Below are 46,629 nucleotides of genomic sequence, written 5' to 3'. Positions count from 1 at the left end.
CAAAGCCAAAGAGAGAAAGAGGCACGCCTTTGCCAAACCTGAAACCTTTCCTTGCCACGTGTGAAAAGAACCGCTGCCTCAATTGAAAGCCCGAGCTTGACACAAACACCCAGGGCCTTCGGGGAGGGCCCCGCGGTCCGGAACCCCCTCTCGCTCGTGCCCGCCATCATCGCCAGGCCGAGGGCCTTCGGGGAGTCGACGATCAGGCGCGACATGCCGCCGGGGCTCGTCGAGGGGATCGACCGGATGGACTCCGCCGGCAGGAGGCGCACGCTCAGGTCGATCGGCCGGGCGAGCGAGTCCTCGGGCTTCGAGGCGGCATGCGAGGCGGCGCTCAGGGTCGTCGAGGGCGGCCGCGTCCCCGACGACGCCACGGTCGACGTGCTGGCGAGGCGTATCGCGGGAGGCGGCGGCGGGGCCGGCGGGGCCGACCTGTCGGTCTACGACGGGTTCCTGAAGGGGGCGGTCGCCGATGGCCGCTGGCGAGGAGCTGGCCCGCAGGGTCGTGGAGGCCGGGCGGTCGTGCTCGCTCACCACCGCCGTCCTGGAGGAGTGGTCGAGGCTCGGCACCCCGAAACAGGTGGAGTACCTGGCGGGCTACCTCGAGGCGGAGAGGTCCAGCCGCGAGGCCTCGAAGCGCGCGACGCTGCTCAGGCGCTGCGCGCTGCCGGCGCCCAAGACCTTCGACGGCTACGACTGGTCGGCCGTGTCGTGGCCGGAGGGCATGGGGCGCGAGTCGCTGCTCGCGCTCGACTTCGTCGAGCGCAGGGAGGACCTCGTGCTCATGGGCGACGTCGGCACCGGCAAGACGCACATGGCGTCGGCCCTCTGCGCGCTGGCGTGCGAGAGGAGGCTCGAGGCGCGCTTCTTCACGGCGTCCTCGCTCGTGATGCGCCTGAGGCGCGCCCGCGACGACGGGAGGCTCGACCGGGAGGCCGCGCTCATCGGCAAGGCCCGCCTGCTCGTCATCGACGAGCTCGGGTTTCTCCCGCTCGACTCGGACGGGGCGAGGCTGCTCTTCCAGGTCTTCGCCGACGCATACGAGAGGCAGTCGGTGGTAATCACCACGAACCTGGAGTTCAGCAGGTGGGGGTCGGTGTTCGGGGACGACCAGATGGCCGCCGCCGTGATCGACCGCATCGTCCACCACGGGAGGCTCGTCCAGTTCCGCGGCGAGTCCTACCGCGTCCGCCATGCCCTCATGCAGGAGGGCTAGCCGCTCAAAAAGCGTGCGCGCTTCCGATGCTCAGGCTGCTCAATTTCCGATGATCTTTTTGCTCAAATCCTCTTGACGAAACACAAGCCCGACGACGCCGCCTACGAGCACTACCGCGACTGCGTGCGGCGCTGCGAGGAGGCCCGGGACGCGCTCGCGCGCAGGGTCGCCGAATCCGCCGCGCGCCCGGAATGGAGGCCGGTCGTCGACGCGCTCAGGTGCGTGAAGGGCATCGACGTCGCCACCGCGCACCTGCTCGCCTGCGAGATGGGCGACCCCGCCCGGTTCCCGAACGCGCCGTCGTTCGCCTCGTGGTGCGGGCTCGCGCCCTCGGAGCACTCGAGCGGCGAGTCCTCGTCGAGGGGCGGGATAACCCGCACGGGCAACGCCCACGTGCGGTCGGCGCTCGTCGAGTCCGCCTGGCACGTCCCGATGTCCTCGCGCGGCCCGAAGCCCCTCGCGCCCGGCCAGGAGGCCGCCCCCGCGGTGCGGCGCCACGCGACGAAGTGCAACCGCAGGCTGATCGACCGCAGGGAGGCCATGGCCGCCGCCGGCAAGAGGCCGTGCGTGGCCAACTGCGCCACGGCGCGCGAGATGGCGTGCTGGGTGTGGGCCATAGCCGGGATGGCGGCGGCGTAGCGCGCCGCCGCCCCCGGACACGGGCTCCGACCCCGGCGCGCGCCGCGCTCGAGGCCGTTGGGAGGCCACTCGAGTCCCTTTTTTGGGCGGCGGGAGACCGCCATGCCCGCATAAAGACTCCGATTTCGCCGCGAGGCCCCCAGCCGTAGCAACGAGATGCGCAGCCGAGAAGGCCACGCGCGGATATTAGAATGCCGAACGTGCGTCGAGCAGACACGCCCTCCAGCGGCGCGGTCGCCGGGTGAAGATAGGTAGGCCCGGCCGTGCGCGGTAGCTCCGCGGACGGCCGGGCCGGTTTTGCCTCTTGACAATGTTCAACTCATATTAAAAGAGAGGGACCGACTGATCGGCCCCTCCCACGGCGTTTCGCCGTTTCTCATCGTTCATTCTAGCACAAGGGAGGAACGTCGCCGCTTGCGCCCGTAGCCATCGAGGAACCCCTCAATATATCCGTATTTCTGCCGATCACCGCTTCCGACGATCATCATGTACGTGTCCACCCCGACAGCGTACTCGAGCTTCTCCAGCTCCCGCAGGCATTTCCGAAGAAATTCTCTGGAACGCTTCTTCTGATGCGTTAGCAAGGTCAATAGATAGGCCAGGAGAACGATGTAGTCGATTATGGAATTGAAATTCAACCTGTATCCGATAGAAAGATCCTCATCGAGAAGCTCGCCAACCGCGGCCAGGTTTCTGTCGTGATTGGGGTACTTGACCGATTGGCTGAACCTCGAATCGAACACCGCCCCGTTGTGGGCGACCGCGTTCCTTAAGGGACGAATCGTCTCGACGATGTTGACGACGATGCCGGAGTTCGCATGTGAGAGACCTAGGTCGCTTGCGATATCGGCGAGGGTTTCATCGGGTAAGCTTCTGCATACGCTTGTGAGATCGCCGAGGGTCATCACCTCAAAAATGCTCCAAACGGGCGCGTCGTCGTCGCGATCGACATAATGCTTCACAAGATCGTTTTTGTAACTCCGTCTCACGATGTTCTGAAGCTGGCTCTTGAGTTTGAGCTTTTCGCTCATCTGCCCGCTCACGACCCTTCCGTTGGAATCCCTGCATGTCCGGAGGCCGCGCTTTAAGAAGGTCACCAGCCCGGGGTCCTCTATGTTCTCAAGTATTCTAGCCAAGACTATGTTTTTAACCGCCGTTTCGATGAACATTATCTCCGGGTAGATTGCCGCCTTGATGGCGGAATCGAACCCGTATATGTCCATGAGGGCATCGAACGAAGGGAGGGGGAGCACGTTTTTGGGCTTTCGGATAAACCGGAAGCCTTTATAGCCATGGAAATAGCCCATGTTTCTCAGCAGTATCTTTCTGTCGCTCCCCCGCAAATCCTCCATGCCGTGATTCGTCCTCATGTGCTTCATGAGAGAATTAATGCTCATGCCCTTCTTCATCGAACCTCCCTTGGCCTCCTTCAAGGAAATTAAATCCCCGCACGCTTCGACGGGGCGAGCCTGTCGTTGGCGGCGGCCTATTTCGCCGCCTATCTCCGAGACCGGGTGTGCCGCTAGGAGAAGGACGATCCTATCCATATGATCACCCCCCTGCCTCGTGGAACCGCGGCCCGGATTGCCGCGGGCTTCGGAGAGCAAGGCGGAGGACGACTCACCCCGTGTCCATGACTAATTATATCAGAAATACGTACGCATGTTCGTGTTTCGCGGTACGCCGTCTTTAGCAAACTAGACAGGGCGAAAGTCGCTTCGGAGGCCCCCAATGGTACGAAGCGCCAGCGCCGCAGAGATATTTATCGCTCCGACCCTGGCTTAGCTGGCGCTCGCGACGCCGGCTGACCGGCGGGATGCCGGTTGAAGCTACGTAGTACCGGCATGCTGAAACCACTCGCCCTCCGGCGTGCGGACCATGGCATACCGACTAAACTGAGGGGGCATACATCATGGACAATTCCAACGCAAACCAGCAGATCGCTTTGTACGAGGACCCCGACCACGCAGTCCACCTTGACGTGCGCGTCGACGGCGACACGGTCTGGCTGACCCAGCAGCGGATGGCGACGTTGTTCGGGCGCGACGTCACAACGATTCGCAAGCATCTAAAATCAGCATCCAAAGAAGAGCTTTCCGACATTCCAACTAGTGCATTTTTTTCACTAGTTCAAAACGAGGGCACGAGGACGGTCAAACGTCAGGTCGAGCACTACAATCTCGACATGATCATCTCGGTTGGCTACCGCGTGAAATCCCAGCAGGGCGTGTACTTCCGCCGATGGGCAAATGGCGTGCTCAAGCAGCACCTCCTGCAGGGCTACTCCGTCAACCAGAAAAGGCTCGCCTCCTCGGCGGCGAAGCACTCCGCCCTCGACCCCTCGCGCTTGGAGAACGGCCTGGCGTTGTGCTCCGCGACCTTCGCGGCGACCGCGGCGCGCAGGGACGCCATGTCGGTGAACACCTCATTGCGCAGCGCGCCGATCACGTACGTGGCGGCACGCCACACCTCGTTCTCGGCGCTCGCCTTGTCGCGGGGCCTGCGGACCCTCGCCGACATGACCGCCGACCCGTAGTGGGCGACGAGGTCCTCGTACGCGGCGTTGAGCACGACCTCGCCCTCCCTCGGGTGGGCGGTGACGCCGGTCTTGAGGTTGTCGGGCACGACGCCTACGAGGCGCTCGGCGAGCACTACATGACGGCGATCATGCCCGCCCAGGTCAGGAAGCCGAAGCAGAAGGCGTCCGCTGAGGGACCGTCAAGGACGCCGCGACCTGGGTGGTCGCCCAGCTGCGCAACCGCACCTTCGCCAGCCTCGACGAGGTGGCGCTCGCGGTGCGGAAATGCAACGCCGCGTACAACGCCACCCCTTCCAGAAGCGGGAGGGCAGCCGCGACTCCGTGTTCAGGGAGGCCGAGGCCGGGCAGCTCAGGCCGCTGCCCGACGTCCGCTACGACGTCGCCGAATGGGTGTACAACCGCTCGGTCAACCTCGACTTCCGCGTCGTCTACGCCATGAACCGCTACTCCGTCCCGTACCGCTACGCGGGCCGCAAGGTCGACCTCAAGGTCGGCGAGTCGACGACGTCAATCTACCACGCCGGCGAGCGCATCGCCACGCACAAGCTGCTACCCTCCTACGTGCGCAGCGGCTACTCGACCGACGAGTTCCACATGTCCGGCGCGTTCCTCAGGCCGGAATGGGACGACGCGGTCATCAGGGGCTGGGCGAAGCGCGTGGGGCCCAGCTGCGCGGCGGTGATGGAGCGCATCTTCGGCCGCGCGAAGTTCATGGAGCAGGCTTATACCCCGGCGCTCTCCGTGCTGAACCCGTCGAAGAGGTACGGGGAGGAGCGCCTGGAGGTGGCATGGGCCCACGCGCTGCCGAAGCTGACGTCGCCCCGCTACAAGCACCTGAAGGCCATACTCGATTCCGGGCTCGACGAGCCGACCGCGGCAAGGCCGGCAAGGAATCCGCGCGGGCCGGAATCCGATCCGAGGGGCCACGTGCGCAGGGCCGACTACTACAGGGAATAGGGGGTTTGCGATGATCGAAGAGGAGACCAGGAGGAATCGATCTGGACGACGTCAACATGCGCAAGCTGCTTGCCGAAAAGAAATAGCTATACGCAAGCCGCAAAACGCGTGAAACGCAAACGGCGTGGGCTCCGATTTCCAAAGTGCGAAACGGACGGTGCTCACGCGTGAAATAATCAACCCCACTCCCCTTTGCCGAGGTCTCTAAAGGACAGGCCATTCCAAGCGTTCTAGACAACAAATGGAGAAGGAAGCGACTGACAGTCGCCTCAAGGGGGTAAGATAGCTCAAGCTCCTTAGCGCCGCTATCGCGCTGGTGGACTCCATCCTCGAGATGTTTCTAACACTCGAGACCTCAATGGAGGGAGGGGTCACCATGATCGATATCCTAAATATGGTCACGGCGGGGGCTAGCGGGGGCGCCGGCACTTGATAGCGGCGACCGGAGGCCCTTTTGCGGTTCAATCCCGCAAGCCCCCGCCACCCCTTACATCAGAACAACCCTGCGGCTGAACGGATGAGGAAGAAGGATACACCGCCGCAACAAGAAACAGCGTCCACGCACCAGCTTATAAATACGAACCAACCAAGTGGTTAAAGATGGCTCTAGGCGGCGATATCGCTGGAGCGGATAGCTACCGTAAACAGAGCATCCCGACGCAAGCCTGCGAAGTACTACGTGAGCCCATCAACGAGAACCTAACAAGAAACGAACCGCTTGATTTGTATTACGCTTGTAGAGCGTGACAAGCTACATAAAGCCAAATGGCTCGAAGCGCAGGTTGAACCTAAGCTTCGAGCCGTTTTTTTGGGATACGAAGTTCCAGACCATAACGACCGCGGTGGCACCAATCTACACCAGACGATAGTCAAACCCCAGCACAGGCATGGCAAACTTCGCAGCGGTTTTAGAGCTAGTAGGCATACCAATAAAATCGCCATCGTACAAAATGGCGTTACCAACAGACGCAAGCGCGCAGCCGGCCCCGGAAACTCGTTTCATGGAAAATCCCCCCGATCTAGCAACGGTTTGAAGTCTACTAGATTGGGGGGTGTTCCTATAGTTTTGTCAACTGGGAAATGCTCTCCGTGCGACCGAATCGCGGCATGCTGACGCCAGGCCATTCGGCCGGTGGGCTTCAGTCTGTTCGGTGCGTTTCGGCTAGGCTGCGTAAGGCACCCTGTCTCGCATGACCGCGTAGATGACCTTCAGTCTCTTTCGCGCCAGCGCCTTGAGCGCCTTGCCGTGCGACATGCCCCGCTCCCGGCACCTGGTGTAGTAGTCGCCCCATCTCCCCTCTGTCCGGGTAAGGCAGTTACATGAGAATATGAGCAGGTTCTTCAGCCTCTTGTTGCCTTGGCGCGATGCCGTCACCGAGGAGATCGAGGTTCCCGACTGGCGGTTGCGCGGCGCCAGGCCGCAGTACGACGCGAGCCTGTCGTGACTGGGGAAGTCTTCGATGTCGATGGAGATCGCGAGCTCGGAAGCGGTTTTGGGCCCGATGCCCGGCACCGTCAGGAGGCATCGGTAGGTATCGTCGCCCTCGAGCAGGGCGGAGATCTCCGCCGTGATCGCCTCGATCTCCGCCGAGTTCTCGGATATCCTGCGCGCGAGCAGTTTCACCGCCCGGTCCTCGGCGGCGACGACCGACGCATCCGGCCTTGTCGAGGAAGTTGTCGAGCGGACGAGGGCCTCGATCTTACCGCGCGCCGCCCCACGCGTGAGCGCCGCCGCCCTGCGGGGCCCGGCGTCGGCTACCGACCAGGCCCCGCCGAGGGATGCCATGAGCCTCAGCTGGGGCCCGTCGGACAGGTCGACCAGCGCCTCGAAGGCGGGGCACGATTCCAGCAGGATGCTGCGCAGCCGGTTCTTATTCCTAGTGTTCTCGCAGGTCAGGAAGTTCCTCTGGGCGGCCAGCGCCCTCGCCGCCGCAATCGTCGGGCCTGGGTCTCCGACCGGCAGGAGCGCGTCGGGGATGCCAAGCGCCGTCTTCGCGATGACCATCGCGTCTCGCTCGTCGGTCTTGGCGTCGCCGGCGAAGAGCCTGGCGGCCCCGTGCGCCGCGAGTCCCGGCAGGTACGCCGCCGACATCCCGGCCGCCCTGGCGCGGGCGAGCGCGAGGGCGCCTATGTTGCGCGACTGGTCGACGACCACGAGCGCATCGGGGAAGCGGCCGAACAGCGAGTCCAGGTCGTCCTCCCTGTTCGCGACGGGGGCGCTCAACAGCACCTCGCCATCTCGAGTCGCGACGCATGCCCAGTGGGACGATTTCCCGACATCGAGCCCGATGACGGCTTCCGGCATTCTAGTTGGTGCCACGGTGGTATCCTCCAATCGGTAGGCCGATCGGAACCCCTCCCCGCGACACCCACATTACCTGGCCGTGGCGCTTGCGCCCGGCAGTTTCCTATCAGTCGTCCGGAGCGGCGAGCGCCCCCGGTGGCAACACCCCCCGGGCCCTCTACGGGGCAGGGGCAGACGGCCATCCGGAGGCGCCCGATCGGCGGCCCCTCGGGGCTTGCCCGTATCGTAGGCAATGCGCCGAATGCTCGCCATCGAAATTTATCGATGGCCTATTTCAGACTGTAATGGGGACGCGAGCCAAGTCGACAAGGGCAGTTAACCGGCGGCTATTCATGCCTCGATTTAGAACCGCTCGAGAATCTCCGCGGCGTTCTCTCGCAGATAGATATCTAGGTCCGGCACGGCAAACTGCACGTAGCCCTCTGCGGAGCTTGAATAACCTCTCTTTGAAGCAGTTTAGCCCTAATAGAGCTGACCTCATTGGTCTTTTTACCCATGCGTTTAGCAATCTCAGATGATTTGGACTGCTGCTTATCCTCGCACATGGCCAAAAGGTATTTGGTATCGTTGAGTCCAAGTCCAGAAATCGCGGGCTCGTGAACAACATCGTGAAAACGAGCCTCTGCCAGCGCAATGCCCTCGATAACATCGCGCTCGCTCACGTTGGCACTTTTGACACGATGCAAGTTGGCGCGCTGCCAAATAGAGTAACCGACCAGTTGCACCAGATAGGCATAGCCCTTCGTGGTCTTAGCGGCTCTCGACAGCAGTTAAACCATTGTCTAAAGCGAGAAGTACTCACTCTCGGCAGATAGGTTCGACCCCAACCACGGATCGCCCGTCAAGAAGAACCCCGGCCAACGCTTCATGAACAGCGCCTGCTCGCGCTTCCAGCGGTGCAGTTTTTCCTCGTTGGCCTCTTCCCTGCCGCGTGAGGTGAACTCGTAGTGGTACAGCTCGGCATAGGGCGTAAAGATGGTGCGGTAGCCCGCCTCCCGCACGCGCAGGCAAAAGTCCGCATCGTTAAAGCCGACGGCGAATTCCTCGTTGTAGCCTCCGACCCGCTCAAATACGTCGCGTCGGACCATCTGGCAGGCACCCGTCACGGCACTAAAGTTACCGGGGCGCACAGCGCGGGCAAGATAGCCCTCGCGCTTAGCCGAGAAGTCCTGATTGGCATGAGCAAGTGCGCCACGCACGCCAACCAAAATGCCAGCGTGCTGCACCAGATGATCGGCAAAATAGAGCTTGGCACCCACCACGCCCGCATCGGGACGTTGCAGATAACCCATCATCTCTTCAATAAAATCGGGGCTTATGACCTCGGTATCGTTGTTCAGCAGCAGCAGGTAATCGCCCTTGGCATGCTCAACGCCAAAGTTGATGATCTGGGAGTAATTGAACTCGCCCGGCCAGTACACAACACGTGCGCCACCTTTACCTTCGGATGCTGCAGCCACGCGCTCTGGCAGGGTTTCGTAATACGCAAACGTCTCCGGGGCCTCGCTGTTGTTCTCCACCAAGACGATCTCGTAATTGGTATACGTGGCCTTCTGGGCGATCGACATCACACAGGCGTCGAGCGTCTCAACGTGGTCCTTGGTGGGAATCACAATACTCACCAGCGGCGCAGACTCCGGCAGCGCATAGCGCATGCGGTAAACAAACGGCGTCTCGGTCTCCTCGACCGCTCCATGAACGCCCAGTGCGTTAAAGTGGCGCTGAAGCGCAAGGCGCCCGGCCTCAACCGCATACGGCTTGCTATCGGCAGAACCGTCGGCGGTGGAACCAGGGTGTACGCGCCAGTGATACAACACGTGGGCAATATGCTCAAACCGTGCGCCCGATGCAAGGCAGCGAAGCGTCAGATCATAATCCTGGGCGCCCGCGACGTCTTCCGGCGACATGCCAATGCGATCGATAAGCGCCTTCTCCACCATCAGAAAATGCGTCACGCAGTTATGGCTATAGAGCAGGTCAACGTTGAGCTGCGTCTTAAAGACCGGCTGACCCCACTCCCCCGTTTTCCGAAACATGTCCTCGTCACAGAACAGGACCTGCGGACGCTCCCCCTCTGCCGCCTTGTTCAATGCGGCGACATAGTGGAACAACGCATCCGGCTCCAGAATGTCGTCATGGTCCAAAAATGCGATGTAGTCGCCCGACGCTTGTTGAATGCCAGCGTTGGTGTTGAGCACAATGCCGCCGTTGCCAGGCAGCTCAATACGATGAACCCGTTCGTCATTGGCGTCGGCCGCAAGCTTGGCCACCGCATCCCATTCGGGCGAGGCGTCCATAAGCAGCAATTCCCAGTTGTCATAGCTCTGAGATAGCACCGAGTCCAGCAGCTCGTGCAGATAGACCCGATCGGTCTTATAGCACGGCACCACAATGCTCACGAGCGGTCGGTAGGCAAATGCCGCCGCGACGACGCACTGGCACGCCAGGTCGCCCGGCCTTGCGCGATGCTGCTCAAACCAGCGTCGATAAGCAGCGTCATCCGCACGCGCATCTTTCATGCGGTTCCAACTGTCGTCGACCATGCCGTTGTATAAACGACCATCCATGGCACAAAAACCACTCTGAGTCTGCTCCGTGGGATCGCTCACAATCGCGACAAAATCTCGTATATCCAGAGGCATCTCCACGCTCAGATACGTTTTATTGACGCGACAACCGTTTTGCTGGAGAACATCGACCTGCGACTCAAACACATGCACGGTGGCATCAATCGCATTCATGTGCGTATCGAAAATCTGGAGCTCAGGAGCGCACTGGGGGTCTCCCGCCCACTTTACCTCATAGCGCCAGACGGCGCCCTCATCTGCCGGTAAATAACGAACGGCATCGATCTCGTAGCGACCGCAGCACTCGCCACGCTGCGCATCGCGAACGAGCGCGCACATCGCAGGCTTTGCCTTGTAGTTAATCTTAGATTCAAGCTTGGCAATACGACTATCAAGGCGAAGAGAGCCCAGCCTTTTGCCGCCGGACACAAATGAGACATCAATTGTAGAGCCGTCCATAAACGGAAGCACCAAGACGACGAGCTCACGCTCATAATCGGCAACGGAGGGGCAAAGCGCAAGCACGCGGCCATGATCGACCGGCAGTGACAAAGACGGCACGCAAGCGCCGTTGGTCGTCGCGTGAGCAAAGGCCTGGGAACCCTCCTGCTCAATAAGCCCCGCGATATCCTGGCCGACAAAGCGAAGCAGGACGAACAGACGACCCTGACTGCGGCAAAGCGCCAAACGCTTGATACTCATCTACACTTCTCGCTTTCCCAGAGCGTTCGCAGCCATGCGCTTGCACGCGCCCAGGCGCCCAAACCTCAAGACGTCGTAATCGAACATGAGCTTTTTGCACGAACGAGCAGCAGGCGCCTTACCAACAAGTGCCGTACGCACCATAGCGGCAACAGAAGGAGCGCATTGTGCGAGCGCAGCATCGCTGCCCACGGCAGAACCGGCAAGCGCCGTGACAACGGCAGCAAACACCTTGCCGCAGTCCGTACCCAACAGCCTGAGCACATCGTACAGCACCAGATCGCATAGAAAGTACGCCAGGTCATCGGCATGCTGGGCATCGAGACCGTCGCGTTGCCAGTCAGCCAGCACCGCGGAGTAAATCTTCACGTGCTCCAGCAAGCGCGTCTCGTCGTCATAGCGCATGGTGTCCATGAGCGAACCTTTGCGTGCCACGCGATAGTCGTACAGCTTGTTCGAGATAAGCGCGGTCTTACGCGAACGACCGTACACGGCAAAATCGAAGACCTGGTCCTCGCCATACTTAACGGTTTCATCAAACACGATCCCGCTACCCAGCAAAAAAGCGCGCTTGCAGGCGGTGCGCCATGCAAAAGGGCGAGACGCTTCCTTAAACAGCAGGTCGGAGCTATAGCCCTCAAACGAAACGTCGCGTGGACTCAGCACATAGTTAAGCCACGGATACCCCGCGTCGAGCGGATACGGGTTTGCGCCAAAGGTCAAAACGTCGCAGTCCTCGCGCTCAAAGGCATCGACGATCACACGGCATGCATCGGACGTAAAGCGGTCGTCAGAATCCAAGAACGCTACGATAGGAGCCAAGGACGCAGCGATACCCGCATTTCGGGCGCTCGACAGACCACCGTTGGGCTTATCGACCAGCTTAAAGCGCGTATCCTTTTCGCAATAGGCAGCGGCGATGTCGCGCGACCCATCAGGCGAGCCATCGTTAACCAGCACACCTTCCCAATCGGACATATCCTGCGCGAGCAGGGAGTCCAGGCACCATGCCAGACAATCCTCCACCTTGTAGATGGGAACGACAACGGAAATCTTAGGGGTAACCATAATCACGCGCTCCTACTGTGCCGCCGGCACGTCATCGGGATGCGGGTTATTGCCATAGGCATGCTGATACGTCAGCACGCGCCAGACCAGCGGCAGGCCGCCGATCTTAAAGTAGTGCTTAAATGTATTGAGCTTGCCCGGCTTCTTAAAATCAAAGCGCGAATCGATATAGGTGCGGGGCGACTTGACCATCAAACGCAAGTCGGTCTCGCCGCGCGGATCGAACAGCGACAGGTCAAAGCGACCGGTATCCCAATCGGCCTTGAGCTCCGGAGACGCCTTCTCCCAAAACTGCTCGCGCAGCCCATCGACCAAACGCTCATCATTCCAACGGTACGTATCGACCTTCATGCGCATTAAAATGCCCTGAAGCCGAGCCTTAAGCTCGGGGCGTTCATCCAAAAAGCGCTGCATCTCGGCATATTCGTCGCACACGCAAAATACCTTGTTGGGCGAATTAACGGAGCTCTTCTCGTTATCCTGGCGATAGCACAAAATGGGGTCCGCAATAAACGCGGCACGCTCGGCGCATGCCCAGACCTTAAAGTTAAAACCCGCATCCTGATACGAGGCACCCGGCGTGGGAAGAAACCGAATCTGATTGTCGTTAAGGAACTCGCGTCGATAGATGGCAGACCAAATGGAAGGCTTGCGGTAGAAGATACCCGGACGATCGGCGGGGCGATACGCGGCGCCCGTCATATGCTCGTCGATAATCCCAAACAGCTCACGGCGCTCGCTGGGCGCAGACCAGTACAAGTAAAAGTCGCCCTTAACGACATCGGCATGCTCAGCATCGGCCTTGGCGACCAGCTTTTGGAGCGAATCCTCAAACATAAAGTCGTCGGACTCAAGGATGCCCACGTACTCGCCGCGTGCCATCTCTAGACCGCGGTTCATCGAGTCGCCGTAGCCGCTGTTGGCCTTGTCGATCATCTTTACACGGGGGTCGCGCTCCATGTACTCGCGGATGATATCTGGCGAGCTATCGGTAGAACCGTCGTTGATGCAGATGATCTCGATGTCCTTGAGCGTCTGCGCCATGACTGAATCGAGGCACTCGCGCAGGTAGCGCTCAACATTGCAGATGGGAACAAGCAGCGAAACTTTAGGGGTATCAGAGTTCTGCAAGAGAACCTCCTGTTGAATAGTGTGTAACAGGGTTATTTTAGCAGCCGAGTTGCGGCGGGCGGCAGCGCCCAGAATTAGATAAAGCGTTCCAGGCAGGCCTTAAGACCGCGGGTCGAAAGATAGAACAGCGTGGCATCTGCCATCGAAACGCCCGAGGTCGCCGCTACGAGCTTATGGGCAACACGGCGAACGGCGCCCTTGGCAGGCATATCCGCCCACTCCGATCCCAAAAACGTCGTGAGGTCCATGTTGACGCGAGCCGCCACGCGATGGAAGTCATCGGCATCCAAGCGTGCCAGGTCGAACACAATGAGGTCCAAAAACCAAGTTATCAGCTCGCCGGGGCACAAGTCCAAAAGACCGTAGGCCGCCCAGTCCTCCAAGACCTCCTCGAGCATCCTCATATGGGCGTCGAGCTTTTTAGCGCGGGCCTCGGCGCTGTTGAACTCGTGCGTTGCCGAGTCGTTCTCCATCACGTAGTGGTAGAACTTGTCCGGCATGACAACGGTCTTGCGGGCAAGCGCATAGGCCGCAAATTGGAAGACGACGTCCTCGCCCAAGGCCAAGCCGGGAGCAAAGCGAATGCCTTCGCGATTGAGCAGCTCGCGCGAAAAAGCCGCACGGCACGCATACGGCTGCGCATTCGCATGGAACAGCAGCTGGGGATCACGAGCGCCGAAGGTACTAGCTTTGGGACCCATGAGTTGCTGGACGCGTTTGGGTGCGGCGTCGGACGGCTCGCAGACGCCGCCAAAAACGGCAACCTCGGCATCCGCGGACGCCATGGCCTGCAGCACGCAGTCGACCGTCTGGGCGTCGATGTAATCGTCGGCGTCCACAAAGAAGACGACCTCGCCCTCGGCCGCATCGATACCGGCATTTCGAGCGCACGAGACGCCAGCGTTTTCTTGGTCAATCACCAGCACACGGCCGTCGGTATGGGCAATCTGGCGCAAGACGCTTAGCGAGCCATCTGCGGACCCGTCGTTAACGCAGATAACCTGAATCGAGCGCTCCGACTGCGCCAACAGCGAATCGAGGCATCGCCGAATCGAGCGTGCCGAGTTGTATACGGGAACGACAATAGTCGCTTTGGGGCTCGTGGCCTCTCCCATGCCGATCTACCCCCTCAGCGATTCGATGAGAAAGGCGGCGACCACGCCAGGGCCTCCAACCGATGCGTAGTACTTGGCACGCCCCAAGGCACCATCCGTCGCAAAACTCGGATGCTCGTCAACCCAGCCCTCAGGATCTTTGAGGATGGCAGCAAGATTCGCGCGCTTCCACGGCTTGAGGTCGTCAAGCGAAAAATCCCCCGCGTCCAAGGCCGCCTGAAATTCCTTGGCCATCTGAACCAGGAACTCCTTATAGAATTTGGGCGCCAGGCGCACGTAGTTCCACATGTACGAATCGTACTTAATGAGCTGATTGAACTTGAGCATGCGGGCGACGTCATCACTTGCGTGGTCGCGAGCATAATCCTCTCGAATCCAACGCTCGATCTCGGCATACTCGGTATTGACGCAAAAGACCTTGGCTGAAGAATTAACCGAGGAATTCTCGTTGTCCTGGCGATACGACAGCACGGCATCATGCAGGTAAATAGCCTTATCGGCACACGCGATCACCTTAAAGGCAAACGACGTGTCCTGAAAGGATGCCCCCGGAGTCGGCAGGAACTTGATGCCGTTGCGCTCAAGAAAATCGCGGCGGTACACGGCCGACCAAATCGACGGCTTTTGCTTAAAGAACTGCGTCGTGTCGCTCGGGTGTACCGGCTTGCCGCAGTCCTTGGGCTTAAACATCTCGTGCAGCGAACGGCGCTCCTCGGGCTTAGACCAGTAGAAGTCAAAATTCGCCTTCGCAAAGTCGGCGTTACTGCTCTCGGCTGCCAAGACCAGCTTCTCCAGCGCATCGGGCGCCATAAAGTCATCGGACTCTAGAATGCCCACGTACTTGCCGCGCGCCATATCGAGCCCGCGGTTCATGGAGTCGCCATATCCGCTGTTAGCCTTATCAATCATCTTCACGCGCGCATCGCGCTCCATGTACTCGCGGATGATATCCGGCGAGCTATCGCTAGAGCCGTCGTTGATGCAAATGATCTCAATGTCTTTGAGCGTCTGCACCACGGCGGAATCGAGGCACTCGCGCAGGTAGCGCTCAACGTTGTAGATGGGAATAAGCAGCGACAGGACAGGGCTGCCAGAGGAATTAGTAGACAAATGTGCTCCTTAGGAAATACCTGTCGTTAATGGTATCAAAGGGTCGTCCAGCCCGCGGGCGTTTATATAATCTATGGAGCCCGCAGGGGCAAACCGATACGAAAGGAAGTCATGCAGCCCAAAGCCGCACGCAACATATCCATCGAAGCGCTGCGCTTATTCGCGGTCGCTGGGATTGCCATATTCCACACGTTTCAGTGGACCTTCCAAGCCGTCTGCACCGGCCTACCGGAATACGCGCTGCTCGCTGCCTTCCCTTACTCCGGCGCGCTCGGCTTTATCAACCTGCTGGGCTGCTGGGCCAACGAGGTCTTCTTTATGATCTCGGGATACTTCCTTATTACTTCGGCTGCTCGCGCCTGGAGCGACGGGGCTACGTGGACGTCGCAACTTCAGCGGACGACGCAGCGCCTTGGCAAAGTCATCTTGCCCACCGCGTTTTATTGCCTCGCGGCACTCGCATGGTCCACAGCCGTCTCCCCCATTCCCGATGTCTCCTTTCACACGCACTATTGGTACACGCTGGGGCTTGAGTTTATCTGGGTCTATGCCGCCACGGTCTTCATGGCGCCATGGTTTGGACTGGCTAATAACCAACTCGGCAAGAAAAGCCACACAGCAGCAGTTGTCGCCGTCGGCGTCCTCGTTTTTATTGTCAATGGCCATCTGGCGACGCAATACTCGGCAAGCAGCGCTGAGTTTTCTTGGCTGCAGAAGATCATGAGCGCCGTCACCTACGTCGTCGCCTTTTTGATGGGAGGGCTGCTCCGCGACTATACCGGGACGACAACTCCGCGCAAAGCGCGCACCGTCGCCAAACGATTGCTTGCAGCAGTTTTGATCATCACGATCGCCCTGGAAGCCGCACTCTCCGCAACCGGTAATCTGTCGGCAATGGCAATGCTTTCCTATAAGTCGACCTCGGTCGTCTCGTTCGCCCTCGCTGCCACCTCGTTGTTCTTTGCGGCAACCCGCGACAATAAATCGAGTAATCCTCACGCCGCGAATGTCATCGTCACCCTATCGACCGCCACGCTCGGTTTCTATGTGATGCAGTCGCTCACCAGTAGCCTGTGGCGTCCAGTCTTCAATACGTTGCTCGCAAACATACTGGTCAGCCAAAACAGCCCGGCAGCTATATGTATCGTCACGGGTACCGTCATTAGCATCGTCTTTGCGCTGACGCTTCTCATCATCGATGCAGCTAGAAGCCTTATCGCTCGCCGGCTCAAGCGGCAATAGACACACTGCCGTCAGACGCTAAAGCCGCTACAGCCATATCAGGTTCCTGCGTTTTATTCAAACCTTGCCAACATGGCGCAGCGACCCTTTACAATAGGTGCCGTCCAACGGACGCATTCGATAGCTTCCGCGCAGCGCTCGCCCGCCGCGCGTGAAAGGATATATTCCCCATGACTTCTACCCTCCCCGCCCCCATCGACAAGCTCGCCATCGTCGTCGTCACGTACAAGCGCCAGGAACTTCTGGCCAACCTGTTCGACTCCATGACCGAGCTCACGGCCGCGCCCTGGCGCATCGTGATTGTCGATAACGAGAATTCGTGCGAGACCAAGGCCATGTGTGCCACATTCAACGAGCGCCTCGCCAACCTGTGGGGCATCGACGCCGATCAGCCCGACGCGCAGGGCGGCACCGACCGCGTCATCTACGCCCCGCAGCTCGAAAACGGCGGCGGTGCGGGCGGCTTCTCCGCCGGCACCAAGTGCGCCTACGATCTGGGCGCCCAGTGGTTTTGGGTGATGGACGACGACGTGCTCGTCATCCCGGAGGGCATTGAGCGCCTGGCCAAGTGGACGGACCGCTACGACGTTATCCAGGGTTCGCGCCTGGACTTTGACGGCGGCGCCTTCTTTTGGCAGTACCAGCTTATCCTTTCGCTTGGCATCCCCAACCCCATCGCTAAGTGGGACCTGGGCCCCGAGGGCTATCGCGCCATGAACCAGTTGTGCTTTGAGGGAGGCCTGTTCTCACGCCGTGTTGTCGACAAGATCGGCCTGCCCGACGCTCGTTTCTTTATCTACGGCGACGACGCCTGCTATGGCTATGTCGCCAGCCAACACTTCCCTGCCGTCGTAGTCGCCGATGTGGTGCTCAAGCGCGCCCGCGCCGTCTCCAACTGGGATATCGCCGGTAAGCGTCAGCTCAATTCCACCAGTGACACCAATCGCTACTACATCATGCGCAATCGCGGCTATTTGGCCCGCTACATGCAGATCTACGGTGATTACCACCCCATTTTGTTCCGTTTGGGCAATGTGGCGACCTTCTGCAAGGAGTTTATCCGCCTTGCCGCCGTCGACAAGTGCTTTAAGACCGGCATTCCGGCGCTGCGCCGTGGCATGAAGGATGCCCGCAAGATCGTACGCGACCCCAACTGGAAGCCCATGCCGCCCATGAAGGAAACCGAGTAAAGCCGGCCCTCCTATAACTTCTGACATGCGACGGCAACTCGTTGCCCATCAAAGCCAAACCCCCAGCGCATGCGGCCCACGGCAGGACGCGGCACGCGAATGTCGTCGAGACCGCTCCGTTCGATATCGAGCAATGCCTGCACTGACAGAAGCTCTAGGCCCAACGCATCGACATCGGGGTCGTACAGCATGCTGACCGAGATCAGCGGGCGGCTATCCAATATGCCAAGTGTATCCGCCGCATCAAAGGTATTGGCGGTCGGAAACACCTGGAAACCCCCAAACTCCGAACCGTGCGCTCGTTTTGTAACAGGGTCGGCATATCCAGGCAACCCAAAACAAAGACCCTGCAGTGCCAAACGAAAAGCCAGTAGCAAATCCGACTCGTCTCCATCGACGCCCAAATCATTAATAATTACGCCCAAAGCTCGCCTAACTGCACGCTCGTCTCCGCGGCAAAGACCCTCTTGGAAATCATTGATAGTCTCGGCACTCTCGGCAGCGCACTCGAACCATTCGATAATCACATGACGCATCGCATACCGGAGCTCGTTATTGGGAAGGCGCAGGGCGCGGGGCAGACTGCCGTCCGCCTGGCGATCAGTCGCATCTGTCGTCAGGAGTCCACTCAAATACAAATCGGTCCAAATACCTTCCGCTGTCCCGGCATCAGGCTTCACGGCGTCCAAGCACAGTGGCGCCTCAACACAGCCATACGGATTAAGCAAATCAAACATTGCCGCAAGCCATCTTAAATCCCAGGCGCCCACAGTCTCGTTCAGACAATCGGCATAGCAACATACATCAAAGCGGGTTGGCGGCAGGCAGCCCCGAGCCAAGAACTCAACCACACGAGCCGGGTTCGAACAATAGAACCCGCCAAACCGGTAGCCTTCGAACCATTCGCGTGCGCAAGCCAGTCTGTCGCTCTGGCCAGTGTAATCTAGCAGCGCCCTGTTTTCGGCATCCGAAAAACCAAAGCGGCGATCGCACCAGCTCGACAAGGGCGAAGCCAAACAATACGGGCAGTTGCGATGCGCAAGTGCCGCCCGTGCGGGGCCGGGTCGCTCCCCCATCAAGCAAACCAGCCGCAAAGAATCGGTCGAGGCGACAATGCCGTCAAAGAGCAGGCGGTCAAGCAACTCGATAAAGCACGAGCCATAGGCGGCCTGCACCTGCATATGATTCGAAAACGCCGCGTCATACCCATCAACCAGCAGCACAACCTGTTCATCACATGCCATACGGAGGAGCTCGATTAACACGCCAAGAGCCGAATCGATCTCATCAGGAGCGGCAACACCGCGCGCTACGCGCTCGATATGGCGCACGTCGCCGCGCGCTAAATCGGGAACTTCCAGCAGCGGCAACAGACGAGCGCACTCACGAGCGACGGCATCGCGCATGGCGGCCTCGGCATCGGCGCCTCGATAGGAGGAAGCAGAAAAATCCAAAGCAATGACCGGATAGCGTGCATACTCATCACGATAGATGCCATCTTCTGCGTCCCATATTTGGCTACCGATGAACAGATTCACGCTCGACGAGCCGGGCACAGGACGCTCCAGATAACATTTGAGCATGGAGAGGTTCATACTCTTGCCAAAACCATGAGGCCGACAACAGAGCGCCACAGTCGATTCGCAATCTAAGATATCGGCAATAAACATGGTCTTATCAACTAAAACACAATGATCGGCGGCATCGGCAAAATCATGAATATCAATCGGCAGAACAGCATTTCCGCCGGGATTGAGCAACTTCACGCCAAAGGTGTTATCAATATCATACATTGCCTGTTCAGACACCGTTTTATCTCCCCTTTTAGAACAACGATGCCATTTTAGCGACCATTTTGATAACAATTTTATTGTTCAACAAATGATTCGGGTAACGGTAGAAATGACTCCATAAGGGGGGCATAACAAAACGATTCGCAACAAATAGGGGTCCGGTGCTATCGCATCGGGCCCCTATTTCAATCCCTAAGGCAAAACACTCGCTGAGAGCCTACTTTTGGGCGTCTTTCTCCGCAGCGTCTTTGTTTTGCTGGTCAAGTTTATACTTACCGCTCACAATAGACGTAGCGCCCAATGTGGCCAAGCTCGCGCTGGCAAGGCTCGCCATCAAAATCAAGTCACCCGTCTTGGGCATGCTGCCCTTAGAGGACTCAGTCGTCGTGGCTGAGGCAGTCACAACCTTGGTCTTACCCTGGTTCTGGTCGGCGCCATCATCAGCCAGGCCCTTGGACCCATTGTCGTCCGTGTGCTTGCCATCCTTATCAAGGCGGGAATCCTTCGATTCCGCACCGTCTGATTCCGTGCCCTTGTCGGAATCAGACCCCTTAGAACCCTCGTCCTTCGAATCGCCCTTAGCATCCTCGGTCTTTTCCGTAGCGCCCTGGTCGGAGCCATCCTTCTTGGAAGACGAGCTGCTGTTGATGTCAACCATCAGCGAGGAGCCAAACATGGAGCCAAGTTGTTCGCTCGCAGAGGGTTTGCCATTCGTCGACGAGTCGCCCGAACCGGCAGTCGATCCACCGGCGGAAGAACCAGACCCTGCCGCAGCATCTGCGGAATTCGAAGGCGAGGCAGACCCCGCGCTGCCGCCCGATGCGACATCGCCATTTCCGTCGCTTGCTCCGGCATCGTATGAAGGAGCATCGACGGTATCCTCGTCAGCACCATTGGTATCGGCACTAGGCCCAGAGGGAGCAACGGGAGCGGCGGGCGCCTGGCTAGGCGCTGGAGTCACGGGCTTGGGCTCAGGCTCGGGTTCAGGCTCGACCGGCGGCGTCGCCGCGGCCTCGTCCTCGGTAATATAGACCAGGCAATCCTTAAGCTCGTTCTTGTAACGGTTCTTCCAGCCCTCGTGATATTGCGGCTGGCTCGAGTACTTACGGGCAACGTTATTGACCACGCTGCTGGAAAGCGCCGTCACAAATTCACGGTCGGTCATATCGTTTGTAAGATTTGCCCAGCGGAAAAAGTCCTGGCAGCCATAGGTGCCGCACATGTTGGTGATGCTCCACACCATACCCTTGACGCAATCGGCGCGGCCAGAGATATCAATACCAAGCGCGCTCTTGAGCCAGGCCTCGGTCACCGCGTAATAGGAGTTGTATGCATATGAATCTTGCAGCGCCGAGAACTCAGCCGGATCGGCGTTATAGGCGCCCTGGAAGGCCTCCTGTGCAATGCGGCCCAGCTCCGTCAGCTGACCGTTCGAATGCATGGGGTTGCTTGCGTTGGAGATATCGCCTCCGCGGTCAATTGCAGACTTAAGCATGCCGTACTTGGCAGGATTGTAGTTATAGACCTGCTTCATAAACGGGACGAGCGACCAGCGTCGGTCAAACTGGTAGTAACCGAGCGCGTTGTAACCATCGCCGTACGAAAAGCCCTGGTTATAGTTGCCGTGGCTCTCATACTTGGTAAAGTACTTCATCTCGCTGGTCACATTGACAAACGAGACGCCTTGGACCGACCTCAGCACGCCCGAGAAAGACTGCTGGGTATAAAGACCCTTATCGATATCGGTGGCATCCGAGGCAACGCCCGGCGTGGGCTCATCCGCAGCAGCGGGCGCGGGCGCGGCAACGGCGCCAAACGAAAGAGCCAGCGTCAATCCGGCAACAATCGCAGAATGCTTGGGCTGCATAAGATCCTCCTTGCATTGGTGTAGTTAAAGTGCAGTTTGCAAAGATAGATTTAAGTATCGCAGCAAGACCGATGTCGTACAACAACAACTCGACAAACGGTAACGCCCTCCGCGAAATCTTGAGGAATTGCGCTCGAGTTACAGCTTGATATCGAAGTTAATCTCGGGCACGGCCGCCAAGTCGGCCAACGTCACGCCGTCGACGTACTTTTCAATCACGTCGTCCAGACCGCGCCAGAACTTCACAGTAGAGCACAGATCGCTGCGAGTGCAGTTGTTATCGATGCCATCGCATGCGACGGGCGCCGTGCTGCCCTCGACGGCGCGCAGTATATCGCCGGCTCGCACCTCGGCCGGGTCCACGGCCATCATGTAGCCGCCGCCCTTGCCGCGCACACTCTTGAGCAGGCCCGCCTTCATAAGCGGACGGACCAGCTGCTCCAAATACTTTTGCGAAATATGCTCGCGGTCGGCAATCTCGCGCAGGGCGATTTTGCCCTCGGCGTCACCGAGCGCCGCGATATAAATCATCAAACGGAGGGCATAGCGGCCCTTAGAAGAAATGAGCATACCTACCCTCCCGGTGCGCTTGAGAAAAAATCATCAGCAGAGTTTGCCCCAGATGCCAAGCGTGTGGGACAGACGATCCCGACTATTATGTCCCACATCTGAAAAGTCGAGTGGATTAGTCGGGTTTTCCCTTGACTAACGCCGAACCCATAGTAACTTTATTCCGAGAAGATTCCTAGGGTTTAGTACACCTATGAGTACACCATAAACAGAGAGGGACAGCATGAGCGCAAATCCGCTGCTTTCCATCGAAGGTCTGACCGCCTCCGTGGACGAGAAGACCATCCTCCACAACGTCAACCTCAACGTCGCCGCCGGCGAGACCCATGTGCTGATGGGACCCAACGGCGCCGGCAAGTCCACCCTCGGCCACTTGGTCATGGGCGACCCCGTCTACACCGTGCAGAACGGGCGCATCGTCTTTGACGGCCAGGACATCACCGAGCTCACCACCGACAAGCGTTCGCGCGCCGGCCTGTTCCTGAGCTTCCAGGCTCCGGTCGAGATTCCGGGCGTGCCGCTGTCGAGCTTTTTGCGCGCCAGCATCGCCGGCCGCCCCGGCCTGGAGATGAAGGGCAAGGAATTCCGCCGTCGCGTCAAGGAGCTCGCGGCCGAGCTCAACATGGATACCGCTTACCTCAACCGCGAGCTGGGCGTAGGCTTCTCGGGCGGCGAGAAAAAGAAGGTCGAGATGCTCCAGCTTCTGCTGCTGCAACCCAAACTCGCCATCCTGGACGAGACCGACTCCGGCCTGGACGTCGACGCCCTGTCCACCGTCAGCCACGGCATGGACGCCTACCGCAAGAGCTGCAACGGTTCCATGCTCATCATCACGCACAACACGCGCATCCTGGAGCACCTGGATGTCGACCGCGTCCACGTTATGGTCAAGGGCCACATCGTGCGCGAGGACGACGCCTCGCTGATCCCCTGGATCGACAAGAACGGCTTTGAGGCCTTCGAACGCGAGGCTGCCGAGCAGCGCGCCCAGGCCGAGGCCGCCGCTGCCGAGCAGCAGGCGTAAAGGGGCGACGCAATGACCAAGAACCGCACCGAGGTCGCGGACATCGACCGCAGCCTCTACGACTTTACCTATGGCGAGGAGGGATTCGAGCGCCTCGACGCCGGCATCACGCCCGACATCGTGCGCGAGATCAGCGCCAAAAAGGACGAGCCGCAGTGGATGCTCGACCTGCGCCTCAAGTCCCTCGAGATCTTCAACCGTTTTCCCGACCCGACGTGGGGCCCCTCCATCGAGGGCCTGGACATGGACAACATCGTCACCTACGTCAAGCCCAACACCGACCAAAAGCACGACTGGGAGTCGGTGCCCGACGATATCAAGAACACCTTTGAGCGCCTGGGCATCCCCGAGGCCGAGCGCAGCTACCTGGCGGGCGTCGGCGCGCAGTACGACTCCGAGCTCGTCTACCACAACATGCAGGACACCGCGTCCAAAATGGGCATCGTCTACTCCGGCATCGAGGAGGCCCTGCACGACCCGCGGTGGGAGCCGCTCATCCACGAGAAGTTTATGACGCTCATCCCGCCCACCGACCACAAGTTTGCGGCCCTGCACGGCGCCGTATGGTCGGGCGGCTCGTTTGTCTACGTGCCCAAGGGCACCAAGCTCGATTTTCCGCTGCAGAGCTACTTCCGCCTCAACGCCAAGGGCGCCGGCCAGTTTGAGCACACGCTCATCATCGTCGAGGACGACGCCGACCTGCACTTTATCGAGGGCTGCTCCGCGCCCAAGTACAACGTGGCCAACCTCCACGCCGGTGCTGTGGAGCTCTTTGTGGGCAAGCGCTCGCACCTGCGCTATTCGACCATCGAGAACTGGTCCAAGAACATGTACAACCTCAACACCAAGCGTGCGCGCGTGGACGAGGACGGCGACATCGAGTGGATCAGCGGCTCCTTCGGCAGCCATGTGGGCTACCTCTACCCCATGAGCGTGCTCAACGGCCGCCGCGCTCGCTCGAGCTTTACCGGCATCACCTTTGCCGGCGCCGGCCAGAACCTCGATACCGGCTGCAAAGTCGTACTCAACGCGCCCGATACCTCGGCAACCGTCGAGACCAAGGGCATCTCCAAGAGCGGCGGCATCCAGACCTTCCGCAGCTCCATCGTGGCCACGCCTAAAGCCGAGGGCTCCAAGGCAACCGTGAGCTGCCAGTCGCTGATGCTCGACGACCAAAGCCGCTCCGATACCATCCCCGCCATGGACATCCGCGCCAAGAATGTCGACATCGGCCACGAGGCCACTATCGGCCGCATCGGCGACGACAAGGTGTTCTATCTGATGAGCCGCGGCATCTCGGAGGAAGAGGCCCGCACCATGATCGTCAACGGCTTTGCCAACCCGGTCTCCAAGGAGCTGCCGCTGGAGTACGCCGTCGAGATGAACAACCTGATCAAGCTCGAGATGGAAGGAGCGATCGGATAATGAATCAGACCACGAACACGCCGAACGCATTTACGTCATCCGAGCTTCTGCAGTGCGACGTATCGGGAGCGACGAGCCCGACGACGCGTACTAAAGGTACGCGAGGAGGGTCGGAGCCCCGAGACGGCGTGCTGCAGGAGATCGGGGGCGTCAACGCGATGCCGGCCGCCACTTGGGGTTGGCTCAAGATGAACCAAACCAAGCTCGAGCTTTCGGACGAACTTGCCTCCGCTCCCGCCGAGGCCGTTGAGGTCGAAGGCCTGGACGAGCAGATCCATGGCGCGGCCGAAGCCTTCGACGCCGCCATGGAGGCCATGGCCGAGCGCTTCCCCGAGCGCCGCGCCTCTGCCCCCGGCGATGCCGCCGACCGCGCCCGCATCACACCCGAGACCGAGCTCGACGTGCCTGCCACTTCCGTCTACCAGGCCGGCGCTATCAAGCTCGAGGAGGAGCTCTCCCCCGCCGAGGCCTTCGAGACCGGCATGGGCGAGGCCGCCTACACCTATCTGGCCGACCATGCCACCAAGCGCATCGTCATCGATGTGCCCGCCTACGGCCGTGCCACGGTCACCGTGCGCGTGAGTGGCGTCGACGCCGCGGCTGCGATTGCCGCCATCGATGTCGTCGCCCGCCCGCAGGCAACGCTCGACCTGCAGATCGCCCTGGACTCCCCCGTTGCCGGCGAAGGCGTCGTGGGCTCCGTGCTGCGTGTGTGTGCCCACGAGTACGCCACCGTCAACGTTGCCTGTACGCAGACGCTCGACGACAGCTGGATCGCGCTCGACGACACCGGCCTGTTCCTGGACGAGGGCGCACGCGTCAACGTGCAGCACACCGTACTGGGTGCCGGCGCCAGCGCCACCGGCCTTGCCGGCGACCTGCTGGGCGACACCGCCAAGGTTACGATCGATACCGATTACCTGGGCGCCCGCCAGCAGGTGCGCGACTTTAACTACGAGCTGCGCCACCGCGGCCGCAAGACCGAGTGCGAGATCGACGCCAACGGTGTACTGACCGGCACGTCCAAGAAGGTCTACCGCGGCACTATCGATCTCGTGCACGGCTGCAAGGGTGCCGTCGGCACCGAGCGCGAGACGGTGCTCTTGGCCAACAAGGGCGTCGACAACAAGACCGTTCCCGTCATCCTCTGCGACGAGGACGACGTCGCCGGCAACCATGGCGCCACAATCGGCCACGTCCGCGACGAGCAGCTGTTCTACCTCGCCTGCCGCGGCCTTGACCAAAATGCCGCCGAGGACCTGTTCATCCGTGCCAAGCTGGAGGACGCCGCACTTTCCGCCGCCGACGAGCGCATCCGCGCCGCCGTCGTCCGCTTGGGCAATAACCTGATCGATAACTTTGAGGAGGAGCTCGCATGATTGACACCGAGCACGTTAAATGCGATACCTGTACTGCCCCCGAGCCCATGGAATTCGACGCCAGCGACGAGGCCTCGCGCGGCTGGCCTACCGTCGACATCGAGACCAACCCCTACAAGGCGCAGTTCCCGCTGTTCCAACAGCACCCCGAGATCGCCTTCCTCGATAGTGCCGCCACCGCGCAGCGCCCCGCCTGTGTGCTCGACGCCGAGCGCGATTTCTACCAGCGCATGAACGCCAACCCCCTGCGCGGCCTGTACTCGCTGTCCGTCGAGGCCACCGAGGCCATCGCGAAGGTGCGCCAGCAGATCGCCGACCTCATCGGCGCCTCCCAGGCTAATGAGATCGTCTTCACCCGCAACACGAGCGAGTCGCTCAACCTGGTCGCCAAGAGCTTTGCGCCCACGGTGCTCGAGCCCGGTGACGAGGTCGTCATCACCATCATGGAGCACCACTCCAACCTGATTCCGTGGCAGCAGGTCTGCCGCGAGACCGGCGCCAAGCTCGTCTACCTCTACCCCACCAAGACCGGTCAGCTCACGACTGAGGAGGTTCTATCCAAGGTGGGCCCCAAGACCAAGATTCTGGCCGTGGGTCAGATCTCTAACGTGCTGGGCGTCGAGAACCCGGTCAAGAATCTCGGCAAGCTCGTGCACAAGTACGGCGGCTATCTGGTCGTCGACGGCGCGCAGTCGCTGCCGCACATGCCGGTCAACGTGGCCGATCTGGGCGCCGACTTCTTTGCCTTTAGCGCGCACAAGGCCATGGGCCCCATGGGCATCGGCGTGCTGTGGGGCAAGATGGATCTGCTCAACGCCATGCCGCCCATGCTTACCGGTGGCGAGATGATCGATTCGGTCACCGAGCAGGACGCCGTCTGGGCGCCCGTCCCCGAGAAGTTCGAGGCCGGTACGCAGGACGCCGCCGGTATCTTCGCCACGGGCGCGGCGCTTGATTACCTGGTCAACACGGTGGGCTACGAAAACATCCAGGCCCGTGAGCAGGCACTCGTCCACTACCTGATGGGCGAGCTCATGCAGCTCGACTTTGTCCAGATCATCGGCTCCATCTATTGGGACAACCACCACGGAGTCGTGAGCTTTAACGTCAAGGGCATCCACCCTCACGACGTCGCGAGCATCATGGACATGGACGGCGTCTGCATCCGTGCCGGTCACCACTGCGCGCAGCCGCTGCTCACCTGGCTGGGCGTCGAGAACCTTGCCTGCTGCCGCGCCAGCGTGGCCTTCTACAACGACAAGGCCGATATCGATAAGTTCATCGCCGGCCTGTATCACGTTTGGAGTACGTTCAATGGGTAATCTGTACACCTCCACCACGTTTATGGAGCACAACTCCCACCCCGACTACAAGTACGAGATGGATGCCCCCACGCACGAACACGACGGCATCAACCCCAGCTGCGGCGATGAGCTCACCCTGCAGCTGCGTGTCGAGAACGATGTAATCGAGGAGGCTTCCTTTACCGGGCACGGCTGCGCCATCAGCCAGGCCAGCGCCGACATCATGGCCGACCTCATCACGGGCGAAACGGTCGAGGAGGCTCGTCGTCTGGCAGAGCTTTTCCTCGCCATGATCCGTGGCGAGGAGCTCTCCGAGGAAGACTTGGAAGACCTAGACGAGGCCGCTCAGCTCCAGGACATCTCACACATGCCCGCCCGCGTCAAATGCGCCGAACTCGCCTGGCGCACCCTCGACGGCATGCTCGAGGGTCAGGCTAACCAGTAACGGATGCCCCGAATCCAAGGTTTTTGATTGCCGAGCCGCCCGATACGGGCGGCTCGGCTTTTTCATAACGAGCGCACGCGCAGCCACGCTTCCGGCGCCCAATCTGTCATTTATCGCACGGCCAACCGCAAGCACAAGCGTTTTTCACAGTACATAAGGCTTGCCACAGGGCCACGGGGCACGCCGAGCAAAGCGCCAGGCACCGTCCTACTAGGCTCCGGCTCGCCTCCTGCCTGCCGCAGACGGGTCCCATAGGGTGCGGCGTGCATTTTTGCGAGTATTCAGCACGCCAAGCTATGTGCATACAAATCACGAGCATAAATTAGCGCCTTCGGGCGCGTATATATTGCGTTTTAGAACAGGCATTACGGTCTACGGGGACGCAAACGCGTGCTTCGGGGCGTATTGGCAGACAAATAATTGTCTCGGGGCCCGCAAGTTGCAAGGTTATAGCAGTTCCGACAGCACTACGATGCTGAAAACTCCGCTTTTTGCACGGCGTGGACGGGGGTAGGCACGGGCAAAACCGGACTGAGCTATTGTTTTATGCAAGACGGCAATCATTCTATGCATATTTAGAAGTGTAGTTAACGTCCAAGCATTTAGAATGATGGTCCCAGTGGGCAGACAGCCCTATCCCAGGCTGTCATCAGTCCGCACCGCCGTTCGAGCACGGGCGCGCACAATACGAGAAGCGGTGCTTTTGCTTATCCCCGTATACCGCTCAATTTGGCGCACCGTAAAACCAGCATCGTGCAAGCCAAGAATAACGATATTGCGCTGCGCCGGCGGCGCCGCTTTAACCCTCTGGAGCGCAACCCCGAATCCCTTCGCCAACTCATCGGCAAAGACGCGCCGCTCCAACTCCATCTCTACCAAATCGCGCATCGCCGGATCGCCGCCGTCGGGCGTCGAAAGCGAATAGGCAATAAAGGCTTTGGCAGAACCAAAAAGCTCAAGCACGCAAGAAGGATCGGAAAATCCCCTCGTAGCATCTGCCTCGTCACCGTCGTAAACGCGCAGATGCTCCGCAAAGCTGCTCCAGGGATAACGCTCAATTAGGTTGATGCCCGCATCCTGCGGATCGGCGTGAACGGAGCGAACAGCCTCCATCACCTGCCGGTCGGTATCGAGCGAACAGCGCTCAAAACGTTCCCGGAACAGGCAGCCCGATCGCCCGGTACGCTTATTGAACCGACGAGCATACGTCAACAGCAGGCGTTGCATGGCTGCACTCATGTTGTCCTCATAATCCAGAAGTACCAGATCCACATGGTCGCCCATGAGGCACCACGCCACAATCGTTACCTGGGCATCGCGGCAGCAGTCGCGCATCAGCTCCAAAAACTCCCACCGGTCCTCGTCGCTCTCAAAGATCAGCTGACTGCCCATACCGCGGGCACAGACATGGTAAAAACCGGTGATCGTTTTCCAAACACGCTGCATGGCGCTCCCTTCGCCGGGACCTGCTTACCGTCCAATACATCACGATTGAAACGTGCCATCAAAACATTCACGCAAAATGGCACCCGTCGACGGTAAAAGGCGGCACACCGACGGCGAATGGCATCATAACCACAGGCTAGACACCGCAACAGGGGCAAGAACTAACCAATAACTTGACCAGAACTGACCCCCTAAAACGTATCGCATAACCGCAACCAAGCTTGTTAAATCGTTTCAATTGAAAGTTCCGCGCTTCTCGTTACGAAAACTGCGCCGTTCGCCGAATATTCCGTGCATTTCGCGGTATTATAGGGGCTGCATGTCATGTCCCTTTCGAAGGGTCGCCCGGCAATCACCAGCCACGACCTCCAGACGGGACGCCAATACGATAGAGAGGAGAGGCATGCAGTACTCACAGGAAGTGGAGAACATGTGCCCCGTTGCCAAGGGTGCATACCACGGCCCCGCACCCATCCCCGAGGAGGGCAAGTGGGTCCAGGCTAAGGAGATTTCCGACATCTCCGGTCTTACGCACGGTGTGGGTTGGTGCGCACCTCAGCAGGGCGCCTGCAAGCTCACGCTGAACGTCAAGGACGGCATCATCGAGGAGGCCCTCGTTGAGACCATCGGCTGCTCGGGCATGACCCACTCTGCTGCCATGGCTTCCGAGATCCTTCCCGGCAAGACCATCCTCGAGGCCCTCAACACCGACCTCGTCTGCGACGCCATCAACGTTGCTATGCGCGAGATCTTCCTGCAGATCGTTTACGGCCGCAGCCAGACCGCGTTCTCCGAGGGCGGCCTGCCCGTGGGCGCCTCCCTCGACGACCTCGGCAAGGGCCTTCGCTCTCAGGTCGGCACCATGTTCGGCACCAAGGCCAAGGGCGCTCGTTACCTCGAGCTCGCTCAGGGCTACGTCACCCGCATGGCTCTCAACGACAAGAACGAGATCATCGCGTTCGAGTTCCTGAACCTCGGCAAGTTCACCGACGCCGTCAAGGCCGGCAAGACCCCCGAGGAGGCCATCGCTGGCGCCATGGGCCACTATGGTCAGTGGGAGAACGCTGCCAAGTACATCGACCCGCGCACCGACGAGGAGACTCACTCCGTCGCCAGCGTGTTCCCGGTTCACGAGTAGAAAGGGAGGGAAATAACTATGACTGTTACGTTCGAAGGTTACGAGCGCCGCGCTGACAAGATCAACAAGTGCCTCGCCGACAACGGCATCGCCTCCCTCGAGGAAGCTCTGCAGATCTGCACCGACAAGGGCTTCAACCCGCGTGAGATCGTCAACAACACCCAGTCCATCGCCTTCCAGAACGCCGAGTGGGCCTACACCCTCGGCTGCGCTCTCGCTGTCAAGCGTGGCGCCAAGAACGCTTCTGAGGCTGCCGCCATCATCGGCGAGGGCATCCAGGCCTTCACCGTTCCCGGCTCCGTCGCCGAGGACCGCAAGGTCGGTCTGGGTCACGGCAACCTGGGCGCTATGCTGCTCTCCGACGACACCGAGTGCTTCGCCTTCCTGGCCGGCCACGAGTCCTTCGCTGCCGCTGAGGGCGCTATCGGCCTGGCTCTGAACGCCAACAAGGCTCGTAAGAAGCCGCTGCGCGTTATCCTCAACGGTCTGGGCAAGGACGCCGCCCAGATCATCGCCCGCATCAACGGCTTCACCTACGTGAAGACCCAGTTCGACTACTACACGGGCGAGCTCAAGGTCGTCGAGACCATCCCCTACTCCGATGGTCCCCGTGCTGCCGTTAACTGCTACGGCTCCGACGACGTCCGTGAGGGCGTTGCCATCATGTGGCACGAGAACGTCGACATCTCGATCACCGGTAACTCCACCAACCCCACGCGCTTCCAGCACCCCGTCGCTGGCACCTACAAGAAGGAGCGCATCGAGGCTGGCAAGAAGTACTTCTCCGTCGCCTCTGGTGGCGGCACTGGCCGTACCCTGCACCCGGACAACATGGGCGCCGGCCCTGCCTCTTACGGCATGACCGACACCATGGGCCGTATGCACTCCGACGCCCAGTTCGCCGGTTCTTCCTCCGTGCCTGCGCACGTCGACATGATGGGTCTCATCGGCATGGGCAACAACCCCATGGTCGGTGCCACCGTCGCCTGCGCTGTCGCCGTCGAGGAGGCCCTCAAGGCCTAATCGCGCCCGCGCGATGCTCATATAGTTGAGCTTCGGAGCCGCTATCCACCCGGGTAGCGGCTCTTTTTTATTCCAAAACAGCCAATCGCTTTGGATTGCTCCACGAAAACGGCCCATCTACTACGTTTAACCCGCGCAGCTCGACCATAACCGGGTTTTTTGAAAATCAATAAGCCGTCTACCTGCGGTTTTAATTTTGTAATTCTCGGTATGGTTGGGGGTGACCGCTCAGACGTAGTAGATAGGCCCATTTCGTGGCGAGCGGATCGACCCGAGGCGCAGGACAGCTCGTAAAGCCCCGTCTCAAATTGACTACTCCAAAATAAATGTCCGATATATCAGTTGCAGCGAAATATGAGATGCCCGGAGACGAAGCCAGCGAATGCGTATGACGCCCACCTGCCATATTCGCCCTTTACCGAATAGCGCGGCCTTTGCATCGCATTAGTCGATCACCCATGCGAAAATGCGCCGGACGAGAAAGGAATCCCATGGAATCGACTGATGTACTGGTAATAGGATCTGGCATTGCGGGCCTTTGTGCCGCCATAGAAGCGGCGCGCGCGGGCACGACCGTTGCCGTCGCAAGCGCCGGCAAGACCATGAGCGGATCGAGCTTTTTCCCGGGCACCTGGGGCCTAGGTCTCATCGGTCCCGTTAACGAAGACGACGAACAGGATCTCATCGACACCATCCAAGCCGTCGGCTGCGGCGTCGCCGACCCTACGCTCGTCCAGACGTTCGTCCACGGCATTCCCCGGGCAATTACATGGCTCGAACGGGAGCTGGGTGTTGAACTCCAACGTCCGCAAAGTGCCGAGAGCGCCCAGCAAAAGCAATTTATCCCCTGCTTTGACCATAAGACACGCAAATGGCGCGGCCTCACTCGCAAGCCCCTTGAGGACGCGTGTGCGGCCCAGATCGAGTCTCTCGACATTCGCCTGCTTCCCCGCCACGAGCTTATCGACCTTATTGAGGACACGCCCGGAAAGATTGTCGGCGCCACGCTCTACGACCGCACAAACGAGCATCTCGTGCCTATGGCAGCCAAGGCCACTATCATCGCTGCGGGCGGCACGGGTGGCCTGTTCGAGCGAAGCCTCACTTCCGCCGACGTGCTCAGCTCCTCGCAGGCCATCGCGCTGGCACACGGCGCAACGCTCACTAATATAGAGTTCATGCAGATGATGCCGGGCTTCATCGAGCCCAAGCGCAACCTTGTCTTTAACGAGAAGACCTGGCGCTACGTACATGTAGACCAGCCGGTCGATATCGCCGACGACAAGCTGGACGATCTGCTTGAGCAACGCTCCGGATATGGCCCCTTCACTTCGCGCTTGGCCTCCCGCGCCATCGATCTTGCCATCGATCAAGCGGGTGCCGAAGGTCTGGCGCTCCACTACGACTTCCCCCGCGAGGACGTCCCCGAGTTTGTGCAGACCTTTGCCACCTGGCTACAAGACGAGCACGGCATCGCGCCGACCGACGAGATGCATGTGGCGATGTATGCCCACGCCGCCAATGGCGGCATCAAAATCGACAAGACCGCATACACGGGCGTTGAGGGCCTCTATGCCTGCGGCGAGGCGACAGGCGGCATGCACGGGTCCGATCGCATTGGTGGCCTGTCAAGCGCCAACGGCATCGTGTTTGGGCGCATCGCAGGCGCCTCGGCAGCCCAAGCAGCACAGAATGCACCTGAGGTGGCCCCAAAGGCGGATGTCGCCCTCCCCCAGCATGGCATTGCCACAACAGACGCCGAGCGCCTGACCCGCGGCCTTAAGCACACGATGAGTACCTATTGCATGATCAACCGCACCGAAGGGGGCCTATCCAAGGCACTACACGAGCTTGAGGGCTTGAAGACGGAGGCAACGACCTTGAGCACACAGAAAGCTCAGGACAGCGAAATCGCAGCCCTCGCCCGCCTGCAATCGCAGATTCAACTAGCACAGGAAATGGTCAAAGCCATGCGCAAACGGACCGAAAGCCTCGGATCGCACTATCGAGCGGACTAAACTGGACACCCATCTAAAGCAGAACACAACTAATCGATATCTATGGGCCCCGTGAGCTCGAGGTGGCACGGGGTCCATTCGTGCCCGCACGGCAGCGTATCCTTATTCTGAATACAGAGCAGGCAAAGCCCGCACAGACAATAGACCAGCGGGGAGGAGATATGGACAGTCGTGATATCGAGAAGTGACGTGTCAAACTTGATAGCTACGCCAATGTGGAAGACGGCGTTGAGTATTGGCTCGCACGCGATTTAATGGAACCCATGGGGTACACTCGATGGGAGAACTTCGCCGAAGTTGTTAAGAGGGCAAAAGTCTCGTGCGAAACAAACAAAACTCCAGTTGATTCCCATTTTCGTGATACCACGAAAATGGTAACAGCCGGTGTCGCCGCTCGCGCGGTTAAAGACTACAAACTTACTCGCTATGCATGCTATTTAATCGCACAGAACGGAGATTCAAACAAGCCAGAGATCGCGCTCGCCCAAGCATACTTTGCCGTGCAGACGCGCCGCCAAGAGCTCATAGAGCAACGCTTCGCAGAGATTCAGCGCTTGCAGGCGCGCCACTCGCTATCCGATTCAGAGAAACAGCTCTCGGGTATTGCGTTCAAACGCGGCGTGGACTCCAAAGGATTCGCGATCATCAAGTCGAAGGGCGATGAAGCGTTATTCGGCGGCAGAAGCACGGCGGAAATGAAGCAGCAGCTCGGCGTACCCAAGAGGGCAGGCTCGACGTGTAAAGCGTCTGTGCCCTTTCGGGTTCGACCCCATGCGAGGTCAACAAAAAAGACGGCCAACTTTCGCTGACCGTCTTAACATGCTTTGGTGGGCCGTCAGGGGGTCAGCCTGCTGCGCAGGCGGCCGCTGCGGCGCTTCGCGCCTTGCGCGCTGCGCTGGTAAATGCTCACGCATTTCCTCAGCTCCGCGCCCTTTCGGGTTCGACCCCATGCGAGGTCAACAAAAAAAGCGACTAGCCGAAGCCAGTCGCTTTAACATGCTTTGGTGGGCCGTCAGGGGGTCGAACCCTGGACCTTGGGATTAAGAGTCCCCTGCTCTACCAACTGAGCTAACGACCCAAAGCTAAAGTCCGTAGTGGCGGACTTTAGAGGAGATATCGTGTGGTGGGCCGTCAGGGGGTCGAACCCTGGACCTTGGGATTAAGAGTCCCCTGCTCTACCAACTGAGCTAACGACCCGATATCAACACGAAGCAAGAACTGGGGTGGGTAAAGGGACTCGAACCCTCGACCTACGGGACCACAACCCGTCGCTCTAGCCAACTGAGCTACACCCACCGTGTCCTGTGCGCTTCGCGCTCGACTATTATTGCAAGGAACGCCACGCGACGCAAGCCCCAATTTTCAAGAATTTTGAAAAGAGTTTTTCGGATCCATTTCGAGCAAATCCCACCGGTTCCACAGGAGTAAACTTGCCCCACCCCGATGTTCGAAAGGACAAGCATGAAAGAACTCTCCGATCGCACGGCAACGTTTACCGATTCGGTCATCCGCCGCATGACGCGCATCTCCGATATGTACGGCGCCGTCAACCTCTCGCAGGGCTTCCCCGACTTTGATCCCCCAGCGCAGCTGCTCAAGAGCCTGGGCACCATCGCCACCGATCCCAAACCGCTCTACCACCAGTACTCCATCACCTGGGGCTCCCAGGCCATGCGCGAGGCGCTTGCCGCCAAACAGGAGCACTTTATGGGCATACCGATCGACCCCAACCAGAACATCGTGGTCACTTGCGGCTCCACCGAGGCCATGATGGCTGCCATGATGACGGTCACCAACCCCGGCGACAAGGTCGTCATCTTCTCGCCCTTCTACGAGAACTACGGCGCCGACACAATCCTTTCGGGTGCCGAGCCCATCTACGTGCCGCTCAACCCGCCCACATTCGACTTTGACCGCGAGACACTCGAGGCTGCCTTCCGCGACAACGACCCCAAGGCCATCGTCCTGTGCAACCCTTCCAATCCCTGCGGTAAGGTCTTTACGCGCGATGAGCTCACCTTTATCGCCGATCTCTGCAAAAAGTACGACGCCTACTGCATCACCGACGAGGTGTACGAGCACATCGTCTACGCGCCCCACGAGCACGTCTATATGGCCACGCTGCCCGGCATGTTCGAGCGCACCATCAGCTGCAGTTCGCTGTCCAAGACGTACTCCATCACCGGCTGGCGTCTGGGTTACACCATCGCCCCGGCCCAGATTACCGAGCGCATCAAGAAGGTCCACGACTTCCTCACTGTGGGTGCCGCCGCCCCCCTGCAGGAAGCCGTCGTCACCGCCCTCAACTTCGACGACAGCTATTACCAGGAGGTCCTCGATCTCTACACAGCCAAGCGCGATCTGTTCTGTCAGGGGCTCGATAGCATCGGTCTTGAGCATAACGTGCCGCAGGGCGCCTACTACGTCATGATGGACATCTCTGAGTTTGGCTATGACAGCGACCTCGACTTCTGCGAGGACCTCGCGTCTAAGGTGGGCGTGGGCGCCGTGCCCGGATCGAGCTTCTTCCGGGAGCCCGTCAACCATCTGATTCGCCTCCACTTTGCCAAGCGAGACGAGACGCTTAACGCGGCGCTGGAGAACCTCAAGTCGCTACGTGATAAAATCAAGCCGCGCGGGTAAGGACGGCCCGGCAACTAAAGCACCCAAAGAAGCCCCGCACCGCACGCGCGTTGTGGGGCTTCTTTTTATAGCGCTTTCTTAATTTGTTTAAAGCGCTATACTTTAGTCACGGAGCAACTCGTCCCAGGGAGAGGAATACTATGGCAGAGCAGCAGCTTATCGGAGCGCTCGAGGCCGGCGGCACCAAGATGGTCTGTGCCACGGGCTATGCAGACGGTACGGTTCTGGAGCGTGAGCAGATCGCAACCACGACCCCGCAGGAGACCGTTGAGGCCGTCAACGCATGGTTTGCAAACAAGGGCATCGCCGCGCTGGGCATCGGCGCCTTTGGCCCCACTGCAGTCAACCCTGCCTCGCCCCAATACGGCAAGGTCTTGGAGACGCCCAAGACGGCATGGCGCTACTTTGACCTGCTGGGCACCATCCAAAACGAGCTCAATATTCCCTGTGGCTACGACACCGACGTCAACGTCGCCTGCCTGGGCGAGGTCACCTTTGGTTGCGCCCAGGGCCTCACCGACGTGGTGTATCTGACCATCGGTACCGGTGTGGGCGCCGGCGTGCTCTCGGGCGGCCAGCTCGTGCACGGCATGATGCATCCCGAGGCCGGTCACATCCTGGTCACGCGCGACCCGCGCGACACCATCGGCGAGCACAGCGGCTGCCCCTTCCACGACAACTGCCTCGAGGGCCTCATCGCCGGCCCCGGCATTAAAAAGCGCTGGGATGGCAAAAGCGCCGGAGACATGGCCGATGACCCGGAGGCCATGGACCTGCTCGCAGGCTATCTGGCACAGGCGCTCATGACCTACACGCTGTGCTATGCGCCGCAAAAGATCATCATCGGCGGCGGCGTGGCCGACCACACCCCCATCGTGCCGCTCGCCCGCAAAAAGTGCGCCGAGATGCTCAACGGCTATATCGTCACGCCCGAGGTCAACGACATCGATACCTACATTGTCAACAACAGCCTCGAGAGTAAGCAGGGCATCATGGGCTGTCTGGCCCTTGGCGCACAGGCGCTCCAGTAAAGGGTGCACCAACGACACACGGTATCGCCGGGCTCGTATAACGCGCAGACAACGCTATCGCGCCCTGCAGGGCCCCCAAACGCACAAGGCCGCCTAGGACCAAGCAAAACGTCCTAGGCGGCCTTTTTGGTGCATACAAGCGATCGGAGGAGATATCGGAGCACGACGCCGGTAGCCGCTCCGCAGCAGTCAATCATCACGTCGGTAATCATGCCGGCGCGTCCCGGCACAAATAACTGAATCGTCTCGTCGATTGAGGGGACCAGCAACAGAAAAACCACCGTGGAAAGCAGTCTGTCAAAAGTGCGTCGACCCTCGATATCAAAGGCATGTGTCACCAAAACACCGAGCACCATATACTCGGTAAAGTGTGCGCACTTGCGGACGACAAAGTTGGTTACCCATTCATACGGCAGGCTCAAGCTATGCAAAAACCCGCGGACGTCCTCCATGATCGCCAAGCTCAGTGAGCCGGACCCCGTGCCGGGAACCAGTGAATTGCCCCAGATCAGCAACACCATGGCGCAGGCCGCAACCGCCCACTTACGATCGATCTTAATCATGCAGAACTAGGCCTCGGCACGAAGCGGCGTAAAACTGGCGGTACCGCCCTCGATAACACTCAAATAGGCACGGCCCGTACGCTTGGCGGTAGAGGACTGCAGGCGCTCGATCTCTTCCTCAAGGATCTGATTGACGCGCTCGTGGCGACGGTTTTCCATAACGCCGGCGGCGATAGCCTCGGCGCGCTCGATACTCTCGCGCGAGATACGCGCGGTATCCTCGGGAAACACGGAGCTGTGGCGGCCGACATAGACGGGAGCAACAGACACAGGTGAGGCTGCAGGCGTGGGCATCGGCGCGGGGGCGGGCTCGGCGACCTCGGCCATGATCGCCATGGCGGCGGCCCACATGTCCTCGTGGCCCGAATAATCGGCCATGGGGATATCTTCCTCGAGGGAGGCATCGGGGAGACTGTCGGTATCCACGCGATTCTGGGCATCGATAGAGGCAGTGATGGCGGCGGGCTCGTCCAAATCGGCGAGATCCACACCCTTGGCATCGGAAATGATGGGCATGCTGGCGAGCTTGGCGTTGTACGGCACCGCATCCCGCGCCTGCATTTGGGCCGAAGCGCCCCAAAGCGAGCTTTCGGCAGCACGACGAGCGGCGATGGTCTCCTCGTCGACAACCAGGGGCTCATCGGAAAAGGGGTCGGCGACAGGAGCCGGCTGAGCTGCGCCCTGCTGGCCGGTCGAAGCGGCCGCCGCGGCAGAGGTGTACGCAGCCGACGAAGCACCGTTATAGGCGGCATTGTTGGCAGCGTTGGCCACAAGCGCCACGAAAGCTGCAGTGCTGCCCGCAGGGGCGGCATGAGAGCCCGAGACGGCACGTGCGGCAGCAGCGATGTCGTCGCGGTTATAGGAGCCAGTCTTTTCACCGTTTGTGAGCTCGTCAATTGCGACCTGGTAGATATCGCGCGAGCGAGCGGGATCGCAGCTAACCGGCGAATCGTCGTCGAGCATGCTATCGATCATAGCCCAGGCATCGGCCTCGTCCATGGCGTTGGCGGCACGGGCGATGGTCGGAACGCCATCATCGGCATGACGGCGCTGAAACGCGCCGGTTAGACCGGAGAGAAGCGAAGAGGATTGACCCTGCTCGTCCAAAGTGACAGGAGCAGCAGCCCGGGGAGCAGCCTCATCCTGCTGAACGGGAATAGAGGCGGTCTTGAACTCGTTGTAGGTCCGACTAAACTGAGCGGCGCCGCCCACGGCATCGGGCTCAAACAGGCGGCCATCGTGCTCCGCACGATACTCAGAGATACCCAGCGAGGCGGCATAGATACCCACGCCGGCCACTGCGCCCACGGCAAAGGGAACAGCACCCGCGACGACCGTCTCGTTGATTGACGAAAACGGCAGTGTAGCGGCATACACGACCACGGGTGCGGCAAGGCCGATCCCGCAGGAAAGTCCGGCAAGGACTGCTCGTTGTGTTGCATCAGAAGAAGCCATGAGCTCTCCCCATCTTCCAGCACCCAAATCGCATCATTCAGTTGGCTGCGCGAGAGAAGATGAAGCGGGGCTATGCCCCAAAGCAACGGTATAAGGTTCGTTTCATCTGCGTTTTCCGTCGCGAAGCTTAACTGCTATTATGCGAAACCCCCTTGGGGATTGCAAGCGACGAAGCGGAATTGAAACGGGAAAATCGCTGCTTGCCGGTCGTGAGGTCAATAATCGTTGGCGAGCGGCTATACGAAAAGGGCCAGGATCTAAACCCCGGCCCTTCTGGCATGTCTATGGTTGCTGTCGCGTGCAGCGGACGGACTAGAACATCTGCTCGTAATCGCTGTGCTTTTTGGCCGAACGCACCAAAAATTCCTGGTTGGTATTAGTGCCCTTAAGGCCCTTGATAAACGACGCTGCCGCGCGCTCGGTGTTGTTCATGCCGGCGAGGATGCGACGCAGGCCAAAGACAAACGGGCGCATTTGCTCGTCGACCAGCAGGTCCTCGTTGCGCGTGCCCGAGGCAACGGGGTCGATGGCCGGGAAGATGCGGCGGTCGGCCAGGTCACGGTCGAGCTTGAGCTCCATGTTGCCGGTGCCCTTGAACTCCTCAAAGATGACCTCGTCCATCTTGGAGCCGGTATCGATAAGGGCGGAAGCAAGGATGGTGAGTGAGCCGCCGTTTTCGATATTGCGGGCAGCACCCAGGAAGCGTTTAGGCGGATACAGGGCCGCCGAATCGACGCCGCCCGAAAGGATGCGGCCCGAGGCGGGCGCCGCCAGGTTGTACGCACGGGCAAGACGCGTGATGGAGTCGAGAACCACCACGACGTCGCCGCCCAACTCCACGATGCGCTTGGCGCGCTCGATGACGAGCTCGGCCACGCGGGTATGGTTGTCGGCGGGCATATCGAAGGTGGAGGCCACGACCTCGCCCTCAATGGAGCGCTGCATATCGGTGACCTCTTCGGGGCGCTCGTCGACGAGCAGGCAGATGAGGTGCACCTCGGGATTGTTGATCGAGATAGACTGGCAGATCTTCTTGAGAATCGTAGTCTTACCGGCCTTGGGCGGTGACACGATCAGGCCACGCTGGCCCTTGCCGATCGGCGACACGATATCGATGGCGCGACCGGTAATGGAATCCTTGCCATGCTCCATGCGCAGCGGCTCATTGGGGTAGACCGGCGTGAGATCGCCGAACTTGGGGCGGTTACGGGCCTGCTCAGGATCAAGACCGTTGACGGTCGTGATTTTGGCGAGACCGGCACGCTTGTCGCCGCCGCGCGAGGGGCGAAGCGAACCCTCGATCACGTCGCCCGTGCGCAGACGCGCGGAGCGGATGAGGTAGGCGGGCACGAAGGCGTCGTCATTGGACTTCATGTAGCCGTGGGCATGGATAATGCCGGAGCTGTCCGGGCGAATCTGCAGGATGCCCTTAATATCGCGGAAGCCCTCGGCCTTCGCGGCTGTGGTGTAGATCTCTTCGACGAGCTCGGCCTTCTTCTTGCCGGTCGTCTCGATCTCGAACTCCTTGGCCTTCTCGCGCAGCTCGGCGACCTTCATGGCCGCGAGCTCCTCGCGCGAAAGCGTTGGCTCGGTCGGAGCTGCGTTGCGCTCCTTATTGCGCTGTTTGCGATCGCGCTGGCGGCTGCGGCGGTCGTTGTTACGATCATCCTTGCGCTCGCTGCGCTCATCGTTGCGCTTGTGCTGACGGCGGTTGGGGCGGGAACCCTCTTCGGCCTCAGCGCTCTCGACGGCAGGCGTCGTGGGCGCATCGGCGGTCGCCGGGGTCTCGCCGTCCGACTTAGCGTCGGACTCGGGCTGTTGCTCAGCATCCCCCTGCTGTTCGGCAGACTTGGTCTTGGAAGATTTCTTGCGCGTGCGCTTGGGCTTCTCGCCTGCCGACCGATCGGCGCCCTCCGTCTCGGGAGTCGTGTCGACGCTCGCCTCGGTAGACTCAGCTACCGCAGATTCGGCGCCGGACTTCGCCTCTGCCTTAGCTGGGCGTTTGGCTGCGGTGTGACGGCTGCGCCCGGGACGAACGTCGGCAGACTCGGCAGCGGCAGAAACAGCGACCTCAGGAACATCAGCGCCCTCGGCCGAAACCACGACAGCCGCTGTAGGCTCGACGAACGCCGGAGCATCTTGGACAGAAGCCGCGGCAGCGGCCGCCTTCTCCGCCTCGACAAATGCCTTGGGCTTGCGGCCGCGGCGATGCGGGCGCAAAGCAGGATCGACGACAAATGCACCGCCGGCCTCGGCAGGCACGACAGACTCAGCAGAGGAAGCGTCCTCCCCCGCCGCAGAGCGAACCGGGGTCTCGGCGGCATCGAACGAAGCCTGCTCGGCAGCCTGCTGGACCTTGGCCGCCGTGCGACGGCGCGTGCGCGGAGCCGGCTTTTCTGCTACCTGCTCGGGAGCCGGAGCCGAAGGCGCCTCGGGGGCGGACGGAGCCGCGAGTTCGGTCAGAGCCGCGGCATCGCGCTCGGCGGCACGACGGCGAGCACGAACAACCTGGGCTTCGCTGATCTGCGCAAGCGCGCGGGCCTGCGCAACCTCATCTGAAAGCGGCGCCGAAACCTCGGCGGAAACCGGACGCTTGGCACGCGTCGTGCGCGTGGTGCGGCGTTTGGGCTTTGCAGCCTCATCGCCATCCGCAGCGGGCTTGGCCACACGACGCGTGCGCTTGGGCTTCACGGGCGCAGCCTCCTCCCCGGTAACAGGTGCGACGGGAACAGGGTTCTCACTCGAAGCCGAGACAGCGTTCTGGTGTGTCTCGGGGACCGACGCCTGCGACGGTGCGGGTTTCGCGATCTGGTCCAACGCAACCGGTGCAGCGGGAGTGGTTTGTGCCGTGCTTATTTCATTTTCTTGCTGTTGATCAGACACAGTGTTTGCTCAACTTTCTTTTAAAGCCCTGTGATCACATGCTCCCTGCATAAACCTTCAGGGCGGCTAAACAGTCTAGCTCCGTTCAAAACACAACGGGCATCATTGATCTGTATCGAGATGATTACGTCAAATACGCAGCGTTAGTGTAACACAACCGCCACCACCTGCAACTTAGTCATTGGACGTTCTTATACAACTGGTCAAAAGGGACACTCTCCCTCAAAAGCGCTTCCTCTGTCTCACCAGAGGAGTGAAGCCGTGGCATCCGGAATAGCCGCGCCACAAAACGCGCCTATCTACTACGTTTGACCCGCGACCCCTGACCATCCCCTCGATCTTCCTAAAATCGCAAGCCCGCTACCTGCGGTTTTAATATCGTACTTTTCGGCATGGTTCGGGGTATGCGACTAAACGTAGTAGATAAGCCCGATTCGTGGCGGACGGTTTCGCACCGCTCTCCCACCGGACAAAAATGATCCGTTTTCCTCCGTCCCCAAGGGGTCGTTTTCAAAACGATCGCGGATTACGGTGCAAGAACGGCGTAAGCCAACCATACCCTGCATTTTTAATATTCGGCAAGCCGTCTACCTGCGATTTTATTTTCGCTGCTGTTGCTATGGTCGCCAGTCAGCAATTCAGCCCCGTAAACCGGTATAGTTGCGTTTTTGTAGCATTTTTCAACACGCCAAAAAGCCCCGCCAAACGCAAAAAGCCCGACCTCCGCATGGAGATCGGGCTTATAGGGCTCAGCAAAGCCAAACCTACACGGTCAAACGACCCGTAGATTACATCTGCTCGGGTGCAGAAACGCCAACCAGAGTGAGCACCAGGGCGAGCGTCACGCGGACGGCGTCGCAAGCGGCCAGACGGGCGCGTGAAAGCTCGGGATCGACGGGACGGCCCTCGCTCGGAAGCACCTGACAGGCAGCGTAGAAGCTGTGGAAGTCGCCGGCGAGCTCCTCGGCAAAGTGCGTCAGGCGGAACGGGGCGCGGTCGCGAGCGCAGCTGGCGATGAGGTCGGCGAGCTCGTTGAGCTTACGCGACAGGGCGAGCTCGGTGGGGTCGGTCAGCAGCGAGTAGTCGACGTTCTCGCCGATGGCCTTGGCGGCGACGGCCTTCATACCCATCTCGTCAGCCTGCTCGGGCGTAACGTCAGCGGCACGGCGCAGAATGGAGCACACACGAGCGTGAGCGTACTGCACGTAGTAGACCGGGTTGGAGTTATCACGCTTCTTAACGGCCTCGATATCGAAGTCGACCATCTGGTTGGAGCTCTTGGAGATGAGCGTGTAACGGGCGGCGTCGGAACCGACCTCGTCAACAAGCTCCTGCAGGGTCACCATGGTGCCCTTGCGCTTGGACATACGGACGGGCTTGCCGTTGCGCAGCAGGTTGACGAGCTGGCCCAGCAGAACCTCGAACTTGCCGGGATAGCCAAGAGCGTCGCAGACACAGCGGACGCGGTCGATGTAGCCATGGTGGTCGGCGCCCCAGATGTCGATGACGTGGTCGACGCGCTGGAACTTGTCCCAGTGATAGGCAACGTCGGAGGCGAAGTAGGTGTACTCGCCGTCGGACTTGATCAGGACGCGGTCCTTGTCGTCACCCAGGTCGGTGGAGCGGAACCACAGGGCTCCGTCCTTGGTGTAGAGGTAGCCCATCTTGTCGAGCTTCTCAAAAGCGCGGTCGACGGCGGAGGTGCCGGCGGTCTCGCCCTCGGTGTCCTTCACATACAGTGAGCGCTCGGAGAACCAACGATCGAAGTCGCAGTTGACGGCGTGGCAGAGATTACGCATGTTGTCGACCATCTTTACGTAGCCGCGCTCGCGGAAGCTCTCCATGCGCTCCTGCGGATCGGCGTCGACCCACTTGTCGCCGTCGGTGCGCCAGAACTCGGCGGCCTCGTCGATGATGTAGTCGCCGCCGTAGGAATCCTTGCCCAGAGTCTCGGCAAAGTTGTCCTGATACGGATGGGTCTCGGGATGCGCGTCGTTCTCGTCGGCAACAAAAGCATCGCGGTCGGCAATCAGCAGCTTGTGAGCCTCGTCGATATCCACGCCCTGCTTGGCGATGATGTCGGCAAGCTGCATGTAGCGCGTGCTGATGGAGTTGCCGAAGGTGTTCATCTGAGAGCCGTGGTCGTTGATATAGAACTCACGCTGGATATCGTAACCGGCATGGTCCATAACGCGGCAGAGGGAGTCGCCCAGAGCGGCCCAACGGCCATGGCCAATATGCATGGGGCCGACGGGGTTGGCGGAGACAAACTCGACCTGGGTCTTCAGGCCGCCGCCGACGTTGGACTTAGCGAAGTCCATGCCCTTCTCGCGGGCCTCGCCGAAGATGGCATTCTTAACGGAGACGGAGAGGTAGAAGTTGATGAAGCCAGGGCCGGCGATCTCGACCTTCTCGATCGCGGGATCCTCGGGCATATGGGCAACGACGGCCTCGGCGATCTTGCGCGGGGCGCAGTGAGCCAGCTTGGCGGACTTCAGGGCCATGGTGGAGGTCCACTCGCCATGAGAAGTGTCAGCCGGTCGCTCGATAGCGCAATCGTCAAGTTCAAATGCGGAAAGGTCGCCGGCCTCCTGGGCCGCAGCAAGCGCAGCGCGTACCAGCTCTTCAATCTTCTCGGGCATAGATCCTCCTTGTGTTAAAGCCCCCGAGCTCTTGGTCACTCGTAGGGCAAAAGCCAGAGTTTGCAGCACTCTATCACAAGCGGTAACTACTGTCGCAGGGTAAAGTCAATCGATATTGCATATGCACATAATTGACCACAGTTGTCGCAAGGCCATTCAAAGATGGCGGTCTGCCTGCTGGTTGTGCACTCGCCGAAAATGCATAAACATCTGCATGGGCAGCTCAGAATATCGAATACTCTTACCTATCAGATTTGTGTGCTTTTCCTGCATAAAGTAAGGGTTTGCGCACGTCAGCGTGGTATTCTAGACATACGTAAATTCGTATAAGTTGGAGGTAGCATGTTCTCAATCGGTCAACACGTCATTCATCCGGGTCAGGGAGTCTGCACCGTCGTCGGTTTTAGGGAAGACACACCGCAGCCCATGCTGTTGCTCGAGACCAAGCAGGGACATGCGCAGACGATCCTCATGTACCCCGTGGCGCAGGCCGACCGTCTGCATGCCGCCATCTCCGAGCAAGATGCCGAGCACCTACTGAGCCATTACGACGAGCTGGAGTGCGACACCTTTACCGAGCGCAACAGCTCGCTCGAGGAGACGCACTTTAAGCAGCAGCTCAAGCTGGGTGCGCCCGAGACGGTCCGCGTGGCAAAAACAATGATGCACCGTATTCGCCAGGCCGAGGAAGCAGATAAAAAGCCCAGCTCTTACTACATGCGCGTACTCAAGGAAGCCAAGCGCCGCTCCATCGAGGAGATTGCCGTGGCCCTGGGCGTCACCGAGGAAGACGCTGAAGCCCGCCTATCCCAAGCCGCCCTCAACTAACCTGCCAAAAAGGGACAGGTTTATTTTGGCAGGTTTTATCTGGGGAAACGTCAACAAACAATTGGTAAATGGTCGGGTGCTCCGTTTTGTTTGTAAGCCCCGGCCATTTTTCTATCGCCGCGAAAATGCGTGAAGCCCATTTGTGATGACATCACGCGAGGGCCGTCCAGATCGACGCAACCAACGCCCGTATCCGCAACAAGCGCACCCGTCTTGCTCAATTACCATTAAAAAGCATCAATTTGAAAACGCAATAACATTTCGGCAGGTAGCAGCTATAGTCGGTAAACTGAATCTCGACAACCGAAGCCTCCGAATGAGGTATCTTCAGCCCATCCAAGCTAAAGGAGGGGCCATGCCGAGAAAACCTCGTTCAAAGTCACCAACCGGTTATTTCCACGTCACGTTGCGTGGAAACGGAGGGCAATTGCTGTTTGACGATGCCGAGGACCGAATCGCCATGCTTCAGATCCTCGATGCAATCCTCCCCAAACACAATATCGAGCTTATCGCTTGGTGCCTTATGGGAAACCATATTCATTTGGCACGGCAATCGTGCAGAGTGTCGCAGGATGCGCTCCGACGGAACTCAAATCTGTCTCCAAGCCACTTCGCAATGAGGCGATTCTCGCGCTTCGAAAAGAAGGGCTAACCGTTAAGCAGGTTCAGCTGCTGACCGGACTCGGAATATGGATTATTAAGAACGCGTCCTAGCGTCGCGTTTACCGAGTTACGGATACGGCGAAGCGCAGCTGCCTGCCGCGAGGCGCCGCCATTCGCAAGCGCCACCATGTTAAACAGAAAACGCTTCCGCTGAATAACGTCCAACGGAAGCGTCTTCCCAGATAAAACCTACCAAAATAAACCTGTCCCTTTTTGGCAGGTTAGGCCTGGAAGGTGTCGCGGTCGGGCGCGAAGGACTGCATGGCCGCGATGGTGCGGTCGAAAAGCTCGGGGAGCTCCCAGCCCAGCATCTCGGCGCCCTGCGTAATCACGTCGCGCGAGCAGCCGGCGGCAAAGCGCTTGTCCTTGAACTTCTTCTTGAGCGACTTGGTCGTAAAGTCCATGACGCTCTTGCTCGGACGCATGATCACGGCAGCCCCAATCAGGCCGGTAAGTTCGTCGCAGGCAAACAGGATCTTTTCCATCTGCAGCTCGGGCTTGGGCAGCGAGGTGTTGAAGTCCGAGGTATGCGTCTGGATGGCGCGGATGAGCTCGGGCGATGCGCCCTCGCCCTCGAGGATCTCGGCCGCATAGATGGTGTGGTTCACGGGGTCGTCCTCATGCTCCTCCCAATCCAGGTCGTGCAGCAGGCCGACGATGCCCCAAAACTCCTCGTTCTCGGGGTCGAACTCGCGCGCAAAGTAGCGC

At 59.9% G+C, this 46,629-nt stretch carries 37 protein-coding genes and 3 tRNA genes (1 of these 40 cut by a window edge); 18 read left to right on the top strand and 22 right to left on the bottom strand.

What is annotated here, in order from left to right; translation table 11 throughout:
• The coding region (locus ACTM82_RS02880) for a hypothetical protein (RefSeq protein WP_441088511.1) at positions 1-215 on the bottom strand (215 nt) is incomplete at its 3' end.
• A gap of 257 nt (positions 216-472) precedes the next feature.
• Here ACTM82_RS02880 and istB point away from each other — a divergent pair.
• Both istB and ACTM82_RS02870 read left to right on the top strand, forming a co-directional pair.
• Complete coding sequence (gene istB / locus ACTM82_RS02875; protein WP_441053981.1) at positions 473-1,216, top strand: IS21-like element helper ATPase IstB; 744 nt, start codon at positions 473-475, stop codon at positions 1,214-1,216.
• 72 nt (positions 1,217-1,288) lie between these two features.
• Positions 1,289-1,855 carry a transposase gene (locus ACTM82_RS02870; protein ID WP_441053983.1) on the top strand — a complete coding sequence of 189 codons (567 nt, stop codon included), beginning with the start codon at positions 1,289-1,291 and terminating at the stop codon, positions 1,853-1,855.
• 383 nt (positions 1,856-2,238) lie between these two features.
• Here ACTM82_RS02870 and ACTM82_RS02865 read toward each other — a convergent pair whose 3' ends face one another.
• A complete protein-coding gene (locus ACTM82_RS02865; protein ID WP_441053985.1) occupies positions 2,239-3,402 on the bottom strand; it encodes an Abi family protein in 1,164 nt (387 codons plus the stop codon).
• 365 nt (positions 3,403-3,767) lie between these two features.
• On the opposite strand from ACTM82_RS02865, the gene ACTM82_RS02860 reads away from it, so the two are divergent.
• Entirely contained in the window at positions 3,768-4,391 is a 624-nt protein-coding gene (locus ACTM82_RS02860; RefSeq protein WP_441053987.1) for a virulence RhuM family protein, read from the top strand.
• A 267-nt stretch (positions 4,392-4,658) separates the two neighbouring features.
• Positions 4,659-5,351 (top strand): Mu transposase domain-containing protein, encoded by a 693-nt coding sequence (locus tag ACTM82_RS02855; RefSeq protein ID WP_441053989.1) that lies wholly within the window; start codon positions 4,659-4,661, stop codon positions 5,349-5,351.
• Between the two features lie 853 nt (positions 5,352-6,204).
• Here the strand turns inward: ACTM82_RS02855 and ACTM82_RS02850 are convergent.
• From ACTM82_RS02850 to ACTM82_RS02815, 8 genes are all read right to left on the bottom strand, one after another.
• Positions 6,205-6,354, bottom strand: coding sequence for a hypothetical protein (locus ACTM82_RS02850; protein ID WP_441053991.1), 150 nt, complete (start codon positions 6,352-6,354; stop codon positions 6,205-6,207).
• A 159-nt stretch (positions 6,355-6,513) separates the two neighbouring features.
• Complete coding sequence (locus tag ACTM82_RS02845; RefSeq protein ID WP_441088510.1) at positions 6,514-7,686, bottom strand: IS110 family transposase; 1,173 nt, start codon at positions 7,684-7,686, stop codon at positions 6,514-6,516.
• A 359-nt stretch (positions 7,687-8,045) separates the two neighbouring features.
• Positions 8,046-8,318: a hypothetical protein gene (locus ACTM82_RS02840; protein WP_441088509.1), complete on the bottom strand. Its 273-nt coding sequence runs from the start codon at positions 8,316-8,318 to the stop codon at positions 8,046-8,048.
• A 120-nt stretch (positions 8,319-8,438) separates the two neighbouring features.
• Entirely contained in the window at positions 8,439-10,925 is a 2,487-nt protein-coding gene (locus tag ACTM82_RS02835; RefSeq protein ID WP_441053997.1) for a glycosyltransferase family 2 protein, read from the bottom strand.
• Positions 10,926-11,993, bottom strand: coding sequence for a glycosyltransferase family 2 protein (locus ACTM82_RS02830; RefSeq protein WP_441053999.1), 1,068 nt, complete (start codon positions 11,991-11,993; stop codon positions 10,926-10,928). It abuts the gene before it with no gap.
• A gap of 12 nt (positions 11,994-12,005) precedes the next feature.
• Positions 12,006-13,124, bottom strand: coding sequence for a glycosyltransferase family 2 protein (locus ACTM82_RS02825; RefSeq protein ID WP_441054001.1), 1,119 nt, complete (start codon positions 13,122-13,124; stop codon positions 12,006-12,008).
• 74 nt (positions 13,125-13,198) lie between these two features.
• Positions 13,199-14,239 (bottom strand): glycosyltransferase family 2 protein, encoded by a 1,041-nt coding sequence (locus tag ACTM82_RS02820; RefSeq protein ID WP_441054003.1) that lies wholly within the window; start codon positions 14,237-14,239, stop codon positions 13,199-13,201.
• A gap of 6 nt (positions 14,240-14,245) precedes the next feature.
• Positions 14,246-15,349, bottom strand: coding sequence for a glycosyltransferase (locus tag ACTM82_RS02815; RefSeq protein ID WP_441054005.1), 1,104 nt, complete (start codon positions 15,347-15,349; stop codon positions 14,246-14,248).
• Between the two features lie 111 nt (positions 15,350-15,460).
• Between ACTM82_RS02815 and ACTM82_RS02810 the strand changes: the two genes are divergently transcribed.
• Positions 15,461-16,591 carry an acyltransferase family protein gene (locus ACTM82_RS02810; RefSeq protein ID WP_441054007.1) on the top strand — a complete coding sequence of 377 codons (1,131 nt, stop codon included), beginning with the start codon at positions 15,461-15,463 and terminating at the stop codon, positions 16,589-16,591.
• A 170-nt stretch (positions 16,592-16,761) separates the two neighbouring features.
• Positions 16,762-17,781: a glycosyltransferase gene (locus tag ACTM82_RS02805; RefSeq protein ID WP_441054009.1), complete on the top strand. Its 1,020-nt coding sequence runs from the start codon at positions 16,762-16,764 to the stop codon at positions 17,779-17,781.
• Positions 17,782-17,792: 11 nt separating this feature from the next.
• On the opposite strand, the gene ACTM82_RS02800 is transcribed toward ACTM82_RS02805, so the two are convergent.
• The 3 genes from ACTM82_RS02800 to ACTM82_RS02790 form a co-directional block, all read right to left on the bottom strand.
• Positions 17,793-19,589 (bottom strand): AAA family ATPase, encoded by a 1,797-nt coding sequence (locus tag ACTM82_RS02800; protein WP_441054011.1) that lies wholly within the window; start codon positions 19,587-19,589, stop codon positions 17,793-17,795.
• Between the two features lie 202 nt (positions 19,590-19,791).
• Entirely contained in the window at positions 19,792-21,441 is a 1,650-nt protein-coding gene (locus tag ACTM82_RS02795) for a hypothetical protein (protein WP_441054013.1), read from the bottom strand.
• 138 nt (positions 21,442-21,579) lie between these two features.
• On the bottom strand, positions 21,580-22,011 hold the full coding sequence (locus ACTM82_RS02790) for an RrF2 family transcriptional regulator (protein ID WP_154518293.1): 432 nt from the start codon (positions 22,009-22,011) through the stop codon (positions 21,580-21,582).
• A 223-nt stretch (positions 22,012-22,234) separates the two neighbouring features.
• On the opposite strand from ACTM82_RS02790, the gene sufC reads away from it, so the two are divergent.
• From sufC to sufU, 5 genes are read left to right on the top strand one after another with little or no spacing between them, the layout of a single operon-like run.
• On the top strand, positions 22,235-23,035 hold the full coding sequence (sufC, locus tag ACTM82_RS02785) for a Fe-S cluster assembly ATPase SufC (RefSeq protein WP_427718800.1): 801 nt from the start codon (positions 22,235-22,237) through the stop codon (positions 23,033-23,035).
• 12 nt (positions 23,036-23,047) lie between these two features.
• Positions 23,048-24,460 carry a Fe-S cluster assembly protein SufB gene (gene sufB, locus ACTM82_RS02780; RefSeq protein ID WP_441054015.1) on the top strand — a complete coding sequence of 471 codons (1,413 nt, stop codon included), beginning with the start codon at positions 23,048-23,050 and terminating at the stop codon, positions 24,458-24,460.
• Positions 24,460-25,839, top strand: coding sequence for a SufB/SufD family protein (locus tag ACTM82_RS02775; protein ID WP_441054017.1), 1,380 nt, complete (start codon positions 24,460-24,462; stop codon positions 25,837-25,839). The genes sufB and ACTM82_RS02775 overlap by 1 nt, the downstream gene beginning before the upstream one ends.
• A complete protein-coding gene (locus ACTM82_RS02770; protein WP_441054019.1) occupies positions 25,836-27,161 on the top strand; it encodes an aminotransferase class V-fold PLP-dependent enzyme in 1,326 nt (441 codons plus the stop codon). The genes ACTM82_RS02775 and ACTM82_RS02770 overlap by 4 nt, the downstream gene beginning before the upstream one ends.
• Positions 27,154-27,588: a Fe-S cluster assembly sulfur transfer protein SufU gene (gene sufU, locus ACTM82_RS02765; protein ID WP_441044703.1), complete on the top strand. Its 435-nt coding sequence runs from the start codon at positions 27,154-27,156 to the stop codon at positions 27,586-27,588. The genes ACTM82_RS02770 and sufU overlap by 8 nt, the downstream gene beginning before the upstream one ends.
• Before the next feature lie 633 nt (positions 27,589-28,221).
• Here the strand turns inward: sufU and ACTM82_RS02760 are convergent.
• The gene (locus ACTM82_RS02760; RefSeq protein WP_441044702.1) at positions 28,222-29,034 is read right to left on the bottom strand and encodes a transposase; all 813 of its coding nucleotides are present in this window, start codon (positions 29,032-29,034) and stop codon (positions 28,222-28,224) included.
• 403 nt (positions 29,035-29,437) lie between these two features.
• Between ACTM82_RS02760 and ACTM82_RS02755 the strand changes: the two genes are divergently transcribed.
• The 4 genes from ACTM82_RS02755 (at position 29,438) to ACTM82_RS02740 (ending at position 34,022) form a co-directional block, all read left to right on the top strand.
• On the top strand, positions 29,438-30,172 hold the full coding sequence (locus ACTM82_RS02755; RefSeq protein ID WP_006235554.1) for an iron-sulfur cluster assembly scaffold protein: 735 nt from the start codon (positions 29,438-29,440) through the stop codon (positions 30,170-30,172).
• 18 nt (positions 30,173-30,190) lie between these two features.
• Positions 30,191-31,195 carry a GGGtGRT protein gene (locus ACTM82_RS02750; RefSeq protein WP_154518278.1) on the top strand — a complete coding sequence of 335 codons (1,005 nt, stop codon included), beginning with the start codon at positions 30,191-30,193 and terminating at the stop codon, positions 31,193-31,195.
• A 491-nt stretch (positions 31,196-31,686) separates the two neighbouring features.
• Positions 31,687-33,213, top strand: coding sequence for an FAD-dependent oxidoreductase (locus ACTM82_RS02745; protein WP_441054021.1), 1,527 nt, complete (start codon positions 31,687-31,689; stop codon positions 33,211-33,213).
• A 215-nt stretch (positions 33,214-33,428) separates the two neighbouring features.
• Complete coding sequence (locus ACTM82_RS02740; RefSeq protein ID WP_441054023.1) at positions 33,429-34,022, top strand: BRO family protein; 594 nt, start codon at positions 33,429-33,431, stop codon at positions 34,020-34,022.
• Between the two features lie 193 nt (positions 34,023-34,215).
• Here ACTM82_RS02740 and ACTM82_RS02735 read toward each other — a convergent pair.
• From ACTM82_RS02735 to ACTM82_RS02725, 3 genes are all read right to left on the bottom strand, one after another.
• A tRNA-Lys gene (locus ACTM82_RS02735) sits at positions 34,216-34,291 on the bottom strand.
• Positions 34,292-34,334: 43 nt separating this feature from the next.
• Positions 34,335-34,410 (bottom strand) — tRNA-Lys (locus ACTM82_RS02730).
• A 22-nt stretch (positions 34,411-34,432) separates the two neighbouring features.
• Positions 34,433-34,509: transfer RNA gene (locus tag ACTM82_RS02725), tRNA-His, on the bottom strand.
• A gap of 165 nt (positions 34,510-34,674) precedes the next feature.
• Between ACTM82_RS02725 and ACTM82_RS02720 the strand changes: the two genes are divergently transcribed.
• Together ACTM82_RS02720 and ACTM82_RS02715 are read left to right on the top strand one after the other, a co-directional pair.
• Positions 34,675-35,856, top strand: a complete 1,182-nt coding sequence (locus tag ACTM82_RS02720; protein WP_441054025.1) for a pyridoxal phosphate-dependent aminotransferase — start codon at positions 34,675-34,677, stop codon at positions 35,854-35,856.
• A 140-nt stretch (positions 35,857-35,996) separates the two neighbouring features.
• Complete coding sequence (locus tag ACTM82_RS02715) at positions 35,997-36,887, top strand: ROK family protein (RefSeq protein ID WP_441054027.1); 891 nt, start codon at positions 35,997-35,999, stop codon at positions 36,885-36,887.
• A gap of 113 nt (positions 36,888-37,000) precedes the next feature.
• On the opposite strand, the gene ACTM82_RS02710 is transcribed toward ACTM82_RS02715, so the two are convergent.
• From ACTM82_RS02710 to argS, 4 genes are all read right to left on the bottom strand, one after another.
• Positions 37,001-37,450 carry a VanZ family protein gene (locus ACTM82_RS02710; RefSeq protein ID WP_441054029.1) on the bottom strand — a complete coding sequence of 150 codons (450 nt, stop codon included), beginning with the start codon at positions 37,448-37,450 and terminating at the stop codon, positions 37,001-37,003.
• A 6-nt stretch (positions 37,451-37,456) separates the two neighbouring features.
• Positions 37,457-38,905, bottom strand: coding sequence for a hypothetical protein (locus ACTM82_RS02705; RefSeq protein WP_441054031.1), 1,449 nt, complete (start codon positions 38,903-38,905; stop codon positions 37,457-37,459).
• Between the two features lie 312 nt (positions 38,906-39,217).
• Positions 39,218-41,722 (bottom strand): transcription termination factor Rho, encoded by a 2,505-nt coding sequence (gene rho / locus ACTM82_RS02700; protein ID WP_441054033.1) that lies wholly within the window; start codon positions 41,720-41,722, stop codon positions 39,218-39,220.
• A gap of 854 nt (positions 41,723-42,576) precedes the next feature.
• Positions 42,577-44,430: an arginine--tRNA ligase gene (gene argS, locus ACTM82_RS02695; RefSeq protein WP_441054035.1), complete on the bottom strand. Its 1,854-nt coding sequence runs from the start codon at positions 44,428-44,430 to the stop codon at positions 42,577-42,579.
• Between the two features lie 342 nt (positions 44,431-44,772).
• Here argS and ACTM82_RS02690 point away from each other — a divergent pair, with 342 nt between their 5' ends.
• Positions 44,773-45,258, top strand: coding sequence for a CarD family transcriptional regulator (locus tag ACTM82_RS02690; RefSeq protein WP_441054037.1), 486 nt, complete (start codon positions 44,773-44,775; stop codon positions 45,256-45,258).
• 884 nt (positions 45,259-46,142) lie between these two features.
• Here the strand turns inward: ACTM82_RS02690 and ACTM82_RS02685 are convergent.
• On the bottom strand, positions 46,143-46,629 hold the 3' portion of the coding sequence (locus ACTM82_RS02685) for an HD domain-containing protein (RefSeq protein ID WP_427747469.1). 113 nt of this gene lie beyond the right edge of the window; only the last 487 of its 600 coding nucleotides appear in the window; its start codon lies beyond the right edge, outside the window; the stop codon is at positions 46,143-46,145.

This window comes from Collinsella sp. HCP3S3_E5 (genome assembly GCF_052067635.1).
Lineage (GTDB): Bacteria > Actinomycetota > Coriobacteriia > Coriobacteriales > Coriobacteriaceae > Collinsella.
This window is presented reverse-complemented; position numbering and strand designations above follow the sequence as displayed.

Excerpts from the sequence above, each read along its gene's own strand:
- istB (WP_441053981.1), top strand. The coding sequence starts at position 473 with ATGGCCGCTGGCGAGGAGCTGGCCCGCAGGGTCGTGGAGGCCGGGCGG.
- ACTM82_RS02865 (WP_441053985.1), bottom strand. The coding sequence starts at position 3,402 with ATGGATAGGATCGTCCTTCTCCTAGCGGCACACCCGGTCTCGGAGATA.
- ACTM82_RS02860 (WP_441053987.1), top strand. The coding sequence starts at position 3,768 with ATGGACAATTCCAACGCAAACCAGCAGATCGCTTTGTACGAGGACCCC.
- ACTM82_RS02855 (WP_441053989.1), top strand. The coding sequence starts at position 4,659 with ATGCAACGCCGCGTACAACGCCACCCCTTCCAGAAGCGGGAGGGCAGC.
- ACTM82_RS02850 (WP_441053991.1), bottom strand. The coding sequence starts at position 6,354 with ATGAAACGAGTTTCCGGGGCCGGCTGCGCGCTTGCGTCTGTTGGTAAC.
- ACTM82_RS02835 (WP_441053997.1), bottom strand. The coding sequence starts at position 10,925 with ATGAGTATCAAGCGTTTGGCGCTTTGCCGCAGTCAGGGTCGTCTGTTC.
- ACTM82_RS02830 (WP_441053999.1), bottom strand. The coding sequence starts at position 11,993 with ATGGTTACCCCTAAGATTTCCGTTGTCGTTCCCATCTACAAGGTGGAG.
- ACTM82_RS02820 (WP_441054003.1), bottom strand. The coding sequence starts at position 14,239 with ATGGGAGAGGCCACGAGCCCCAAAGCGACTATTGTCGTTCCCGTATAC.
- ACTM82_RS02810 (WP_441054007.1), top strand. The coding sequence starts at position 15,461 with ATGCAGCCCAAAGCCGCACGCAACATATCCATCGAAGCGCTGCGCTTA.
- ACTM82_RS02805 (WP_441054009.1), top strand. The coding sequence starts at position 16,762 with ATGACTTCTACCCTCCCCGCCCCCATCGACAAGCTCGCCATCGTCGTC.
- ACTM82_RS02795 (WP_441054013.1), bottom strand. The coding sequence starts at position 21,441 with ATGCAGCCCAAGCATTCTGCGATTGTTGCCGGATTGACGCTGGCTCTT.
- ACTM82_RS02790 (WP_154518293.1), bottom strand. The coding sequence starts at position 22,011 with ATGCTCATTTCTTCTAAGGGCCGCTATGCCCTCCGTTTGATGATTTAT.
- sufC (WP_427718800.1), top strand. The coding sequence starts at position 22,235 with ATGAGCGCAAATCCGCTGCTTTCCATCGAAGGTCTGACCGCCTCCGTG.
- sufB (WP_441054015.1), top strand. The coding sequence starts at position 23,048 with ATGACCAAGAACCGCACCGAGGTCGCGGACATCGACCGCAGCCTCTAC.
- ACTM82_RS02775 (WP_441054017.1), top strand. The coding sequence starts at position 24,460 with ATGAATCAGACCACGAACACGCCGAACGCATTTACGTCATCCGAGCTT.
- ACTM82_RS02770 (WP_441054019.1), top strand. The coding sequence starts at position 25,836 with ATGATTGACACCGAGCACGTTAAATGCGATACCTGTACTGCCCCCGAG.
- sufU (WP_441044703.1), top strand. The coding sequence starts at position 27,154 with ATGGGTAATCTGTACACCTCCACCACGTTTATGGAGCACAACTCCCAC.
- ACTM82_RS02760 (WP_441044702.1), bottom strand. The coding sequence starts at position 29,034 with ATGCAGCGTGTTTGGAAAACGATCACCGGTTTTTACCATGTCTGTGCC.
- ACTM82_RS02755 (WP_006235554.1), top strand. The coding sequence starts at position 29,438 with ATGCAGTACTCACAGGAAGTGGAGAACATGTGCCCCGTTGCCAAGGGT.
- ACTM82_RS02750 (WP_154518278.1), top strand. The coding sequence starts at position 30,191 with ATGACTGTTACGTTCGAAGGTTACGAGCGCCGCGCTGACAAGATCAAC.
- ACTM82_RS02745 (WP_441054021.1), top strand. The coding sequence starts at position 31,687 with ATGGAATCGACTGATGTACTGGTAATAGGATCTGGCATTGCGGGCCTT.
- ACTM82_RS02720 (WP_441054025.1), top strand. The coding sequence starts at position 34,675 with ATGAAAGAACTCTCCGATCGCACGGCAACGTTTACCGATTCGGTCATC.
- ACTM82_RS02715 (WP_441054027.1), top strand. The coding sequence starts at position 35,997 with ATGGCAGAGCAGCAGCTTATCGGAGCGCTCGAGGCCGGCGGCACCAAG.
- ACTM82_RS02710 (WP_441054029.1), bottom strand. The coding sequence starts at position 37,450 with ATGATTAAGATCGATCGTAAGTGGGCGGTTGCGGCCTGCGCCATGGTG.
- ACTM82_RS02705 (WP_441054031.1), bottom strand. The coding sequence starts at position 38,905 with ATGGCTTCTTCTGATGCAACACAACGAGCAGTCCTTGCCGGACTTTCC.
- argS (WP_441054035.1), bottom strand. The coding sequence starts at position 44,430 with ATGCCCGAGAAGATTGAAGAGCTGGTACGCGCTGCGCTTGCTGCGGCC.
- ACTM82_RS02690 (WP_441054037.1), top strand. The coding sequence starts at position 44,773 with ATGTTCTCAATCGGTCAACACGTCATTCATCCGGGTCAGGGAGTCTGC.